Here is a 45,769-nt window from a genome sequence, read left to right as displayed (position 1 = left end):
CGGCGCGCCCCGCGGCAGCGCCGGCCCGTCAGCCCGAGGCGGCCCGTCCGGCCGCCGCGCGCCCGGCTGCCTCCGCCGCGGCTCCGGCCGCTCCGCGCCCGCCGCTGACGCCGCGCCCCTCCACGGGCGAGCCGCGCAAGACCATCACGGCCGACTCGCGCAAGCCGCGCGACCTCAATTTCATGGCCCGTCCGGCTCCGGCGCCCGAGCCCGAGAAGAGCGCGACGCCGGCGACCGCCGCGCGTCCCGCCGGCGCGGGGGCCGCGGCGCGCCCCGCCGGTCGCGGTGCCCAGACCAACGAGGACGAGTCCGAGACCAAGCGGGTGATCCGCCGTCCCGGCATGCCGCTCAAGATCATCGCGCCGCCGAAGACCCCGAAATCCCCGGGCGGCGACCGCAACCGCGGCCGCCTGACCATCGCCAACGCGACCTCGGGCGAGGACGAGCGCACGCGCTCCGTCGCCTCGTTCCGCCGCCGCCAGCAGCGCATGAGCGGCCGCGGCCACGTGGAGCAGAAGGAGAAGCTGTCCCGCGAGGTGACGATCCCCGAGACGATCTCCATCCAGGAACTCGCCAACCGCATGTCGGAGCGGGCCGTGGACGTGATCCGTCTGCTGATGAAGCAGGGCCAGATCCACAAGATCACCGACGTGATCGACTCGGACACCGCCCAGCTCATCGCCGAGGAACTCGGCCACACGGTGCGCCGCGTCGCCGAGTCCGACGTCGAGGAGGGCCTCTCCTCCGACGAGCCGGATCTGGAGGAGGATCTCGATCCCCGTCCGCCGGTGGTCACCATCATGGGCCACGTCGACCACGGCAAGACGTCGCTGCTCGACGCGATCCGCAAGGAGAACGTGGTCGAGGGCGAGGCCGGCGGCATCACCCAGCACATCGGCGCCTACCAGGTCGCGTCGCCCTCCGGCGACATGATCACCTTCATCGACACCCCGGGCCACGCGGCGTTCACGTCGATGCGCGCCCGCGGCGCCAAGGTCACCGATATCGTGGTGATCGTGGTGGCGGCCGACGACGGCGTGATGCCCCAGACCATCGAGGCCATCCAGCACGCCAAGGCGGCCGGTGTCCCGATGATCATCGCGGTCAACAAGATCGACAAGCCGGATGCCAAGCCGGAGCGGGTCCGCACGGAACTGCTGCAGCACGACATCCAGGTCGAGTCGATGGGCGGTGAGACCCTCGAGTTCGAGGTCTCGGCCAAGACCGGCGCCGGCCTGCCGCAGCTCCTGGAGGGCATCCAGATCCAGGCCGAGATCATGAACCTGCGCGCGAACGAGAAGCGCGACGGCGAGGGCACGGTCATCGAGGCCCAGCTCGACCGCGGCCGCGGCCCCGTGGCCACGGTCCTGGTCCAGCGCGGCACCCTGTTCACCGGCGACATCGTCGTCGCGGGCGCCGAGTGGGGCCGCGTGCGCGCCCTGATCGACGATCTCGGCGAGAACGTGCAGTACGCCGGGCCGTCGGTGCCGGTGGAGGTGCTGGGCTTCAACGGCACGCCGGATGCCGGCGACCGCGTGATCGTGGTGCCGAACGAGGCCCGCGCCCGCGAGGTCACCGAGTACCGCGCCCGCCAGAAGCGGGAGCGCCAGAACGCGCGGACCGGCGGTGCCAACCGCTCGCTGGTCGACATGATGCGCGACCTCAAGGAAGGCGCCGGCCGCAAGGAGCTGCCGGTCGTCATCAAGGGCGACGTGCAGGGCTCGGTCGAGGCGATCTCGGGCGCCCTGGAGAAGCTCGGCAACGACGAGGTCGCGGCCCGCATCCTCCTGGCCGGCGTCGGCGGCATCACCGAGTCGGACATCACCCTGGCGCAGGCGTCGAAGGCCGTCGTCATCGGCTTCAACGTGCGCGCCCACAAGGAGGCCCGCGAGGCCGCCGAGCGGGCGGGCATCGAGATCCGCTACTACAACATCATCTACGACCTCGTGGACGACATCAAAGCCACGCTGTCGGGGATGCTGCCGCCGACGCTCCGCGAGGAGCGCCTGGGCGAGGCGACGATCCAGGAGGTCTTCGAGGTCTCCAAGGTCGGCAAGGTCGCGGGTTGCCGCGTCACCGACGGCATCGTGGAGCGCGGCGCGCATGTCCGCCTCATCCGCGACAGCGTCGTGATCCACGAGGGCAAGCTCAAGACGCTCAAGCGCTTCAAGGACGACGCGAAGGAAGTCACCTCCGGTCAGGAGTGCGGCATGGCCTTCGAGAACTTCGAGAACATGCGCGCGGGCGACGTGATCGAGTGCTACCGGGTCGAGGAGATCCGCCGCACCCTCTGACGCTCCGGACTCATCCGGACAGGGCGGCCGCGGCACCTGCCGCGGCCGTCTTTTCTTTTTTCAGGACGTGCGCCGTCCGCTCCGGCGGGCCGGCCCGAGACAGAATGGCCCAGAAACCGACCTCCACCGGCCCCTCGCAGCGCCAGCAGCGCGTGGCCGAACTCGTGCGCCACGCGCTGGCCGAGGTGCTCCAGCGCGGCGATATCCAGGATCCGGTGCTCGGCACGCATGTCGTGACCGTGCCGGAGGTGCGGATGTCGCCGGACCTGAAGCTCGCCACGGCCTACGTGATGCCGCTCGGCGGCCTCGACGAGGCGCCGGTGATCGCCGCCCTGGAGCGCCACCGGAAGGTGCTGCGCCAGGAAGTGGCCCGGCGGGTGAACCTGAAATTCGCGCCGGAACTGCGGTTCCGGCGGGACGAGACCTTCGACGAGGCCGCGCGCATCGACCGGCTGCTGCGGGACGAGCGGGTCCAGCGGGACCTCGAGTCCGGGCCCGAGGACGACGAACCGGAGACCGGGACGGGGCATTGAGTCCCGATACCAAGCAGAAAGGGACGGGGCATCGACCCCGGGAGACACGCGGACATGACGGTTTCCATGGAAGATTTTCCGCCGGCCGAGCGCCAGGCTCCCCCGCCGAGCGCTGAGCGCCGCGGGCCGGAGGGGCGCCGACCGCAGCGCGGGCCGCGTCCGGACCGGCCGAAGCGCCGGGACGTCTCGGGCTGGGTGATCCTCGACAAGCATGTCGGCATGACCTCGACCCACGCGGTCGCGGTGGTGAAGCGCGCCTTCAACGCCAAGAAGGCCGGCCACGCCGGCACCCTCGACCCGCTGGCCTCCGGCATCCTGCCGATCGCCCTCGGCGAGGCGACCAAGACCGTCCCGTTCGTGATGGACGGCCGCAAGGCCTACCGGTTCACCGTCCAGTGGGGCATCGAGACCGACACCGACGATGCCGAGGGGCGTCCCGTCGCGACGAGCGACGCCCGCCCGGACCGGGCGGCGGTCGAGGCGGCGCTGCCGGCCTTCGTGGGCGCGATCGAGCAGGTGCCGCCGCGCTACTCGGCCATCAAGATCCAGGGCGAGCGCGCCTACGACCTCGCCCGCGAGGGCGAGACCGTGGAGCTGGTCGCCCGGCCGGTGCAGATCGACCGGCTCGCCGTCGTCGAGCACGACGGCGAGCGCACCGTCATCGAGGCCGAGTGCGGCAAGGGCACCTACGTGCGGGCCCTGGCCCGCGATCTCGGCCGGATGCTCGGCTGCTACGGCCACGTGGCCGCCCTGCGCCGGACCCGCGTCGGACCCTTCTCGGAAGCCGAGGCCTGCCCGGTCTCGGCCCTGACCGACGGCAGCCCCGAGGCGGCCCTCGCCTACCTGCGACCGGTGGAGACGGCCCTCGACGCCATCCCGGAGGTCGCGGTGTCGCGCGATCTGGGCCTGCGCCTGATGCGGGGGCAGTCGGTCATCCTGCGGGGCCGCGACGCCCCGGTGGAGGGCAAGGCCTTCGCGACCTGCGCCGGGATCCTGGTCGCCGTGGGCGACGTGGAGCGCGGCGAGCTGGTCCCGCACCGGGTGTTCCATCTCGGCGGCACGGCCCCTGGCCGCAGCGCCTGACACGCCGGCTCCGCGCCGCCGGAGCGCGCGGAGCCCCGGCCGGTCCAGGCCGGGCTGAGACGAGAGCGCGCAGGCGGAACGAACCTGGGCCGTGACGCTTTGGCCCCGGCGGACGGTCCGGAATGCTGATGCGCGAACTCGACTACGACGTGGCGGTGATCGGTGCCGGGACCGCCGGAATCGCGGCCCATCGCGCCGCGACGGCGGCGGGGGCGCGGTCGGTCCTGATCGAGCGCGGGCCCGGCGGCACGACCTGCGCGCGGGTCGGCTGCATGCCCTCGAAACTCCTGATTGCCGCGGGCACCGCCGCCCACGCGGCCCGCACCGCCGACCTGTTCGGCATCCGGGTTCCGGACGTCGCGGTGGACGGGCCCGCCGTGCTGCGGCGCCTCCGCGAAGAGCGCGACCGGTTCGTCGGCAGCGTCCTCGAAGGTCTCGACGATCTCCCCGAAGACGAGCGCCTCGGCGGCACGGCGCGGTTCGAGAGCGACCGCACCCTTCTGATCGACGACGCGATCCGGATCCGCTTCCGGGCCGCGGTCATCGCCACGGGCTCGAGCCCGATCGTCCCGGAGCCCCTGCGGGGCCTCGGGGCGGACGTCCTCACCACCGACACGCTCTTCGAGATCCCCGATCTCCCGGCCTCGCTGGCCGTTCTCGGGGCCGGTGCCGTCGGGATCGAGATCGCCCAGGCCATGGCCCGGCTCGGCGTCGCCGTCACGGTCATCGACGCGGGCGACACCGTCGCCGGCCTGACCGAGCCCGACCTCGCCCGGCAGGCCGCCGCGATCTTCGGTTCGGAGATGGATCTTCACCTCGGCGCCGAGGTTCGGGACGCCGTTGCGGACAGCGACGGCGTGCGTCTCGGCTGGATCGACCGCCACGGTCGCGACCAGGTCACGCGGGCGGCGCGGGTGCTGGCCGCCACCGGCCGTTCTCCGAACCTGGAGCCCCTCGGGCTGGAGGCGACCGGCCTTCGAATCGGCGAGACGGGCGTGCCGGACTTCGACCGGCGCAGCCTCGTCTGCGCCGGGGCACCGATCCTGATCGCCGGCGACGTCGACGGCTGGCGACCGGTGCTGCACGAGGCGAGCCGCCAGGGCGCGATCGCGGGCGCCAACGCGGCCGCCCTCGTGGCGGGCCGCCCGGTCGCGACGCCGGAGCCGTGGACGAGCCTCGCGATGGTCTTCACCCATCCCCAGGCGGCGGTGATCGGCGCGCCCTACGACCCGGAGGACGATCGACGGATCGTCGGCGCCCTGGATTTCTCCGACCAGGGGCGCGCCCGCGTGGAGGGACTGAACCGCGGCGGCATGCGGATCTGGGCCGATCGGTCCGGGCGACTGCTCGGGGGCGAGATGCTCGGGCCGGCCGTGGAACACCTCGCGCACCTGCTCACGTACGCCGTCGCCGACAAGCAGACGGCCCAGGCCGTGCACGATCGCCCGGTATACCATCCTACGGTTGAAGAAGGGCTTATCAGTATTATGTCTAAGATCATACAGAGAAGCTGAGGCGTTGATCTTGCTGACATCACTAGCATTGCGCTCGGCCATTTCGGTCGCCATACCGGTCTGAATGAGCCGGTTTCGCTCCTGATGCCGCCCAGCCAGGCCCCCGATACGGACGTCGATCTCGACGTCATCGCGCCGGACGCGCTCGACCGCCTGGACCAGGGCGTGATCGGGCTCGATGCGGCCGGCACCGTCGTGGCCTTCAGCGAGGGCGCGAGCGCGATCTCCGGGCTGTCGCGCGAGGCCGTCCTCGGGCGCGACTATTTCCGCGACGTGATGCCGGGCACCAACGTGCCGAGCTTCCGCGGCCGGTTCCTGGCGGGGGCGCGCCGCGGCGCCCTGGACGAGACCTTCGACTATGTCTTCGGCCGGCTACCGCAGCCGCTCCGGGCCCGGATCCACATGCGTCACGGCCAGATCGGCGGCACGCGCCCGGTGACGTGGCTGACTATCGATCCCGTCGAGAGCCTCGGCGCCGACCTGTCGCGCGAGGCCGTGATGGCGGCGATCGGCCGGCGGGTGCGCGCCGAGCCGGTGGATGCCAGCCTCTGCGAGCGCGAGCCGATCCACATCCCGGGCTCGATCCAGCCCAACGCCGTGATGCTCGCGGCCGATGCCGGAACCCTCCTGGTCGCGGCCTACTCGGCCAATGTCGGCGAGATCATCGACCCCATCGAGCCGCCGCTGGCGGGCCGGCCCCTGGCGGACGTGCTGCCGGCGGAGGTCGTCGCGGCGATCCGCGCGCGGCTCGCGAGCGGGACCCTCGAGGACGGCGCCTCCATGCGCCGGACCCTGACCTTCCCGGATCGCGGCGCCTATCACGCCGTCGTCCACGCCCATGCCGGCCGCGTCATCGTCGAGATGGAGCTCGAGCCGGACTCGGCCGACGATTTCGCCACGGCGAGCCAGGTCGATACCGAGCTGGCCGTCGGTCGCCTGCGCGAGGCCGGGACCCTGGCCGAGGCCGCCCGGATCGCGGCTCTCGAGATCCGGGCCCTGACCGGCTTCGAGGCGGTGCTGGTCTACCGCTTCGACCCGGACTGGAACGGCGAGGCCGTGGCCGAGGACAAGGTGCCGGGCTGGTCGCGCAGCCTGCTGGGCCTGCGTTTCCCCGCCTCCGACATTCCCGCCCAGGCCCGGGCCCTCTACACCAAGGCCAAGAGCCGCTTCGTCATCGACCGTGACAGCGTCCCGGTCGGGCTGGTCTCGGCCCCTGGCGCCGGCAACGGCCCGATCGACCTGACCTTCGCCCAGCACCGCACGCTCTCGCCGATCCACCTGGAGTACCAGCGCAACCTCGGCGTGAACGGGTCCATGTCGATCTCGATCATGGTCGAGGGGCGGCTGTGGGGCCTGATGATCGGCCACCACCGCCGCCCGCACTACGTCACGCCGGAGACGCGCGCGGCCGCCACGGTGCTCACGGACGCCTTCGCCATGCGGGTGCAGGAGATCGAGTCGCGCCGCCTCTGGGCCGAGCGGCAGGCGCATCTCGACGTCGAGGGGCGCCTCGTGCGCGGCCTGACGCGATCCGACGACTTCGTAGCCGCCCTGACGGCCGGGACGACGACGCTGCTCGACCTGTTCAGCGCCACCGGCGCCGGCATCGTCTCGGGCGAGCGGGTCACGCTGATCGGCCGGACCCCGCCGGCCGAGACGGTGGCGGCGATCGCCAGCTGGCTGCGGGCGCGCGTGCCGGAGGGCGAGGTCGTCTACAGCAGCGACAGCTTCGGCGCCGACTTCCCGGAGGCCGGGCCGCATCGCGAGATCGCCAGCGGCCTGCTCGCGGCCTTCGTGGACGATTCGCGCGAGAACCTGCTGGTGTGGTTCCGGCCCGAGGTGCCCAGCACGGTCACGTGGGGTGGCGACCCGCGCAAGCCCGTGCTCGCCGGAAGCGGTCCCGTGGCGGTGCTGCCCCGCCGCTCGTTCGAGCGCTGGGTCGAGGAGCGCACCGGCTTCGCCGCGCCGTTCGCGGAATGGCAGGTCCAGCTCGCCGGCTCCCTGGCCGAGGCGGTCGAGGGCGTGGTGCTGCGCCAGCGGCGCAAGATCGACGAGCTCACCGGCCTGCTCGCCGAGAAGGAGCGCCTGCTCGAGCAGAAGGACCTGCTCACGCGGGAGATCGACCACCGGGTCAAGAATTCTCTGCAGATCGTCTCGGCCTTCCTGCAGATGCAGCGGCGTCAGATCGCCGACGGCGAGGCCCGGCAGGCCTTCGCCGACACCTCCGCGCGGGTGATGAGCGTCGCGCGGGTGCACGACAGCCTGTACCAGGCGGATCGGTTCGACGAGGTCGATCTCGGCCAGACCATCGAGAGCCTGTGCAACGACCTCGCGGGGCTGGCCGGCGACGGGCACGCGGTCGACCTGTCGGCGGAGCCCGGCCTGATGGTGCCCTACCGCAAGGCCGTGGCGCTCTCGCTGATCGCCACGGAACTCGTCACCAACGCCTTCAAATACGCGGCCAATCCGGCGGGCATCGGCCGCGTCGAGGTCAGCGTCTCGGCCTCCGGCCCGGGCGAGATCCAGCTGCGCGTCTGCGACGACGGGGCCGGCCTGCCCGACGACTGGGCGGACGCCAAGGCGCGGAGCAAGGGCTCCGGCCTGGGCATGAAGCTGATCCGGGCGATGCTCGACCAGATCAACGCCAAGCTCACCGTCGCCAACAATCCCGGCGCCTGCTTCACGATCACCGCGTGAGATCCCGCGAAGGCCTGCACGCGCGGCTGCGCGCCGCGACCGATCCGGCCCACCGGGCGCTGGAGGCGTCCCTCGACTGGCAGGCGCGGGTGGCGACGCTTGGCGGCTACCGGGAGCTGCTGGGACGCCTCTACGGCTTCCACGCGGTCTGGGAATCGGCCATCGGGTCCGGGCTCACCGACGAGCCGTTCCTGGCTCCGCGCCGCCGACTCGCGCTCCTCGCGGCCGACCTCGTCCATCTCGGCCTCCAGCCCGGCGCGGTCGCGGCGCTCCCGAGACCGGCCGTCCCGGTTTTCCGCGGGCCGGCCGCCGCCACGGGCGCGCTCTACGTGCTGGAGGGATCGACCCTCGGCGGGCAGCTGATCGGCCGCCACATCGCCGGCCTGCACGGCTTCTCCGACGCGGGGCTCGCCTATTACCGGGCGCACGGGCCCGCCGCGGGGGCGATGTGGGCCGCCTTCCGCACGCGCCTGGACGCGTTCGGCGACGACCCGGCCGCGGAGGCCGCGCTCACCGGCGCGGCCGTGTCGACCTTCGCGGCGATGCGCGCGTGGCTCTGCCCGGTCCCGGAGCTGCCGGCCGCCGCCTGAGCCGCTCAGGCGGCGCCGAGGGCGTCGCGCTCCGCCGCCAGATGGAGCATCAGCCGCTCGACGAGCCGCCCCGGTGGCCGGCCCGCCGGCCGGAGCAGCAGCGTCTCGATGGGAATCTCGGGCCGGAACGGCCGCAGCACGATGGGCAGCCCGCCGAGCGCCCGTGCCGGGACCGGATCGACGATGGCGGCGCCGAGTCCCTCGGCGACGAGGCCGCAGCGGGCCGCCGTGTACTCGGCCATCAGGGCGAAGCGCGGTACCGCGCCGGCGCTCGCGAAGGCCGCCTCGGTGGCCGCCTGCACGGGGCTCGACCCGGCCGCGATCAGCGGCACCCCGGCGAGATCCGCCGCCGTGACGACGCGCCGGCGGGCCAGGGCGTGCCCGCGGGGCAGCGCGCACACGGCCGCGACCCGCAGGAACGGCTCGGCGCTCACCCCGGCATGGCCGGAGCGCGGCCGGGCGAGGCCGAGGTCACACTGGCCCGAGGCGGTCCACGACCAGATCGTGTCGGGGCTGGGGACGTGGACCGAGATGCGCAGATCCGGGCATTCCGCGTCGAGGCGGCGAATGGCGCGCGGCAGCAATCCGGCGGCCAGGGAGGGCTGGCAGGCGACGCGCAATCCGCCGGTGCCGCGCTCGCGGATCCGGCGCGCGGCCTGCTGCAGGTGATCGAGGCCCGCGTAGGTCTGCGCGACCTCCTGGGCGAAGGCCTCGCCCTCCGGGGTCGGGAACGCGTTGCCGTGCCCGCGCACGAACAGCGCGAAGCCGAGGGCCGCCTCCAGCTGCGCGATGGCGCGGCTGATATGGGGCTGCCCGATGCCCAGGACCTCGGCGGCCCGCGTCATGCCGCCGTGGCGCATCACGGCGCGGAAGAGGTCGAGATGTGCGGGGTCCATCATGCCGAAACTGCATGGACGCGGGTCAGCGCGGCATTTGACGGCATCGGCCGGGACGGTTGTCAATGCCGCCCGCCGTCCCGACTCCGAGGCCCGTCCCGCAATGCTCGCCTTCGCGCTCTCCGCCCTGCTCGCCGTGCTGGCGGGCGCCGGACTCGTCCTGCAGCAGATCCTGAACGCGAATCTCCGCGCGGGCCTCGACTCGGCGTCCTGGGCCGGCGTCTCCAGCTACGCGGTCGGGCTCGCCTGCATGGCGCTCCTCGCCGCCGCCCTGCGCGACCCGGTACCGACGGCCGGCGTGGCGGAGCGCATCCCGTGGTGGACCTGGAGCGGCGGCCTGTTCGGCGCGGTGTTCATCGGCCTCGCGATCCTGCTGGTCCCGAAGCTCGGCGCCGCGACCTTCTTCGCGCTCCTCGTCACGGGCCAGATGGTCGCCTCGGTGCTGTTCGACCACGCCGGCCTGCTCGGCCTCGCGCAGCGGCCCGTCGACCTGCCGCGCCTCCTGGGGATCGCGCTCCTGATCGGCGGCGTCGTGCTGATCCGCCGCTAGAGCCGTGCGCGATCGCGCTGCAACCGAGCACGGCTCCAAGCCTTTGTCTTGACACGCTCTCTTGCGCCGGACCGGTATCCACTTCGGCGGAGAGCGCTCCAGGGCCGGATCACGGCGTCTCGGCCAGCAGGCCCTCGACGAAGGGGGCGAGTCCGGTGCGGCGCGCCCGCCGGAGACGCTCGGCCGCCAGGATCCCCTGGAGGGCCCGGAAGGCGTTCTGCAGATCGTCGTTGACGATGACGTAGTCGTACTCGACCCAGCGCTGGATCTCGGTCCGGGCGTTGGCGAGGCGCTTCTCGATCGTCTCGGCGGAATCCTCCGCCCGGCGCTCCAGGCGCTGGCGCAGCTCGGCCATGCTGGGCGGCAAGATGAAGACCGTCACCACGTCCTGGGCGAGCTTGGAGCGCACCTGCCGCGTGCCCTGGTAGTCGATGTCGAAGATCATGTCCCGGCCGGAGCCCAGCACCTTCTCCACCGGCCGACGGGGCGTGCCGTAGAAGTTGCCGTGCACCTCGGCCCATTCGAGCAGGTCGTCGCGCTCGCGCAGGTCGTCGAACGCCTCGCGATCGATGAAGTGGTAGTGCCGCCCGTCGATCTCCGAGGGACGCCGTCCCCGCGTGGTCACCGAGATCGACAGGTCGAGCGCCCAGCTCGGATCCTGCGCGATCGCTCGCGTCAGGGTGGTCTTCCCCGCGCCCGAGGGCGAGGAGAGGATCAGGATCAACCCGCGCCGCGCGATCGAGTCGGAGACGCTCCCGGCCGGCTCGGTCATGCGCGTGGCTCCCCGACGTTTCGCATCCGTATCCTCACGTCCCGATCCGGCATCGTGCCCAGCATCGTGCCCGGCATCATTCGATGTTCTGCACCTGCTCGCGGAACTGCTCGACCACGGCCTTCAGGTCGAGTCCGATCCGCGACAGGCTGATATCGTTGGCCTTGGCGCACAGGGTGTTGGCCTCGCGGCCGAATTCCTGGGCCAGGAAGTCCAGCCGCCGGCCGATCGCGCCACCGGCCGCCAGCAGGTCCCGGGCGCTCGCCACGTGGGCGCGGAGCCGGTCCAGCTCCTCGCGGACATCCGCCTTGCCGGCGAGCAGCATCGCCTCCTGGTGCAGGCGGTCCGGGTCGAGGCCGCTGCCGCCGAGGGCCGCGACGGCCGCCTCCAGCCGTGCTCGCACGGCCTCGGGCTGGCGGGCCGGGTTCTCCTCGGCCGCCTGGGTCAGCGCGGCGATCCGGTCGACCTGGGCGGTGACGACCTGCTCGAGCTGGCGCCCCTCGGCGCGGCGCGCCTCGACGAGATCCGCGACCAGCTGGACCACGCCCGCGGCCAGGTCGCGGGCGAGGGTGTCGGTGTCGGCTGCCTCGTCCTCGACCTCGATCACGCCGCGCACGCCGAGCAGCCCGTCCATCGTGGCGGGGGCCACGCCCTCGGGGACCGGCACCCGGGCCACCGCCTGGGCGAGGCTCGCCAGGAGCGTCTCGTTGATCCGCACCCGCGCGGTCGTCTCCGGTTTGGTGAGGGTCAGCGTCAACTGGCACTGCCCGCGGGTGAGTGTCTTCTGGAGCGCGGTGCGCGCGGTCTCGCCGAGCCCGTCATAGCCGGCCGGCACGCGGGTGCGCACGTCGAGGCCGCGCCCGTTGACGCTGCGGACCTCCCAGGCCCAGTGCACCGGTCCGGCACTGCCCGCCGTCCGGGCGAAACCGGTCATGCTCGCGATCTGGGTCACGCCGACCCCCGTCCCCGTGAAGATCGGGGCCTGTAGCACGGATCACTCCGGTGGGAAGAGGCCGGTCGCCGCCGTCGCCGCCGTCGCCGCGTCGCGAGGCGCGTCGGGCGCGCGTCGGACGCGCCGCGCGCCAGGCCATCTCGGGCGGCGCCGTGCAGTCGAGCGGCACCCGGCACGCTGTTGGGACCGGTAGGGCCGCCCGCCCGCGACGCGGGCGCCGTCCGCCGTCGCCCGGGCGGTCGCGGTGGTCACGTTTTCACTTTCGTGTCGCGCGGCCGACGTTGCATTCCACAGTGAAGGTGTGCTCGAAATCCCGCTCGTCTGCACATGAACTCGGATGGCGCATGCCGCGATCAGTATTGGGGAGGACCGCGCTCACGCCGTTCGGGATGTCCGCGCTGGGCGTCGGCATCTGGGAGGATGCGCCGCACACGGGATGCGTGCGCGGGGACGCGACGATGGCGCGGATCTTCGGCCTGACCGAGGCCGAGGCGGCGGACGGCATCACCTGGGAGCAGCTCTCCGCGCTCTTCCACCCGGAGGATCTCGCCCGGGACCAGAGCGAGCGCCGTCGCGTCCGCGAGGAGGGCGGTCTCTTCGCCTGGGAGCACCGCATCGTGCCCGCGCCGGGCGTCGTGCGCTGGGTCCTGGCGCGGGGCCGGTTCGAGCGCCGCGCGGACGGGCACATCTACGGTCGGGGCATCGTGATCGACATCACCGACAGCCGGGTCGACGGCCCGTACGAGCCGCCGGTCGGTTTTCTCGGGGCTCCGACCGAGCCGGGGACCGCCGTCGAGCGGATGGCCGATTACGCGATGCGCCTGTGGGAGCTGGTCGGCGATCTCGGGCCCGGGGAGGCGACGCGGGTGCAGCCGCTGCTCGAAGCGCTGCTCTACGAGCTGGGACGGCAGATCGCGGCCTCGCTGTCGGGCGAGCCGCCGGAGGCGCCGCGGCGCCCGCGAAACCCGCGGGCGCATTGAGGGCGGCCCCGACGGCGCCGAAGCCGGCGGCGCGGACCGGCGCGGCTGCCTAGCGGCGGCCGCGCGGCGCCGGTGCCGGCTCGCTCAGGGTCGGGACCGTCTTGGGCGAGCCCAGATCGTAGCTGCGGTTCTTGAGGGGATCGAGGCGGGTGCCCTCGGAGGCGTCGAAGGCGCGCGTGCCCGGCGCGCCGGTATCCAGGGCGAAGGCCGCGTTGGTGTTGATCCCGTTGCCCGCGGGGGCGCCGCCCGGCGCGTAGGCCGAGGCGCGGCCCGGCGTGGTCGAATCCGGGCTCGGCTCGACCTTGTCGACGGCGTCCGGCGGCGCCTGCCGGCTCTTCTCGACCGCCCGCCAGCGGGCGACGTTGCGCTGGTGCGCCTCGAGGGAATCGGCGAAGGCGTGGCCGCCGGTGCCGTCCGCGACGAAGTACAGGTCCTTGGTCCGGGACGGGTTGGCCACCGCCTCCAGGGCGGCGCGGCCGGGATTGGCGATCGGCCCCGGCGGCAGGCCCTCGATCACGTAGGTGTTGTAGGGGGTCGGCCGGTCGATCTCGGAGCGCAGGATCCCGCGGCCGAGGGTGCCGCGCCCGCCCACGAGCCCGTAGACGATCGTGGGGTCGGATTGCAGCTTCATCCGCTTGTTGAGGCGGTTGATGAAGACCCCGGCCACCCGGGGCCGCTCGTCGGCGCGGCCGGTCTCCTTCTCGACGATGGAGGCGAGGGTCACCATCTCGGCCGGGGTCCGCACCGGCACGTCGGCGCTGCGCCGCAGCCAGATCTGGTTCAGGACCTCGCGCTGCTTGGCCTTCATCAGGTTGACGATCTGCTGCCGGGTGGCGCCGCGCTCGAACTTGTAGGTATCCGGCAGGAGCGAGCCTTCCGGGGGGATCTCGTTGATCTCGCCGGCGAGCACGTCGTTGTCGTTGAGGCGGGTGACGATCTGCTCGGAGGTCAGGCCCTCCGGGAAGGTGATGGCGTGCTGGACCTGCCGGCCCGTGGCGATCGTGTCGAGCGCGTCGGAGATGCTCGCGTGCGCCTTGAAGACGTACTCGCCGGCCCGCAGCGCCGGCCGGCCGCCGAAGCGGGCGGCGAACTCGAACAGGCCGGTATGGTCGATCACGCCCTCGCGCTTCAGGGTCTCGGCGATCTCGGCCGTCCCGCTGTGGGTCGGGATGACCACGACCTTGTCGGCCGCGAGCGGGCCCGGCTCGCGCACCTGCCGCTGGAACAGCGTGATCCCGATCATCGCCGCGATGGCGATGACGACCGCGAAGGTCAGGGCGCCGCTGATCAGGCCCACGAGGCCGCTCCGCTCGCGCTCGGGCTTCTCCGGCGGCGGGGGCGCGACGGTCGGCTTGATCGCCTCGCCGGGCGAGCGCGGCGACAGCCGCTGCGGCAGGGCGGGCTCGTCCGTCGGATCCTGCGCGGCGGTCTCGGGCGCGGGCGTCTTTGAGCGGCGGAAGAACATCGGGATCCTGTCTGGGCCCGCGCGACCCGTCACGCGTCGCGGGCCGGGATCGGCTGCCCGCAACCGGGTGCGCACGTCGAGGGGCGTAACCCTAGTCGGGTTTGTGGCGAAATTGCCGTTCCGCGGCGCGATAGGCGCCGATCGGCGCGCTCAGCCCGGGGGCTGGCAGGTGGCGCAGTAGAAGGTCGAGCGGTTCGCCTGCACGATGCGGGTGATCGCGCCGGCGCATCCGGGCCGGCTGCAGGGCAGGCCGACCCGGTCGTAGACCCGGAAGGCGTGCTGGAACGCGCCCGCGCTGCCGTCCGTGTGGGCGTAGTCGCGCAGGGTCGAGCCGCCGGCCTTCACGGCCTCCTCGAGGACCTGCACGATCGCCTTGGCCAGGGCGTTGGCCTTGGGCGTCGGGCGCCCGTCCGGCCGGGCGAGGCTCCCGGCCGGCGCCTCCGGATGCAGGCGCGCCCGGTGCAGCGCCTCGCACACGTAGATGTTGCCGAGGCCCGCGATCAGGCGCTGGTCGAGCAGGGCGGCCTTCAGCGGCGCGATCTTGTGGCGGAAGAGCCGCGCGATCACGGCCCCGGTCAGCCCGTCGAGGGGCTCCACGCCCATCCGGGCGAAGTGGCGGCAGGCCGCGAGCTCCGCGCTCGGGACCAGATCCATGAAGCCGAAGCGGCGGGCGTCGTTGTAGGTCACCGTGGCGCCGGTGCTCATCGCCATGACCACGTGGTCGTGCCGGGGCGTGCCCTGGGCGCCTTCGAGGTAGAAGTCTCCCGGCGACAGGTTGCTGCCGTCGGGCAGGGCCACGTCGAACCGCCCGCTCATGCCGAGATGCATGACCAGCGTCTCGCCCGAGTCGAGGGCGGCGGTGAGGTACTTCGCCCGGCGCGCGAGGCCCGTGACGGTCCGCCCCTCGAGGCGGGCGGCGAAGCGCTCGGGGAACGGGAAGCGCAGGTTGGGCCGGCGCAGGGTGACGCGGCTGAACCGCGCGCCGACCAGGGCGGGCGCCAATCCCCGCCGCACGGTCTCGACCTCGGGAAGCTCCGGCATCTCTCTCGCGATTTCTGCGTCCGCGGCGCCCCGTGCGCCGCCCCGGATATCATCGGTATCGGACCTCGCCGCAACCGCGGGGATCCGGACGGGTTGCCGCGCGTCCCGCGCTCGGAGCCGCCCTACCGCCGGCGCAGGCGGACGTAGAGGGCGCCGCCGCCACCATGGTGGCGGGCGGCCTCCTCGAAGCCGAGGACGATGCCGCGCAGATCCGGCCCCCGCAGCCAGTGCGGCACGCTGCGGCGGAGGACCCCCCGCTCGGAGAAGGCGTCCGCGTGGCCCGGGCCGCCCTTGCCGGTAACGACCAGCACGTAGGAATGCCCGGCGGCCCGGGCGCGGAGCAGGAAGCCCGTCAGCGCGGCGTGGGCGTCGGCCTGCACCATCCCGTGCAGGTCGATCCGCGCCTCGATCGCGAGCCGCCCCCGGCGCAGGCCGAGCTTGGCGTTCCGCTCCAGCCCGGCACTCGGCGCGTGCCGCTGGGGCGGCGCCTGGTAGGGAGCGGCGGTGACCGGGCGCGCCGGCTCCGGGGCCGGCTTCGGCGGGTGCTTCGCCCGCGGTCTCTTGGTGGCCGGCGGCGCGCTGGGCTTCAGGATCGGCGCCGAGAGGGCCGGCATGGTGGCGGTCGGGCCCTGCGGCGGAGGCGTCTCGGACACCGGGGCGGCGCGGCCCGGCAGCGGCGTGACCAGCTTGGCGATCGCGTCCCAGAGGCGGGTCTCTCCCGCGGTGAGGCGGCGCCCGCGGCGCGGGGCTCTCACGGCGCGGCTCCGGGCACCGCCGCGCGGCGCGGCAGCAGGACCACGAAGCCGATCGCGTCGCGGAGGTTGCCGGCGGCCACGCCGGCCTCCGCACCGGTACCGACGAAGAGGTCGCCGCGGGCGGGGCCGACGATCGCCGAGCCGGTATCGGCGGCGATGACGAGGCGCCCGGCCTCACCTGGAGTCGCGCCGGGGAGGGGGCCGGCGAGCCAGAATGGCAGGCCGTAGCGCCAGAGGGTCGAATCCACCGCCAGGCTGCGGCCCGGGCTCAGCGGGGCGTTCGCGGCGCCCGGCGGCCCGAGGGCCGGATCCGCGACCGGAGCGAGGCGGAAGAAGATGTAGGAGGCGTTGGCGCGGATCAGGCGCTTGGCGGTCTCGGGATGGGCGCGCAGCCAGCCGGTCCAGCGGGCGAGCGTCAGGCCCTCCAGGGGCAGGTGGCCCTCCTGGACGATCAGCTTGGCCACCGCCGTGTAGGGGCGGCCGTTGCGGCCGTCGTAGAGCACCCGCACCGCGCGCCCGTCCGGCAGCCGGACGCGCCCGGAACCCTGGACCTGCAGGACCAGCAGGTCGACCGCGTCGCGCAGCCACAGGATCGGCTTCGCCCGCGCGCCGAGGGCGCCGTCGTCGATCGCGGCGCGGTCGGGGTAGGGGGCGAAGCCGTCCGCGGTGGCGCGGGCGGCACGCAGGCCCGGGTCGAGCCCCGGGCGGGTCTCGCCGGGGCCGAGGGAGATCAGGTCGTCGGGGCGGGCCAGGACCGGCGTCTGGAAATCCGGGCCGGGCTCCAGGGAGCCGGTGAGTTCCGGCTCGAAATAGCCGGTCAGGAAGCCGGGCCGGTCCGCGCCGGGCCGCGCGACGCGGAACGCCTCGAACCGCTCGCGGAAGAAGGCGGCGGCGTCGGGCACGGGGCCGGCGGCGGCCGCACAGGCCTCGGCGAGGGCGGCCGGATCTCCCGCGGCGCCGTCGGGCTGGGGCAGGGCGGGCGGCGGGGCCGCGCAGACGCGGCGGAAGGCGTCGAGCGCCGCCTCAGCCCCCGCGCCGGGGAAGCCCGGCAGGTCCGCCGCGGCCACGGGGGTCAGCACCGCGCCGCCGACCGCCGTCGGCGCGGCGGACACGGCCTGACTCAGGAGGGACGCGAGGAGGGCGGCCGGGACTGCTCCGGACCGGGCGCGGGACATCGGCACGGCAAGATCGTCACGGAACGCCGGTCACGGACTCAGGCGCCGGCCTCGGTGGCCACGAGCTGCCAGTTCGGGTCCCGCGAGCCGAGCGTGCGGGCGAAGGTCCAGACATCCGGCACCTCGACCACCGTCTCGGCGCTGCCGTCCACCACCTTGCCGTCGGCGTCGCGGGTGGCGGTGATCAAGTTCGACAGGAAGCGGACGGTGACGTGCGCCACGCGGTTGCGCACCTCGACGGCGACAATCTCGGCCTTGTCGATCGACACGAAGGTGGTCTCGAGCGTCTGCCGGTTGCGCTCGCGCTCCGCGATCGCCCGCTCGAACGCCTCGCCGACCTCTTTCGAGAGGAGGCCGCGCAGGGTCTTCCGGTCGCCCTTGGCGAAGGCGATCATGATGGCTTCGTAGGCCGACTTGGCGCCCTCGATGAAGGCGCGGGGGTCGAAGCTGGGCTCCGCCTGGATGCAGGCCTCCAGGCCGCGCGCGACCTCGGATCCCGGCTCGGCGATCCCGCGCCAGTCCCGCGGGGCGGCGGCGGGCTGCGGCGCGGCCTGGACCCGGTCGGCGCCGGGCAGGCGAACGACGTTGTCGCCGTCGGAGCGCGCCTGTGGCTCAGTCCGGCTGCGGTCGACCGGCTTGAACGGCGAGCGCTCGGCCCCCGTCTTCTGACCGAGCACCGAGCGCAGACGCCAGATCACGAAGACGGCCAGCGCGAGGAAGATGATCGTCGTAACGTCGAAACTGTCCTGCATCACCGATCCGATGGTGGCCGCGGCGAGACCCTGTGCCCCTTGCTCATGGTCGCGCGCGGTGCGGCGCCGGCTAAGCGCGCAGAGGTCTGGCCGACTCATATCCGACCAACGCGTCGGGAGCGAGCCGGTTGTGTCGGCCGGACGATCGAACCCACGCGTCAATTGCGATCCGGTCGATATGGGTCGTGGGGGCCGCCGGCGCCAGCGCCGCGCCCGCTCGCTTGTCCAGGCCCGGCCCGCGTGTTAGCGGCCCTGCCGTTTGGGCAGTTCCGCGGCGTGATCCAGCCGCTCCCGCTGCGACAACAACCCGCGCCGGCCCTGCCGGTCGATCGAGAAGGATGATCCGCATGGCCGACTCTCCGGCAGCGAACGGCAACGGCGGCGGCATGCCGCAGGGCGATGCGCCGACCATCAACGCCCTGGCGCAGTACACGAAGGACCTGTCCTTCGAGAATCCGAACGCACCGCGCTCGCTCCAGCCCAAGGAGGGCCAGGGGCCGCAGATCAACATCCAGGTGAACGTCAACGCGCAGCAGCTCTCCGAGACCGATTTCGAGGTCGAGCTGAAGCTCGAGGGCGACGCCAAGATCCAGAACGAGGTGCTGTTCGCCTTCGAGGTGACCTATGCCGGCGTGTTCCGGCTCCTCAACATCCCGGCCGACCAGATCCATCCGGCGGTGATGATCGAGTGCCCGCGCCTGCTCTTCCCCTTCGCCCGCCAGATCGTGGCCGAGGCGGTGCGCAACGGCGGCTTCCCGCCGCTTTACATCGACCCGATCGATTTCGTCGGCCTCTACCGGCAGAAGGTGATGGAGCAGCAGGGCGCCCAGGGCCCGCTCGCCTCCTGAGGACCGGACGAGCCGGCGGCCGGTCAGCGGCCGCCGGGACCGCGATAGGCCGCCGCCAGCGCGCGCAGCGCCTCGGCGGGGCGCCCGGCCAGGCGGCGGGCGCGCAGGACCACGAAGGTGCGCGGCAGTTCGGGCAGCCCGAACCGGCCGCCGACCTCCACGGCGCCGGCCGGTGCCGTGCTCGGCGCCAGGGCCGCCACCGCCAGCCCCGCCATCACGGCCGCCCCCACCGCCAGCACGCCGCCGCCGACGAAAACCTCGGTCCAGGGGAGCCCGGCCGCGTCGAGAACCCGCGTCGCCGCGCCCCGCACCGTGCAGGGGCCCGCGAGTCCCGCCAGCCGCAGCGTCTCGCCCGGCCGGGGCGCCGGGAAATCCGGTGCGGCGAACCAGCCCAGCCGCTCCTCCGCCAGGACCGCGCCGCCGTGGCCGGCCTCGTCCTCCGTCCGGAAGATCACCGCGTCGTAGCCGCCCTCGCCGGAGGATCCGAACGCGGCCGCGAGGTCGCGCGACGGGACGATCCGCACCTCCGTGATCAGCCCGGCCCGATCCAGGCCCAGGCGCCGCAGTAGCACCGGCAGGTCGGGGCCGGCGACGTGGTCGCTGATCCCGAGGCTGAGCCGGGCGGGCAGCGCCGTCGCCGCGTCGGCCACGGCGCTGTCATGGGCGTCCAGGAGGCGCCGAGCGGCCGGCAGGAACAGGGCGCCCTGGCGCGTCAGGTCCACGTGCCGCGGGGTCCGGTCCAGGAGGCGCGTGCCGAGTCGGTCCTCGAGCCGCTTCAGCCGCAGGCTGATCGCCGCCTGCGAGGTGGCGAGCGCCTCTGCGGCCCGGGTGAAGCTGCCGAGATCGACCACGCGCACGAAGGCCAGGACGCCTTCGAGGTCGAGGGGACGGTCGGCGACCATAACACACTCTTATCGTAGATATAGGCGCCGATATGTCGCCGTTATCGAGGCGGCGTGCAAGCCTGCGGGCCTCTTCGGGAGTGCCCCATGCTGATCACCCGCTACCGCCATCGTCTGCCGGCCGACTACGCCATGGACAGGATCCGCGCGCGCGTCGCCGCCCGCGCGCCGGCCTGGGACGCGGTGCCCGGCCTCGTCTTCAAGGCTTTCACGGTCGAGGACCGGGCGCGCGGGGCCGCCGCCAACGCCTACAGCTCTCTCTATCTCTGGCAGGATGCCGGCGCTGCCGCCGCGTTCCTGGCCGGGGCCGGGTTCGGCGCCGTGATCGCGAGCTTCGGCCGGCCGCGCATTGAGACGTGGCTGGCGGTCGCAGCCGCGTTCGGGCCGGGGGACGCGGCGGGCGCCCTCTCGGAGGAGACGCGTCTCGTCGGGCCGGCGGAGGATCTCGCCGCCCTGCGCGACGACGAGCGGGGGCGCGGGCGCGACATCGCGGCCGGGCGCGACGTCCTCGCCACCGTGGCCGGGCTCGATCCCGACGGATGGCGCCTCACCCGCTTCACCCTCCGTGCCGAGGCGACCGCCGGACTGTCCGGAACCGCGATCGCCCATCTCGCCGCGCCGGGCCTCGCCGCGGCGCGCGGCCGCTGATCTCGGACCGATCGAGGAGTGAGATCATGCCTCTGACCCGCATCTCCCTGCGTGCCGGGACGACCGAGACCTACCGGGCCGCTCTCGTCACGGGTGTCTACGACGCCATGCGCGAGACCTTCGCGGTGCCGGAGGGCGACCTGTTCGCCCTGGTGCACCAGCACGACGCGTCGGACTTCGTCTACGGTCCCGAGTATCTCGGGATCCGGCGCAGCGACCGCCTCGTGATCGTCCAGATCACCGCCAACGCGACGCGCGGCACCGCGCAGAAGCGCGCCCTCTACGCCGCCGTGACCCGCAACCTCGCCCGCGATCACGGCGTGGCGCCAGGGGACGTCTTCATCAACCTCGTCGAGGTCAGCCCGGAGAACTGGTCGTTCGGGGAGGGGCTGATGCAGTACGGCCCGCCGGAGTCGTGAGACCGGTGCAGCGAGTCCGCCGCGGGAGCGGTGCGGCGATGATGGCGGCGATCCGGGCTTGACCGTTCCGGGGGGGGAGTACAGGTCCGGGGCCCGAAACGGCTCCAGGATCGCATGGCCCCCACCGCAAACCTCGCCCTGATCAACCTGTTCATCGGGGACATCCAGGGCGGCCTCGGACCCTTTCTCGGGACCTGGCTGGCAGAATCGGCCTCGTGGAGCCCTGCGCGGGTCGGGTTCGTCATCACGCTGGTCGGCATCGGCACGCTGTTCCTGAGCGGACCGTTCGGTGCCCTGGTCGACCGGTTCCCGCGCCCGCGCCTGCTGATCGCGCTGGCCTGCGGGGCGATCCTGGTGGGAACGCTGCTGCTCCTGCCGGCCCGCAGCTTCCCGGCGGTGCTGTCCGCGCAGTTCCTCGCGGCGGCCGGAGGCACCCTGCTGCTGCCGGCCGTCGCGGCGCTGACCCTCGGCATCGTCGGGAAGGACCGGTTCCCCGCGCAGCAGGGGCGCAACCAGGCCTTCAATCACATCGGTATCCTGATCGCGGCGGGCGCCATCAGCCTCGGCACCGGCTATTTCGGCCCGGCGATCGCCTTCTGGGTGCTCGGCGGCATGGCGCTGGCGGCGATCGCCGCGACGGCGACGATGCCGGCCAAGGCGTGGAGCCGCCGCCGCGCCGTCGGCTGGAAGGAGGACGACCCGGACGAGCCGGAGCGCAGCGGCCTCCGCCAGGTCCTGGGAAATCGTCGCCTGCTGGTGCTGACCGTGGCGCTGACCCTGTTCAATCTCGGGAACGGCGGCATGCTCTCGCTGCTCGGCCAGAAGCTGGTCGCGACCGCGGCCGACGCCACGACCTGGACGGCCCGCTACGTCATGGTGGCCCAGCTGGTGATGGTCCCGGTGGCGCTGTTCGCCGGATCGCTCGCCGACAAGCGCGGGCGCCGCCAGCTGCTGATGGTCGCCTTCGCGGTCCTGCCGGTGCGGGCACTCCTGTCCGGCCTGATCGACGATCCGGTCTGGCTGATCGCCGCCGAGGTGCTGGACGGCGTCGCCTCCGGCATCGTCGGGGTGGCGGTGCCGGTCATCGTCGCCGACCTCACCTGGGGATCCGGCCGGACCCAGACGGCCATCGGCAGCGTCAACGCCGTGCAGGGCGTCGGCGGCGCCCTGTCGGGCTGGTACGGCGGCCTGTCCTACGGGATGTTCGGCTGGACCGGCGCCTTCCTGGCCCTCGGCCTGCCGGCGCTCGTCGCCCTCGCCCTGGTGATCTGGCTCGACGCGACGCCCGAGCCCGGCCGGCGCAGTCGCCGGCGGGAGCGGCGGAGCACCGCCACTCAGGGAGCCTGAACCGGCCGCGCGACCGAAGCCCGCGTCGACCCGCTATAGGACCAGATCGGGGCCGCCCCCGCGCGTTGCGGTGCCGCCGGACGCGGGGCCCTCCGAAACGCGAAAACCCGGCCTCAGGGCCGGGCTTCGCGTCGGTGTCGCGGCCGTGAAACTCAGCCGATATGCGGGCTGCCCGTGGCGGCGGGGAAGCGGTCGGCCAGGGCGCGGCGCAGCTTCTCCAGGGCCCGGTTCTCGATCTGGCGGACGCGCTCCTTGGAGATGCCGAGCCTCTGGCCCAGGGCTTCCAGGGTCGCCTGATCCTCGGCGAGGCGGCGCTCGCGCAGGATGCGCAGCTCGCGCTCCGACAGCACGGTCAGGGCCTGCTGGAGCCAGCTCAACCGACGCTCGCCGTCGACCGTGGCGCTCACGGTCTCGTCCGGCAGGTCGGCGCCGTCGACGAGGAAGTCCATCCGCTCCGACGAGGCGTCGCTGTCCTCGCCCACCGGGGCGTTGAGCGACATGTCGGGACCGGAGAGGCGCGCGTCCATCAGGGCGACGTCGTCCCGCGACACGCCGATGGCGCTGGCGATGCGGCGGTGGATCTCGTCGCCGACATGCTCCTCGGTGGATTGCATCAGCCGGGCGCGCAGCCGCCGCAGGTTGAAGAACAGGGCCTTCTGCGCGGAGGACGTGCCGCCGCGCACGATCGACCAGTTGCGCAGGATGTAATCCTGGATCGACGCGCGGATCCACCACGTCGCGTAGGTCGAGAAGCGGACGTCCCGCTCGGGCTCGAACCGGGCCGCGGCCTCCATCAGGCCGACGTGCCCTTCTTGGACGAGATCGGCCATGGGCAGGCCGTAGTGACGAAAACGCCCCGCCAGGGCGATGACGAGGCGCATATGGGCGGAGATCAGTCGGTGGAGGGCCCGCTCGTCACGCTCGTCCTTCCAGCGGACGGCGAGGCCGCGCTCTTCTTCCCGGGCCAGGAAGGGTGCCTCCATGGCAGTCCGTATGAACTGCCGTCGAATTCCCGCGATCTCAGCCATCCGCCTGCCTCTTGTTGTCGAGTGCTGTTGCGGCGTCGAACCGATAGCCCGACGCGCAGGCGCCACCGGGAGGCGACGCCAGGCAACCGACAACGGAAGGCAAAACGCGAAAGTTCCGTCCCGATGCCCCACAATGCGACAACCGGGCGGCCACGAAATCGTGTTCCGTCCCGATCAGATGGGATCCGACCGCGCGCCGTCCAGCCCGGATGTCCCGAAACGACCGTGGCGGCGCGCGGGTCCGGACCGGTCCGGCCACAAAAAACCCGGCCTCAGGGGCCGGGTTCGATGTCGTCCGCGGAGGTAGGCGCGCCTCAGGCGGCCTCCTCCTGGATGTCGTCGCCCTCGCTGTCACCATCGGCCTCGGCCTCGGGCTCCGCCTCGCTCTTCGCCCGGCGGGGCGACTTGGCGAGGCTCTGCTCGATCAGCTTCAGGGCCTCGGTCTCGGTGATGCGGTTCACCGACGAGATCTCGCGCACGATCCGGTCCAGGGCGGCCTCGTAGAGCTGGCGCTCGGAGTAGGACTGCTCCGGCTGGGCCTCGGACCGGAAGAGGTCGCGCACGACCTCGGTGACGGCGAGCAGGTCGCCCGAGTTGATCTTCGCCTCGTATTCCTGCGCGCGGCGCGACCACATGGTGCGCTTGATCCGGGCACGACCGGTCAGCAGGTCGAGCGCCTTCTTGACCAGCTCCGGCTCGGCCAGCTTGCGCATGCCCACGCTGTTGGCCTTCGCGGTGGGGACGCGCAGGACCATCTTGTCCTTCTCGAACGATACGACGAACAGCTCAAGCTTGTAGCCGGCGATCTCCTGCTCCTCGATCGCGGTGATGCGACCGACGCCGTGGGCCGGATACACGACAGCCTCGCCGGTCTTGAAGCCCTGCCGGCCTGCGGTCGTCGTCTTCTTGGCTGTGGTCATGCGAGAAGGGCCTCCACTGGCGCGCAGCGTTCGGCGCCGCGCGAAACCGTGTTCTTCCGGGCGGGACACCCGGTCTGCCTCGCCGCTCCCGGACCCGGCGCCGAGCGCACGAATCCGGGCGTTCCCCGGCGCGGCCGTGCGAACGCCTGGCCCGCCCGCCGAAGTCGCCTCCAGCGGTCGAGCGCGTACTACTCCTAACCCACGAAAAGCGAAGGCGTTTCAGCCGGAGGGAGCACGTCAGGCGCGAGCGACGGCAGGCGGATTGTCTACCACAATCCGGCGCGCAGATCAAAGCATCCCTGAAGACGCACGCGCGGACCAAGCGCGGCGCCAAAGAGTTTTACACTGGTGCGGCGGGACAGGAATGACCTGGCCGCGTATCAGGCCCTCGTATGACGCAGCCCCGCCGCGGGGTTCAGCGGCGGCACGGGCCCGACAGATCTTCCCGCAATCTGGGAAGCGGGCCGCGGGCCGGCGTCAGAACCTGCGGGGCCGGCGCGGGGTCAGTCGCCCGAGCCGGGGTTGGGCGAGAAATGCGCCTCGAGCTTCCCGCTCTTGCCGTCCCAATCCTTGGCGTCGGCCGGGGCTTCCTTCTTCTGCGTGATGTTGGGCCAGGACTTGGCGTAGTCGGCGTTCAGCTTCAGCCACGTGTCGAGATTCGACTCGGTGTCGGGCTTGATCGCCTCGGCGGGGCATTCCGGCTCGCAGACGCCGCAATCGATGCACTCGTCCGGATGGATGACGAGCATGTTCTCGCCTTCGTAGAAGCAGTCCACCGGACAGACCTCGACGCAGTCCGTGTACTTGCACTTGATGCAATTGTCGGTGACGACGTAGGTCATCGGATGTCTTCGTCCTAAAACTCGACTTGGCCCGGGCGGAGCCTGGAGACGGCCCGCGCGCCCGGAGGGTGCTGCGAGGGGAACGCCGGTGAGACCCGACACGGGGACGGATCTCGGAGGCCCACGGCTCTAGACGCTGCCTCCCGGACTGACAAGCGTGCGGGCGCCGCAAGGGTTCGCGTCGGGTCGCTCGCACGGCCGCTGTGGCGCGACCTCATCACTCGGACGGCCCGTCCGGACCGTCCTCGACCGACAGGGTGCCGCCCGACAGGTCGTCGTAGAGGAGCCGCGCCTCCGACGCCGGGCCGCGGCGCAGGCCGAGACCGAGGACCCGCACGGCCAGGGTCGCGTGGGGCGCCGCCACCGTGACCACGTCACCGATGCCGATGGCCTTCGCGGGGTTCTCGGCCCGGCTGCCGTTCACCCGCACGAAGCCGTCGGAGGCCAGCCGCGCCGCGAGCGACCGGGTCCGCGCGAAGCGCGCAAACCACAGCCACTTGTCGAGGCGCTGCCGGTCCTCGCGCATCCGCCGCGGGTCAGCGCTTCCCGCCGTCGCCGGCCTCAAGTTGCGCCTTCAGGGCCGCGAGCTTGGCGAAGGGCGAGTCCGGATCGGGCGCCCGCTCGCGCCGCGGCGGCCGCTGGTCGGGCCGCGGGCCGGAATGGCGCTGCTCGGCGCCGCGCTGGTCGTCGCGGCGTTCCGGACGGCCGCCCTCGAAGCGGTCGCGGCGCGGGCCGCGGTCCCGGCCGGGGCGCGGGCCACCGTCGCCCTCGGCCCGGCGCTGCTCCGGCCGGCCACCGTCGGGACGCCCCTGTCCCGAATGCTGGCCCTGCTGGCCGCCGTCGCGCCCCCGACCAGCCCCGCGGGGACGGTTCTGCGGGCGCTGGTGGGCCGGGCGCTGGTGGCGCTGCAGGCGCCAAACCTCGATCTGCGGGATCTCGGCTGCGCCCTCGCCCTCGGCACCGACGTCCTCGGCCGTCTCGGCCGCGTCGGGCTCCGCCTCGGCGGCCGCGTCGGGCGCGGTCTCCTCGGCGATGGGTTCGGCCGCCGGCGCGGCGTCCGCCTCGGCCGGCTGCTCCGCCTCGGCGTGGGGAGACTCGGTCGCAGATGTCTCGGTCGCGAGCGCCTCGGTGGCCGCGTCGACCGGCGTGCCGGCCGGCTCGTCCGCAGTCTCGCCCTCGGCCCCCGCCTCGGGGTCGGCGGCCGGGGCTTCCTCGGCCGCGTCAGCGTGATCGGCGGCGGTCTCGACACCCTCGGCGGCCGGGGCCTCGTCGCCGACCGGCTCGGCGGCATCAGCCTGCGCGGCGACGGCCTCCTCGGAGGAAGCCTCGGAGGACGCCTCGGCGGCGGTCGGCGCGGTGGCGGCAGCGGGGACGAGCGGCACCGTAATGGCCGGGCCGGGGCGCGCCTCGGCCGTGTAGCCGAGCGACTTCAGGATCGAGGCGAAATCCTCGCCCGAGCATCCGACCAGCGAGGTCATGCCAACGGTGGCCACGAAGCCGTCGCCGTCGGCGGTGCCGTCCGGTGGGGCGCCCGGGGTGGTGCCGGGCCGGTAGGCGATCGCCGGGCGGATCAGGTCGGCGAGCCGCTCCAGGATGTCGACCCGCACCGCCCGCTCGCCGCTGACCCGGAAGCCGGCCGCGCGGTAGAGGCCCTTGGCGATCTCGCGGTCGACCTTGATCGAGGTGCGGCCGGAGCCGGCGAGATGCGCGATCTCGTCGAGGCCGCGCTGGTCGAGGCCGCCGTTGCGCAGGGCCCAGAGCTGGGCCGCGAGCGTGCGGGGCGCCGGCTTCAGCAGCGCCGGCAGGAAGATGTGGTAGGCGCCGAACCGGACGCCGTGGCGGCGCAGGGCGCCGCGGCCGTCCTGGTCGAGGCTGCGCATCTCGTGCGCCACCTTCGAGCGCTCCAGCACGCCGAGCGCCTCGACGACCTGATAGCCGATCCCCTTCGCGAGGCCGGTGAGGTCGGCCGCGGTCTCGATCTCCATCAGCGGCCCGAGCAGTCGCACGATGTAGGCCTTCAGCCACGCGTCGAGGCGGCCCTCGACCTTCTCGCGATGCGCGCCGGTCAGGCTGTCGTCCGCCAGCAGACGGATCTGCGGGGCGAACAGCTTCTCGCCGGGGCTGAGCTTGGCGACCGGCGCGCCGGTCCAGCGGATCGTGCCGTCGTGCGAGAGCACGAGGGTCGAATCGGCAGTCGCGGCGAATCGTTCTGCCCGCGACTCGATCTCGCCCCCGAGCGCCTTCTCGGCGGCGCTCCTCAGGGTCTTCGCCTCGTGCCCCTCGGCGCTGGCATCGGGAACGAACAGGAATCCGTGAAGGTGGCCGACATGCTGACCCTCGACGGTGACGTCACCGTCGGCGGTGATCTGGGCTTCGAGCATCGTGTTCTCTCTCAGGCGCCGCATCAGGACGCTTGTGCGCCGGTCGACGAAGCGGCTCGCGAGGCGTTCATGCAGGGCGTCGGACAGCCTGTCCTCTACCCGACGCGTCTCGCCCTGCCAATGTTCTGGGTCGCGCAGCCAGTCGGGACGGTTCGCCACGAAGGTCCAGGTGCGTCCCTGGGCAATCCGGCGGGACAGCGTGTCGATGTCGCCGTCGGTCCGGTCGATCATCGCGACCTGCTCGGCGAACCACGTGTCGGGGATGCGGCCCGCCATGCCCTTCATGAGGAACCGGTAGAGCTGCGCGACCAAGTCGGCGTGCACCTGCGGGTGGACCTTGCGGTAATCCGGGACGCCGCAGGTGTCCCAGAGGCGGCGCACCGCGGCGGCGCTGCGCGCCATGTCGCGGATGTCGTCCTCCTTCATGAGGATCTCGAGGGCCTGCTGGTCCTCGCCCATCGGGGCGCGGGTCAGGCCCGATTCGCGCGGGTGCTCGTCGAGGCTCGCCTGCAGGCCTTCGAGGCTGCCGAAGCTCAGATCCGGGTTGCGCCATTGCAGGATGCGCAGGGGATCGAAGTCGTGGCTCTCCAGCCGCTCCACCAGTTCGGCCTCGAAGGGCGGGCAGCGCCCGGTTGAGCCGAAGGTGCCGTCCGAGAGGTGGCGGCCGGCGCGCCCCGCGATCTGGCCCATCTCGGCGGGGGTGAGCTTGCGGAAGCGGGTGCCGTCGTACTTCCAGTTGGCCGCGAACGCGACGTGATCGACGTCGAGGTTGAGGCCCATGCCGACCGCGTCGGTGGCGACGAGGTAGTCGACATCCCCCGCCTGGTACATCTCGACCTGGGCGTTGCGGGTCCGGGGCGAGAGGGCTCCCAGCACCACCGCGGCGCCGCCGCGCTGGCGGCGGATCAGCTCGGCGATGGCGTAGACCTCCTCGGCCGAGAAGGCGACGATCGCGGTGCGCCGGGGCAGGCGCGACAGCCGCTTCTCCCCCGCGAAGCTGAGCTGCGACAGACGCGGCCGCGTCGTGGTGTGGACGTTGGGGATCAGGCTCTGGACCAGCGGCAGCATGGTCGAGGAACCGATCAGCAGGGTCTCCTCGCGGCCGCGGACGTAGAGCAGGCGGTCGGTGAAGACGTGGCCGCGATCCATGTCGGCGGCGAGTTGGATCTCGTCGATGGCGACGTACGCCACGTCGAGGTCACGCGGCATCGCCTCGATGGTGCAGATCCAGTAGCGCGGCCGGTCCGGCTTGATCTTCTCCTCGCCGGTGACGAGGGCGACCTTCTCGGGGCCGACCTTCGCGACGACGCGCAGGTAGACCTCGCGGGCGAGCAGCCGCAGGGGCAGCCCGATCATGCCGGTCGGGTGGGCGAGCATCCGCTCGATGGCGAGATGCGTCTTGCCGGTGTTGGTCGGCCCGAGGACCGCGGTGACGCCGCGGGCGCGGGCCTCGCGGGACAGCGAGCGGCTGGGCGTGGGGCGGAGCAGCGCGTCGATGGTCGGCGGTTCCTTCGAGCGGGAAGGCCGTCGCGGCGCCGTCGCGGCGCGGGCGGGGAGGCGGGTTCGACCGGCCGACCGCGTCAGGGACGCTAGGGCCGGTACCGTCCTCCCCCATATGGGATGCCGCCGCCGCCAGGTCCAATCTGCGGCGTGATCATCGGGTAGACGTCGATCTGCGTCGTCGGCGTGCCCGGCTGTGGCGCGAGGTCGGCGCAGAGCGTGTCGGGGGTCGCGACGAGGGGACCGCGGCGGGGCGGCCTGTTCTCGACGACCTCGGCCGACGAGAAGGCGTCACCGCCGCACCCCGGATCGGCGGACCCGGCACTGAGGGACTGCGCCGCGGCCGGCCCCGCGAGCGCGGCCAGGGCGAGGGCGAGGGCGATTCGGAGGGCAGGCGAGCACATCCGGGCATTATCGCCGGGAACGTGAAGATTCCCTCCACCCGCGCAACCGCGGGCCTCGCCGCGATCGCGCCCGCCGGCGCGGCAATGCACGGCGACGCGGGCGCGCGGCGATGTCCGTCCCCGCGCCCTTCCTGGGTTATTTCGCGGCACGGGCGCGGATGGCGCGGGTCGTCGATCAGTCGACACCCTCGACGAGCACCACCTCGCCGATGCCCGCGGGCCGGCGCTTGGCTACGGCAGCCTGGTACTCGGGCGAGAAGTAGTAGGTGCGCGCCGCCTCGTAGGACTCGAATTCCAGCACGACGTTGCGCGGACGGCCCTCGCCCTCCAGCGCTTCACAGCGGCCGCCGCGCACCAGCGGCGTGCAGCCGTACTTGCACATCGCCTCGGAGGCCATGGCGGCGTAGTCCTTGTAGGTGTCCGGGTCGGTGACCGTCATCCGGACGATGATGTAGCCCTTGGGCACTGCTGACCTCCCCGCGCGGCTGCCGCGCCGCGCCGAGGTGCCGGGAAACCGGCCGCCGGTCAAACGCTCCCTGACGCGCCGCTACTGCCCCGGCAGGCTCGCCTGCGCGACACTGTTGCCGGCGGCGCCGGCCGTGCCGGTGGTCGTCGGCGTGCCGCTCTGGCTCCAGCGGGTGGCCTCGATGATGTTGGTGCCGATCGTGGTGAGCACCGAGATGCGCAGCGGGATCAGGACGCGCGTTCCCTCGACGGGGGCGAGCCAGACCGACATCTCGCGGTTCTCCTCCATGAACTTGACGCCCGGCCGGTCCGGCCGGTGGCCGGCGACCGCCTGGTAGCGGGCGTTGCATACGAGGACTTGCCCCGCATAGCCGGGCTTCTGCACCGGGCGGGTCTCGGCGTAGCTCAGCACCACGTTGAAGCGGGTGGCGCCGTCGAAGACCGGCAGGGTCCGGTTGCAGTTCTCCGGGTCGAGCGGCTCGCCGCGCCCCTGGGTCGGCATCAGCAGCGCGCTCACCGGGTCGATGATGCCGCGCTTGTTGGCCGGGGTGACCGGCACGCGGTCCTGCATGTCGACGAGCGGCGGCGTGATCTCGGCCTGGACGACGTTGCCGCGCGCCAGGGCCATGCGCACCGCGATGCCGGAGCTCGCCGTCTGGGTGGCGATGGCGAAGGCGCCGGGCTGCGGCGCGGCCGAGAAGCTTCCCGAGGCCCGGGCGGAGCCCTTGCCGCCGGTGATCGCGCCGACGAGGCCGGTGAGCACGGCCGACACGTCCATCATGTAGCGGTCGCGGTCGAAGGAGCCGGCCAGGCGAGCCGTGCCGATCGGGAGACCGGCGAGGTTGATGCCGTAATCGACCGCCACGGTCGCGGCGGCGGGCGCGGCCCGCTTGGCCCGCGACGTCCGCGCGCCGGCATCGGTCGGGGCCGCGAGGGCCGCGACCGCGAGGAGGCTGCCCGCGAGGCGCCCGGCAGCGTGCTTCTTCGCCGGCTTGATCATTCGACGGATTGGCGTGGCGCTCATGATCCGGATCGCATCCCAGGGCGGGCGGGCCAAGACACTCGCTCGAACGCACCCTCTCGAACACACCCGCTCGCCGACGTCCTCTGCGACGCACGGAGCGGGGAGAGGCGCCTTCCTGCAGGTGGAAGAAGGCTATATCCCGGCATCGTGGTTAACAGACCGTTGGTCGTCCGGCGCGACGCCGGACCCCGCCTGCCCCCGCCGGCACCTTGACGCACCGCGCCTTCGTCGCCTATAGGCTCGCGCCTTCAACAGGACTCCGCCGGACCTGGAACACGCAATGGGCGTCGCCCGCTGCGACGATGATCGCGCCGGCCGCGATCGGGTCTTCACCGGGCGGAACGAGACGGGATCGTTTTTAATCATGGCGCGCCGCTGCGAACTCACCGGCAAGGCCGTTCAGGTCGGCCACCTCGTGAGCCACTCGAACCGCAAGACCAAGTGCCGGTTCCTGCCGAACCTGTGCAATGTCACCCTCCAGTCCGACGCGTTGGGCAAGCGCGTTCGCCTGCGGGTCACGGCGCACGCCCTGCGCTCGGTGGAGCACCGCGGCGGCCTCGACGCCTTCCTGATCAAGGCCGGCGAGGGCGACCTGTCGCAGACCGCCCGCCTCCTGAAGCGCGAGATCCACAAGAAGCTCGCCGAGACCCCGGCCGCCGCGGCCTGAGTCGTCGGGCTTCACGCCCCTATCGGACGGTTTGAACCGCCGTGGCCGTCGAGGCCGCGGCGGTTTCCGCTTGTTTGCGGTGGCATGCCACTCCAAGCAATCCAGAGCTCGGCCGCAGGCTGCCGTCAGTGTCCGGCCGATGCCCCTGCGCCGTCTTTGCGAGCGGAGCGAAGCAATCCAGGCGGCGCCACGTGGACAAGCTCCGCGCTGCCCTAGGTCACTTCGCTGCGCTCTTGATGACGAGGGGGCTTCGCCGTCCAAGTTGCGAAAATGAACCGTGTCGAGGTTCGGCCCGAATCTGCCGGCTTCCTCGACGCGGATCGTCTGTTGCGCGGCAGCGCGGGGCGTGATTACCGCCGCCCGCCCGCTGCGCGCAGCATCCGCCCCGTCGGCGCCGCGCCGTCCTCCTCGAACAGCTCGGCCAGCTTCTCGGTCATCGCCCCGCCGAGCTCCTCGGCGTCGATGATCGTCACGGCGCGGCGGTAGTACCGGGTCACGTCGTGGCCGATGCCGATGGCCAGCAGTTCCACCGGCGAGCGCGTCTCGATCTCCTCGATCATCCAGCGCAGGTGCCGCTCCAGGTAGTTGCCGGCATTCACCGACAGGGTCGAATCGTCCACCGGCGCGCCGTCGGAGATCACCATCAGGATCTTGCGCTGCTCCGGCCGCCCGAGCAGACGCTTGTGCGCCCAGTCCAGGGCCTCGCCGTCGATGTTCTCCTTGAGCAGCCCCTCGCGCATCATCAGCCCGAGGTTCTTCCGCGCGCGCCGCCAGGGCGCGTCGGCCGACTTGTAGACGATGTGGCGCAGGTCGTTCAGGCGGCCGGGATTCGGCGGCTTGCCGGCGGCGAGCCACGCCTCGCGGCTCTGGCCGCCCTTCCAGGCACGGGTGGTGAAGCCCAGGATCTCCACCTTCACACCGCAGCGCTCCAGCGTCCGCGCCAGGATGTCGGCGCAGGTCGCCGCCACGGTGATCGGCCGGCCGCGCATCGAGCCCGAATTGTCGAGGAGCAGCGTGACCACCGTGTCGCGGAAGTTGGTATCCTTCTCCTGCTTGAAGGAGAGCGGCTGGTACGGGTCGATGACCACGCGCACGAGCCGCGCCGGGTCGAGCTGGCCCTCCTCCAGGTCGAACTCCCAGGCGCGGTTCTGCTGGGCGAGAAGGCGGCGCTGGAGCCGGTTGGCGAGGCGGCCGACCACGCCCTGCAGGTGCGAGAGCTGCTTGTCGAGATAGGAGCGCAGGCGCGACAGCTCGTCGGCGTCGCACAGCTCCTCGGCGTGGATGACCTCGTCGAACCGCGGATTGAACACTTTGTACTCGGGCCCGCGCGCCTCGTTGCCCTGCCGCTGCGGCGGGCGCGAGGCCTCCGAGGCCTCCTCCGACTCCGCGTCCTCGGCCTCCTCGGGCAACTCACCGGACGGTGCGTCGGCGGATTCCTGGGCGCCCTCCTCGATCTCGTCGGAGGCCTCCTCGGAGGTCTCGATCTCGGCGCGCTCGCCCTGGCTCTTCTCCTCCGAATCGCCCTCGCTGGGGTTCTGCTCGTCGTCCTGGGCGTCGTTCTCGTCGTCGTTCTCGTCGTCCTCCGCGTCGAACGGCGTCTCGTCCGACATGTCGAGGGAGGTGAGGAGGTCGCGCACCGAGCGGGCGAACTTGCGCTGATCCTCGATCGAGCCGAGCAGCCCGTCGAGGTTCGGGCCGGCCTTGGCCTCGATATGCTCGCGCCACAGCTCGACGATCTTGGTGGCGGCCTCGGGCGGCTTCTGGCCGGTCAGGCGCTCGCGCACCATCAGGGCGACAGCATCCTCCATCGGAGCGTCGGCCCGGTCGGTGATGGACTCGTACTTGCCGCCGCGATGGTAGCGGTCCTCCAGCATCGCCGAGATGTTGCTGGCCACGCCCGCCATCCGGCGCGACCCGATCGCCTCGACCCGGGCCTGCTCGACGGCGTCGTACACGGCGCGCGCGGGTGCGTTCTCGGGAGCGAGACGGCGGTGGACGGCCACGTCGTGGCAGCCCAGCCGCAACGCCATGGCGTCGGCGTTGCCGCGCAGCACCGCGACGTCCTGCGCCGAGAGCTTGCGCGGGGGTTCGGGGAGGCGGGCCTTGTCGCCGGTGAGCGCCGGCCGGTCGGTCGCGTAGGTGACCTCGACCTCGGAGCGCCGTGCGATGGCGCGCAGGCACCCGGCCACCGAGCGCTTCAGGGGCTCGGCCACAGGTTCGCGGCGCTCGCCGGGCTTGCGGTTGGAGATGGACATGCGGGCTACTTCTTCGCGGAATCGAGATCGAAGGGGCGAGCCCGGATCTCATCCCAGCTGTAGGGACAGGCAGACGGAAACTCGTCCGGCATCAGATGGGTCTCGTCGGCGGCCCAGTCGCGCGCGTCCGGGTAAGCCTGTGTCAGAGCCTCCTCGAGGCGCGCCTTGAGGCTCGGGCTGTCGGTCAGCAGACGGTCGAACCGGCGGCGTTGCTCGCGGATCGAGTAGATCCAGCTCGGCGTGCGGTGCTCGGGCTGCTGATCCCACTTCAGCATGTGCATCAGCAGGACGCGCAGACAGCTGTAGAGCTTGGAGAATTCGCGCCTCGACACGTCCTCCAGCTCCTCCGCGACGCGCTCGACGTCGATCTCGTCGAACCGGCGGGCGCGGAGCAGGGCGACCTGCTCCCGCGCCCAGCTATGGAGGTCATCCTCGTAGCGCGTGCGGATGGCCGCGGACGGGGTGTCCACGTCCATCACAGCGGTCTCGGCTGGACGCGCCACGGGCTCCTCCATGCGGGTCAGCTCAGCGCGACGTTCACCGCGCTCTCGGGCAGCTCCTTGCCGAAGGCGCGCTGGTAGAACTCGGCCACCAGCGTCCGCTCTAGCTCGTCGCACTTGTTGAGGAACGTCACCCGGAAGGCGAAGCCGATATCCTTGAAGATGTCGGCGTTCTCGGCCCAGGTGATCACCGTGCGCGGGCTCATGACGGTGGAGAGGTCGCCGTTCATGAAGGCGTTGCGAGTAAGATCCGCCACGCGCACCATCCGGTTGACGATGTCGCGGCCCTGGTCGCCCCGGTAATGGGTCGCCTTCGACAGCACGATGTCGACCTCGCGGTCGTGCGGCAGGTAGTTGAGCGTGGTGACGATCGACCAGCGGTCCATCTGACCCTGGTTGATCTGCTGGGTGCCGTGATAGAGGCCCGACGTGTCGCCGAGGCCCACCGTGTTGGCGGTGGCGAACAGCCGGAAGGCCGGGTGCGGGCGGATCACGCGCTTCTGGTCGAGGAGCGTCAGCCGGCCCGAGAGCTCCAGCACGCGCTGGATCACGAACATCACGTCCGGGCGGCCGGCGTCGTACTCGTCGAACACGAGCGCGACGTTGTTCTGCAGCGCCCAGGGCAGGATCCCGTCCTGGAAGGCGGTGACCTGCTTGCCGTCCTGCAGGACGATGGCGTCCTTGCCAACGAGGTCGATGCGCGAGACGTGGCTGTCGAGGTTGATCCGGATGCACGGCCAGTTCAGCCGGGCGGCGACCTGCTCGATATGGGTCGACTTGCCGGTGCCGTGATAGCCGGTGACCATCACGCGGCGGTTGCGGGCGAAGCCGGCCAGGATCGCGAGCGTCGTCTCCCGGTCGAAGATGTAGTCCGGGTCGACATCCGGCACGTGCTCCTCGGGCTCGGCGAAGGCCGGCACCTTGAGGTCGAGGTCGATGCCGAAGACATCGCGGACGGAGACGGTGCGGTCGGGCAGCGCGGCGGGCGTAGCGTCAGAGAGCATTCGGAACCTCGTGAGGCGCGGGCGCTCCACTTCCAAACAGTGAAGCATCCGCGCGGAAGGACGTCGAGCCGGGCCTCCGCGGCGGGGCGGAGCCATCCTTAGACGGCGGCGCGCTCGCGCGCCACCGACCGGCATGGATCCCATATAGGGCCGCCCCGCGCGGTTTGCCCTATCCTGGGTGCGAACCGGCGTGCATCGTTCGTGCCGCTCAGCAGAGACCGGCCGCGCGGAGCACGTCGTGGGCGCGGATGATGTCGCGCAGGCGGTCCTCGAAGGAGCGGTCGCCGCCGTTGGCGTCCGGGTGGAAGCGCTTCACCAGCACCTTGTACTGCGCCTTGATGGCGGCCGCGTCCGCGCCCTCCTCGAGGCCCATCACGTCGAGGGCGCGGCGCACCGTCGCCGAGTGCTTGGGCTTGCGCGGCTCCTCGGGCTGGCGGGCACGCCGGCGCGCGTCGCCGACGCCCTCGCCGCGCAGGATGCCGAGGGGATCGACGTAGGCCCAGTCCCGAACCGGCTCGTCCGCCGGCTTGGCCTCGCCGGTCCGGTTCACGCCCATCGCCCAGGTTGGGCGATGACCGATGATCGCGTCCTTCTGGTAGGCCTGAACGGCGGCGTCGTTCATGCCATCGAAGTAATTGTAGGTGGCGTTGTAGGCGCGGACATGGTCGATGCAGAAGCGCCAGTACTGGCCCTCCGCCTTCCGCCCCTTCGGCGCCCGGTACAGGCCCGGATGGGTGCAGCCGGGGCTCTCGCAGCCGGCTTCCGCGGCGGGCTTCGGCTCGTCGCAGGTCGGCTTGATCCGGATGCTGTCGAACAGGCGCGAGTTGAGATCCATGACGGGCCGATTATGAGGGGGCGGACCTGAGACACAAGGGCACCGGGCCTGATGACGCATGCGCGGGATCGGGCTTGACGGCGCCCACGGACACGACGCGAGGGCACGATGACGGACGGTGCGGGCGCGGGCGGCACCCTGCGGGACTGGATGGAGGCGCGGCTGCGGGAGCAACTCGCGCCGGCGCGGCTCGACGTGATCGACGAGTCGCATCTGCATGCCGGCCACGCCGGAGCGCGGCCGGGGGGCGAGACCCATTACCGGCTCGACATCGTCGCGTCGGCGTTCGAGGGCAAGAGCCGCGTCGAGCGGCACCGCTTGGTGAACGCGCTGCTCGACGACGCGTTCAAGCGGGGGCTGCACGCCCTCGCGCTCCGCGCCCGCACGCCGGCCGAGGCGGCCTGAATCGGGGCTTCGCGTAGGACGAGGGCGGGATCGCTCCGACGGGGCGCGGTGTACGGGACGGGAGGCACGAGACAGATATGGTGACGGGGCCGCCGATCCGCATCCGTCCGCTCGCGGGCTGCGCACCCGACGCGGGGGCGCGGCGCGCCGTCGTCGCGCAGCCGGGGAGGGCGCCATGGCCCTGCGGGTGACGCCGCGCATCGCCATCGACGAGGACGAGATCGAGCTGTCCTTCATGCGCGCCTCGGGCGCCGGCGGACAGAACGTCAACAAGGTCGAGACCGCGGTCCAGCTGCGCTGGGCGGCGCTGGCCTCGCCCGCCCTCGACGAGCGGGTGCGGGCCAATCTGGTGCGGCTCGCCGGGCGGCGGATGACCAAGGACGGCGTTCTCGTCCTCGCCGGGCAGCGGCACCGGACGCAGGAGCGCAACCGGGCCGACGTGCTGCAGCGGCTCGTCGATCTGGTGGCGGAAGCGGCCAAGCCGCCGCCGCCGATCCGCCGGCCCACGAAGCCGACCCGGGGCTCGCAGGAGCGGCGCATCGGCGCGAAGAAGAGCCGCGCCGCGATCAAGCAGGGCCGGGGCAGCGTCCGGGATTCGGACGGCTGACCCCGATCCCGCCGCGGCCGGGTCTCAGTGGATCGCGTCGATGACCTCGGCCTTCGGGCTGGCGTCGGGCGCCGGGGAGGAGCCCGCCACCAGGGTGCTGCCCGGCTTGGCGATGGTCAGGACGATCGCGATCATCGCCAGGATGGCGGCCAGGGCCGCCGGGAATAGGAAGGCCGACTCGCCGTAGCGCATGTCGAGCAGGCCGCCCACGACCGCGCCGGTGCTCAGCCCGGCCCAGAGCGGCGCCTGGATCCAGAAGGACGGCGCCACCGTGCCGAGCAGCAGGTTGGCGCAGCCCGTGCCGAAACGCACCACGGCGCCCGTGACGTAGGTGAGCGCCAGGGAGCGGCCGCCCTCGTCCTGCAGCGTCGCGTTCTGGAGGCCCAGCGCCAGGACGATCGGGTAGGCGTGGAGCGGGTACGCGAAGGTACCCCAGGGCATCAGCAGGCCTCCGGCGAGCAGCAGGGCCTGGAGCGTCAGCAGGACGGCGAGGCGCCAGCGCCCGACCCAGGCGGCGATCAGCGTTCCCAGGAAGGCGCCGAAGCAGAACATGCAGATTGTGCTGGCGACGCGGCTGACGTTCTCCCAGTCGGCGTTGGCCACCGCCACGCCGAAGCGGGTGGTGTTGCCCGACATGAACGACATGAAGAGCTGGGAGAATTCCAGGAAGCCGATGGAATCGGCGCAGCCCGCGAGCGCCGCCAGGGCGATCGCGAAGGGAATCCGAGTTCGCGGATCGGCGGGAAAGGACTTGTCGGCCGGTGGCTCAGGTTTCCGCTCCGGTGCTGCACCACCTGTCCGACTTCCGTATTCCGCCATGCTGATCCCCCGATCGAGCCGCCGCGCCTAGTCGCGGTCGACTGACAATGGACGAATAGCGGAGCGGTTTCATGCCGATGTGCGCCGCAACACAACGACGCGCCCCGGCACTGGCCGTCCGCCCTCGCGACGGACTTCCGCCGGTCTCGTCGTCAGCAGCTCCAATCCGGACGCGGCGGCCGTCGCCGCGATGTGGGCCTCCGCGTGGGCGTAGCGGCCGTCCGCGCCCAGGACGGAACCGGGTCCGTCGTGGGATTGTACCGTGACGGCACCGAGCCCGCCCGGCCGCAGGACCCGCCCCACCCGCGCCAGGAACGTCGCGAGGTCCGCGACGTAGATCAGGACGTCCGCGGCGAGGCAGAGGTCGGCCGACGCCTCCGGCAGGTCGGTCAGGGCGGCGCCGATGTCGCCCTCGACGAGGCGCTCGTAGAGCGGCCGACCCCGCGCCGTCTTGGCCCGCGCCACCGCCAGCATCCCGGGGGAGAGGTCGATCCCGGTCAGATGATCGACCCGGTCGCGCACGACCTCGCCCATCAGCCCCGTGCCGCAGCCGAGATCGAGACCGACCGCGAAGCGCTCCGGAACGCACGGCAGGGCGTCGCGGACGAGCTGCGGGCCGACATAGCCGAGGCCGTCCACGAGGTGGCGCTCGAAGCGCGGCGCGTAGCCGTCGAACAGGGCGCGGACATAGGCTGGCGACAGGACAGGGAGGGTGTCGCCGCCGCCCAGGCGGGCGAGGTGCGTGCGCACGCCCAGCCTGTCCTCGGGATCGATGGCGAGGGCGCGGGCATAGGCCTGCGCCGCCGCGTCGCGCAGGGCCGGATCGGGGCCGGCGGCGGCCAGGCCCGCGCGCGCGCGGCCCAGCAGGAGCCAGGCCGGCGCGTAGCGCGGGGCGCGTTCCAGGACCTGCTCGGCGAGGTCGGCGGCGGCCGCGTGGTCGCCGTCGGCGAGGCAGGCCTCCGCGTAGCGGTAGCGGCGATCGGCGAGGAGGTCGCCGGAACTGAGCTGCGAGGCCATGCGTCTGCCGGGTCGGGGGCGCCTATATACCGGGGCCACCGGCGGACTCCACCGGCAGCACGGACCCGATGCCGATACGCGCCAGCGATCTCCTCACCCTGACCCGCGAGGGTCTCTACTGCCCCCTCGGGCGCTTCCACGTCGATCCGACCTGGCCCGTGGAGCGCGCGCTGATCACGCACGGGCACGCCGACCACGCCCGCGCGGGCCACGGCCAGGTGCTGGCGACGCCCGAGACCCTGCGGATCATGGCGGTGCGCTACGGCGCGGATTTCTGCCGCCAGCGGCAGGAGGCGCAGCTCGGCGCGGCGCTCCGCGTCGGCGACGTGACCGTGCGCTTCGCCCCGGCCGGCCACGTCCTCGGGTCGGCACAGATCGCCATCGAGCGGGACGGCGTCCGCGTCGTGGTGTCGGGCGACTACAAGCGCGCGCCGGACCCGACCTGCCTGCCCTTCGAGGTCGTGCCCTGCGACGTGTTCATCACCGAGGCGACCTTCGGACTGCCGGTCTTCACCCATCCCGATACGCGGGGCGAGGTCCGCAAGCTCCTCGAATCGGTGAAGCTGTTCCCGGAGCGCGCCCACATCGTGGGCGCCTACGCGCTCGGCAAGGCGCAGCGGGTGATGGCGCTCCTGCGCGAGGAGGGCTGGGACAGCCCGATCCACCTGCACGGCGCCATGGAGAAGCTGACGACGCTCTACAAGGAGGAGGGCGTGCCGCTCGGCGACACGCCCAAGGTCGTGGCCGCCGAGCGGAAGGACCTGCACGGGGCGATCGTGCTCTGCCCGCCCTCGTCGATCCAGGACCTGTGGTCCCGCAAGTTCCCCGACCCGGTGACCTGCTTCGCCTCGGGCTGGATGCGGGTGCGCGCCCGCGCCCGCCAGAAGGGCGTCGAGCTGCCGCTGGTGATCTCCGACCATTCCGACTGGCCGGACCTGTGCCGCACCATCCGCGACACCGGAGCCGGCGAGGTCTGGGTGACCCACGGCCAGGAGGACGCGCTGGTCCACTGGTGCGGGACTCAGGGAATCCGGGCGAAGCCGCTCCACCTGCTCGGCTACGGCGATGACGGCGAGGTCGAGGGGACCTCGGAGGCGGGCTCCGGGGCGGAGGCGGCGGCGTGAACGACTTCGCCCACCTGCTCGACCGCCTCGCCTACGAGCCGCGCCGCAACGCCAAGCTGCGCATGCTCCAGGACTACTTCGCGCGCACGCTCGATCCCGAGCGCGGCTACGCACTCGGTGCCATGACCGGCACGCTGAGCTTCCGCGAGGCCAAGCCGGCCCTGATCCGGGGACTGGTCGAGGAGCGGATCGACCCGGTGCTGTTCCGGCTGTCGCACAATTACGTGGGCGACCTCGCGGAGACGACGGCGCTGATCTGGCCGGGACCGGCGGAGGCGCCGCGGGAACCGGGCCCCGGCCACAACAACCCGCCGCCGCATGTCCCGACCCTGGCCGAGGTCGTGGAGACCCTCGCGACCATCCCCAAGCGCGAGCTGTCCCGCCATCTCGCCGACTGGCTCGACGCCCTCGACGAGACCGGGCGCTGGGCGCTCCTGAAGCTGGTCACCGGCAACCTGCGGGTCGGCGTCTCGGCGCGGCTCGCCAAGACGGCGGTGGGCGCGCTGGGCAACCACGACGCCGACGCCGTCGAGGAGGTCTGGCACGGGCTGACCCCACCCTTCGAGACCCTGTTCGCCTGGGTCGAGGGCCGGGCCGAGCGGCCCGAGACCCTGAACCCCGCGCCGTTCCGGCCGCCGATGCTGTCGCACCCGATCGAGGAGGAGGCCGACCTCGAGAAGCTGGAGGCCGGGGCGTTCTCGGCCGAGTGGAAGTGGGACGGCATCCGCGTCCAGCTCGTCGGCGGTCTCGACCGGGCCGGCCAGCAGGTCGGGAAGGTCTATTCGCGCACCGGCGAGGACATCACCGGGGCGTTCCCGGACCTCGCCGAGGCCATCACCTTCGCGGGCGCCCTCGACGGCGAACTGCTGATCCTCCGCGAGCGGCGGGTGCAGAGCTTCAACGTGCTGCAGCAGCGCCTGAACCGGAAGGCTGTGACGGGCAAGCTCCTGGAGGAGTTCCCGGCCCACGTGCGGGCCTACGACCTCCTCGCCCTGGAGGGCGACGACCTGCGGGCAGAGCCCTTCGCGGAGCGGCGGCGGAAGCTGGAGGCGCTGGTCACGCGCCTCGACCACGCGCGGATCGACATCTCGCCGCTCGTGCCCTTCGCGGACTGGGAGGCCCTGGCGGCCGCGCGGGCGGACCCGGCCTCGGTGGGCGCCGGCGCGGATGCCGACGCCATCGAGGGCGTGATGCTCAAGCGCCTCAACAGCCCCTACCTGCCGGGACGCCCCAAGGGACCCTGGTGGAAGTGGAAGCGCGAGCCGCACATCGTCGACGCCGTGATGATGTACGCACAGCGCGGGCACGGGAAGCGCTCGTCCTTCTACTCGGACTACACGTTCGGCGTCTGGCGGGAGGCCCCCGAGGGCGGCGACGAGCTGGTGCCGGTGGGCAAGGCCTATCACGGCTTCACCGACGCCGAGCTCGCCAAGCTCGACCGCTACGTCCGCAACAACACCACCAAGCGCTTCGGCCCGGTGCGCGAGGTCGCCCACGGCCGCGAGGCCGGGCTCGTGCTCGAGATCGCCTTCGAGGGCGTGCAGCGCTCGACCCGGCACAAGTCGGGCGTGGCCATGCGCTTCCCCCGGGTCAGCCGCATCCGCTGGGACAAGCCGCCCGCGGAGGCCGACCGGATCGACGTGCTGGAACGGATCCTCGCCCGCGGCGAGCGCGAGATCGCGCCGGGCACGACCTTATCGGAGACGATCACATGAGACAGGGACACGGGCGGGAGGGCAGGATCGGGCCGGTCGAGGCGCTGGCCTCCGGTCCGGTGGAGCGCCACGCCAGCGCGCGCCTGACCGTCGCGACCCCGGGACCGGGCTTCACGGACTTCACCGCCGCGGTGGCCGCGTTCGTGCGCGACAGCGGCGTCCGGGACGGGCTCGTCACGGTGTTCTGCCGGCACACCTCGGCCTCGCTGACCATCCAGGAGAATGCCGATCCCGACGTCCAGACCGACCTGATGACCGCGCTGGACGGGTTCGCCCCCCGGAATGCCAGCTACGTCCACGGCGCCGAGGGGCCGGACGACATGCCGGCCCATATCCGCACCCTGGTCACCGATTCGGCCCTGACGATCCCGCTGGTCGGCGGGGCGCTGGCGCTCGGCACGTGGCAGGGGATCTACCTGATCGAGCACCGCGACCGGCCGCACCGGCGGGAGATCGTGCTGAGCGTCCTCGGGGCGTGACGCGTCCGCCGGCGTCGCGCGGGCGGCGCGGGCCGGCTCAGCAACACGCGGTCACACACCGTCGGTTAACCATAGTGGGTCCTTATCGGCTTCCGTCGGATCGGGGGCCGTGCCGCTCCGGCGAACGGAGACCCCGATGGGCCTTTACACCGCGCTCTCGAACTCGATTTCCGGCGCCTCGGCGCAGTCGCTGGCCCTGAACAACATCTCGGGGAACATCGCCAACACCCAGACGGTGGGCTTCAAGTCCACCGAGACGCGGTTCGCCGACATGCTGGCCGAGACCCGGGACGGCACGCAGCTGACCGGCGGCGTGCTGCCGAGCACGCGCAACAGCCTCAACATCCAGGGCACGATGCAGTCGACCGGTGTGGCGACCAACCTCGCGATCTCGGGCAACGGCTACTTCGTCGTCAAGAAGAACACCGGGACGCCGGACAGCCCGGCCTTCGCCGGCGATACCGGCTACACGCGGCGCGGCGACTTCGCGCCGGACGCCAGCGGCTACCTCTCCAATGGCGCGGGCTACTACCTGTTCGCCGGCCCCTCGGCGACGACCCCCGTCCAGGTTCCGACCGGGGCGAGCACCCTGGCGAGCCTCGCGGTCTCGCCCGCCGGCACCCTCACGGGCACGGCCGCGGACGGCAGCACCCTGGCCCTCGGCACGCTGCAGCTGGCGCAGTTCGGCATGCAGGACAACCTCGCCTCGCTCGATGGCGGCACCTACGTGGCCACCGGCCAGTCCGATACGCCGAGCTACGGCCTCAACGGCGCGACCATCACGGCCGGCTCGGTGGAGCAGTCGAATGCCGGGATCTCGGATCAGTTCTCGAAGATGATCGAGACCCAGCAGGCCTACACGGCCAACACCAAGGTCATGAGCACCACCGACCAGATGCTGCAGGACGCCATCGCGATGTACACCTGAGGCGGCCCCGTCAGAGGAACTTCAGCGGGTCCTTCTCGGGTGGCGGCGGTGCCACGTCGGCGCGGTTCCACCAGCCGCCGCCGAGGGCCACGAACAGCGCGGCGGTGTCGGCATACTGGGTGGCGCGCGCCGCCGCCGAGGTCACCAGCGCCGAGAGGTAGCCCTGCTGGGCGATCAGCACCTGCGAGGAGGTGATCGCCCCGGCCGTGTACTGCTTGCGGATCAGCGCGAGGCTCTGGTTCGTGGCACTCACCGCTGCGTCGGCGGCGGCCACGGCCTTGGCGTCGGCCTGGAGCGCGCGCAGCGCATCCGCGACGTTCTGGAAGGCGGTGATCACCGTCGCCTTGTACTGCGCCTGCGCCTCCGTCAGCGATTCCTCGGCGGCCCGCTGGCGCCGGAACAGGGTGCCGGCATCGAAGATCGGCGCCGTCGCCTGCCCGATGATCGTGAAGAACGCCGCCCCCGGATTGGCGATCTGGGCGATCCGCGTGGCGCTGGAGCCGCCCGTGGCGGTCAGGCTGAACTGCGGCAGGCGGTTCGCCACCGCGACGCCGACATTGGCGCTCGCCTGCTGCACCAGGGCCTCCGCCGCCTTCACGTCGGGGCGCTGCTGCACGAGCCGCGAGGGCAGGCTCACCGGGAGCCGGGTCGGCAGGCGCAGGGCGGCGAGGTCGAAGGTCTCGGAGACCTCGTCGGAGGGCAGGCGCCCCGCCAGGGCGGTCAGCAGGTTGCGCTGCTGGGCGAGCGCCTTCTCCAGCGGCGGCAGGAGCTGCTGTGACAGCGCCAGCGCGGCCTGCTGCTGCACCACGTCGGCCCCGGCGATCTGACCCAGCGAGAGCTGCTTGTTGTAGAGCTGCAGGACCTCGGTCTGCGCCTGGATCACCTTGCGGGTCGCGTCGATCTGCGCCCGCAGGGACGCTTCCTGGATCGCGGCGGCGACGACGTTGGCGGTCAGGCTCAGGTAGGCCGCCTCCAGCTGGAAGCGCTGGTTCTCGGTGGTGGCCTCCAGCGACTCGATCTGCCGGCGATTCCCGCCGAACACGTCGGGATTGTACGAGACCACCGCCTGCGGCGTGGACAGGCTGTAGAGGTACCGGCTCTGATTGTTGAGGGGCGATTGCAGGTCGAGGCCGGGCGCCAGCGCCCCCTGGACCTGTGGCGTCGCGGTCAGGCTCGGGTAGAGGGTGCCCTTCTGGGCCAGCACGTTCTGCTGCGCCACCCGCAGGGAGGCCTGCGCGGCCTCCAGCGTCGGGTTGTTGGCGAGCGCCTGCTCGACGACGCGGTTCAGGGCCTTCGAGTGGAACAGCCTCCACCACTCGCCCGGGATGTCGGCGCCGGACACGAAGCTCTGGTCGGCCGAGCCGCCCTGCCGGGTCCGGATGTTGTCGGCCGCGGAGGGATTCTGCAGCGGTTCTTTGGTGTAGCGGCCGACCGGCGGAGCCTCGGGCGCCACGAAGTCCGGGCCGACCGCGCAGGCCGACAGGCCCAGGGAGGCCGCCAGCCACGCGGTCGCCCGTCCGCACCGTCTCGGCGCAAAGCTCACCATCCCGCCCCCGAAAACCTCACCTCGGTAGAGCGGCGCGACCCGCTGCCAAGTCAATCCGACCGTCCCCGGGCGGCGCGCGCGGCGCGGCCGTTGTGGCCCCCCTGCAACGGGCCGCGCGCCGGCCCGCGGGGTCGTGAGCCGGCTCACGCGGCGGCCCGGTGCGCGGGCCGCGCCCGGGCGTCCGGGTTCGGGCGGCGGCGGGAGAACAGTGAGATCAGCACCGGGACGATCACGAGGATCAGGTTCGGCGCCAGGATGATGCCGCCCACAACCACGAGCGCCAGCGGCTTCTGCACCTGCGAGCCGATGCCGGTGGAGACGGCGGCCGGCAGCAGGCCGACGCAGGCCGCCACGCAGGTCATCATCACCGGGCGCATGCGCACCACGGCGGCGTGCCAGACCGCCTCCTGCCGCCTCCAGCCCTCGTCGAGCAGCTGGTTGTAGTAGGCGAGCAGGATCACGCCCTCCATGGTCGAGATCCCGAACAGCGCGATGAAGCCGATCGCCGCCGAGATCGAGAACGGCGTGCCGGTCAGCGCCAGGGCGAAGATGCCGCCGATCATCGCCATCGGGATGACCGACAGGGTCAGCAGCATGTCGGCCACCGACGAGAAATTGATGTAGAGGAGCAGGGCGATCAGCAGCAGCGTGATCGGCACCACGAGGCTCAGCCGGGCGGCCGCCTCCTTCAGGTTGGTGAACTGCCCGACCCATTCCAGCCGGTAGCCCGGCGGGAGGTCGACCGCGTCGGCGACCTTTCGCTGGGCCTCGAGCACGGCGCTGCCGAGGTCGCGGCCGCGCACCGAGAACTTCACCGGGATGTAGCGCTGCTGGTCCTCGCGGTAGATGAACGAGGCGCCGGAGACGAGGTCGACGTCGGCGATCTCGGAGAGCGGCACCTGGATCACGCCGCCGTTGGGGTTCTGGGCGCCGACCGCGATGTTGCGGATGCCGGCGAGCGAGGAGCGGTACTCCTTGGCGAGCCGCACCCGCATCGGGAAGTGGCGGTCGGAGCCGTACTCGTAGAGGTCGCCCGCGGTCTGGCCGCCGATCGCCGCCTGGATCGTGGTGTTCACGTCGCCGATCGAGAG

44 protein-coding genes (1 of these 44 only partly in view) are annotated in these 45,769 nt (G+C 72.5%); 19 read left to right on the top strand and 25 right to left on the bottom strand.

Annotated features, from left to right (window positions below; translation table 11 throughout):
- The 6 genes from infB to ACLBYB_RS17270 all read left to right on the top strand — a co-directional run.
- The coding region (gene infB / locus ACLBYB_RS17295) for a translation initiation factor IF-2 (protein WP_447699492.1) at positions 1 to 2,294 on the top strand (2,294 nt) is incomplete at its 5' end.
- A 104-nt stretch (positions 2,295 to 2,398) separates the two neighbouring features.
- Positions 2,399 to 2,827 (top strand): 30S ribosome-binding factor RbfA, encoded by a 429-nt coding sequence (gene rbfA / locus ACLBYB_RS17290; RefSeq protein ID WP_020092715.1) that lies wholly within the window; start codon positions 2,399 to 2,401, stop codon positions 2,825 to 2,827.
- A gap of 66 nt (positions 2,828 to 2,893) precedes the next feature.
- Positions 2,894 to 3,910, top strand: a complete 1,017-nt coding sequence (truB, locus tag ACLBYB_RS17285) for a tRNA pseudouridine(55) synthase TruB (protein WP_447699491.1) — start codon at positions 2,894 to 2,896, stop codon at positions 3,908 to 3,910.
- 128 nt (positions 3,911 to 4,038) lie between these two features.
- A complete protein-coding gene (locus ACLBYB_RS17280) occupies positions 4,039 to 5,424 on the top strand; it encodes a dihydrolipoyl dehydrogenase (RefSeq protein ID WP_447699502.1) in 1,386 nt (461 codons plus the stop codon).
- 84 nt (positions 5,425 to 5,508) lie between these two features.
- Positions 5,509 to 8,121, top strand: a complete 2,613-nt coding sequence (locus ACLBYB_RS17275; RefSeq protein WP_447699490.1) for a histidine kinase dimerization/phosphoacceptor domain -containing protein — start codon at positions 5,509 to 5,511, stop codon at positions 8,119 to 8,121.
- Positions 8,118 to 8,711 (top strand): biliverdin-producing heme oxygenase, encoded by a 594-nt coding sequence (locus ACLBYB_RS17270; RefSeq protein WP_447699489.1) that lies wholly within the window; start codon positions 8,118 to 8,120, stop codon positions 8,709 to 8,711. The genes ACLBYB_RS17275 and ACLBYB_RS17270 overlap by 4 nt, the downstream gene beginning before the upstream one ends.
- A gap of 5 nt (positions 8,712 to 8,716) precedes the next feature.
- Here the strand turns inward: ACLBYB_RS17270 and ACLBYB_RS17265 are convergent, their stop codons facing one another.
- Positions 8,717 to 9,610 (bottom strand): LysR family transcriptional regulator, encoded by an 894-nt coding sequence (locus tag ACLBYB_RS17265; protein WP_447699488.1) that lies wholly within the window; start codon positions 9,608 to 9,610, stop codon positions 8,717 to 8,719.
- A gap of 100 nt (positions 9,611 to 9,710) precedes the next feature.
- Here ACLBYB_RS17265 and ACLBYB_RS17260 point away from each other — a divergent pair, with 100 nt between their 5' ends.
- Entirely contained in the window at positions 9,711 to 10,157 is a 447-nt protein-coding gene (locus ACLBYB_RS17260) for a DMT family transporter (protein WP_020092709.1), read from the top strand.
- A gap of 109 nt (positions 10,158 to 10,266) precedes the next feature.
- Here the strand turns inward: ACLBYB_RS17260 and gmk are convergent, their stop codons facing one another.
- Both gmk and ACLBYB_RS17250 read right to left on the bottom strand, forming a co-directional pair.
- Positions 10,267 to 10,929, bottom strand: a complete 663-nt coding sequence (gmk, locus tag ACLBYB_RS17255; protein ID WP_056525786.1) for a guanylate kinase — start codon at positions 10,927 to 10,929, stop codon at positions 10,267 to 10,269.
- Between the two features lie 76 nt (positions 10,930 to 11,005).
- A complete protein-coding gene (locus tag ACLBYB_RS17250; protein ID WP_056526155.1) occupies positions 11,006 to 11,863 on the bottom strand; it encodes a YicC/YloC family endoribonuclease in 858 nt (285 codons plus the stop codon).
- Positions 11,864 to 12,225: 362 nt separating this feature from the next.
- Between ACLBYB_RS17250 and ACLBYB_RS17245 the strand changes: the two genes are divergently transcribed.
- Positions 12,226 to 12,861 carry a PAS domain-containing protein gene (locus tag ACLBYB_RS17245; protein ID WP_244526920.1) on the top strand — a complete coding sequence of 212 codons (636 nt, stop codon included), beginning with the start codon at positions 12,226 to 12,228 and terminating at the stop codon, positions 12,859 to 12,861.
- Between the two features lie 49 nt (positions 12,862 to 12,910).
- Here ACLBYB_RS17245 and mltG read toward each other — a convergent pair whose 3' ends face one another.
- The 5 genes from mltG to ACLBYB_RS17220 form a co-directional block, all read right to left on the bottom strand.
- The gene (gene mltG / locus ACLBYB_RS17240) at positions 12,911 to 14,326 is read right to left on the bottom strand and encodes an endolytic transglycosylase MltG (protein ID WP_132367139.1); all 1,416 of its coding nucleotides are present in this window, start codon (positions 14,324 to 14,326) and stop codon (positions 12,911 to 12,913) included.
- Between the two features lie 150 nt (positions 14,327 to 14,476).
- Complete coding sequence (gene mutM / locus ACLBYB_RS17235; protein WP_447699487.1) at positions 14,477 to 15,367, bottom strand: bifunctional DNA-formamidopyrimidine glycosylase/DNA-(apurinic or apyrimidinic site) lyase; 891 nt, start codon at positions 15,365 to 15,367, stop codon at positions 14,477 to 14,479.
- A 122-nt stretch (positions 15,368 to 15,489) separates the two neighbouring features.
- Positions 15,490 to 16,122 (bottom strand): Smr/MutS family protein, encoded by a 633-nt coding sequence (locus tag ACLBYB_RS17230; RefSeq protein ID WP_447699486.1) that lies wholly within the window; start codon positions 16,120 to 16,122, stop codon positions 15,490 to 15,492.
- Complete coding sequence (gene mltA / locus ACLBYB_RS17225) at positions 16,119 to 17,297, bottom strand: murein transglycosylase A (protein WP_447699501.1); 1,179 nt, start codon at positions 17,295 to 17,297, stop codon at positions 16,119 to 16,121. The genes ACLBYB_RS17230 and mltA overlap by 4 nt, the downstream gene beginning before the upstream one ends.
- A gap of 38 nt (positions 17,298 to 17,335) precedes the next feature.
- Entirely contained in the window at positions 17,336 to 18,049 is a 714-nt protein-coding gene (locus ACLBYB_RS17220) for a Tim44/TimA family putative adaptor protein (RefSeq protein WP_020092701.1), read from the bottom strand.
- Between the two features lie 347 nt (positions 18,050 to 18,396).
- Between ACLBYB_RS17220 and secB the strand changes: the two genes are divergently transcribed.
- A complete protein-coding gene (gene secB / locus ACLBYB_RS17215) occupies positions 18,397 to 18,897 on the top strand; it encodes a protein-export chaperone SecB (RefSeq protein WP_026604852.1) in 501 nt (166 codons plus the stop codon).
- A 23-nt stretch (positions 18,898 to 18,920) separates the two neighbouring features.
- Here secB and ACLBYB_RS17210 read toward each other — a convergent pair whose 3' ends face one another.
- The gene (locus tag ACLBYB_RS17210; RefSeq protein ID WP_447699485.1) at positions 18,921 to 19,799 is read right to left on the bottom strand and encodes a LysR family transcriptional regulator; all 879 of its coding nucleotides are present in this window, start codon (positions 19,797 to 19,799) and stop codon (positions 18,921 to 18,923) included.
- 87 nt (positions 19,800 to 19,886) lie between these two features.
- On the opposite strand from ACLBYB_RS17210, the gene ACLBYB_RS17205 reads away from it, so the two are divergent.
- The 3 genes from ACLBYB_RS17205 to ACLBYB_RS17195 all read left to right on the top strand — a co-directional run bounded on the left by ACLBYB_RS17205 (position 19,887) and on the right by ACLBYB_RS17195 (position 22,213).
- The gene (locus ACLBYB_RS17205) at positions 19,887 to 20,447 is read left to right on the top strand and encodes a DUF4865 family protein (RefSeq protein ID WP_447699484.1); all 561 of its coding nucleotides are present in this window, start codon (positions 19,887 to 19,889) and stop codon (positions 20,445 to 20,447) included.
- A gap of 26 nt (positions 20,448 to 20,473) precedes the next feature.
- Positions 20,474 to 20,866, top strand: a complete 393-nt coding sequence (locus tag ACLBYB_RS17200) for a tautomerase family protein (protein ID WP_447699483.1) — start codon at positions 20,474 to 20,476, stop codon at positions 20,864 to 20,866.
- A 114-nt stretch (positions 20,867 to 20,980) separates the two neighbouring features.
- Positions 20,981 to 22,213, top strand: coding sequence for an MFS transporter (locus ACLBYB_RS17195; RefSeq protein WP_447699482.1), 1,233 nt, complete (start codon positions 20,981 to 20,983; stop codon positions 22,211 to 22,213).
- 152 nt (positions 22,214 to 22,365) lie between these two features.
- Here ACLBYB_RS17195 and ACLBYB_RS17190 read toward each other — a convergent pair whose 3' ends face one another.
- The 8 genes from ACLBYB_RS17190 to ACLBYB_RS17155 all read right to left on the bottom strand — a co-directional run bounded on the left by ACLBYB_RS17190 (position 22,366) and on the right by ACLBYB_RS17155 (position 30,753).
- Positions 22,366 to 23,241 (bottom strand): RNA polymerase factor sigma-32, encoded by an 876-nt coding sequence (locus tag ACLBYB_RS17190; protein ID WP_012320644.1) that lies wholly within the window; start codon positions 23,239 to 23,241, stop codon positions 22,366 to 22,368.
- A 314-nt stretch (positions 23,242 to 23,555) separates the two neighbouring features.
- Positions 23,556 to 24,161, bottom strand: a complete 606-nt coding sequence (locus ACLBYB_RS17185; protein WP_012320643.1) for a CarD family transcriptional regulator — start codon at positions 24,159 to 24,161, stop codon at positions 23,556 to 23,558.
- Positions 24,162 to 24,664: 503 nt separating this feature from the next.
- Positions 24,665 to 25,003 (bottom strand): ferredoxin FdxA, encoded by a 339-nt coding sequence (gene fdxA, locus ACLBYB_RS17180; RefSeq protein ID WP_020092693.1) that lies wholly within the window; start codon positions 25,001 to 25,003, stop codon positions 24,665 to 24,667.
- A gap of 217 nt (positions 25,004 to 25,220) precedes the next feature.
- Positions 25,221 to 25,529: an RNA-binding S4 domain-containing protein gene (locus ACLBYB_RS17175; protein WP_020092692.1), complete on the bottom strand. Its 309-nt coding sequence runs from the start codon at positions 25,527 to 25,529 to the stop codon at positions 25,221 to 25,223.
- A gap of 10 nt (positions 25,530 to 25,539) precedes the next feature.
- Positions 25,540 to 28,872 (bottom strand): helicase-related protein, encoded by a 3,333-nt coding sequence (locus ACLBYB_RS17170; protein ID WP_447699500.1) that lies wholly within the window; start codon positions 28,870 to 28,872, stop codon positions 25,540 to 25,542.
- 101 nt (positions 28,873 to 28,973) lie between these two features.
- On the bottom strand, positions 28,974 to 29,288 hold the full coding sequence (locus tag ACLBYB_RS17165) for a hypothetical protein (protein WP_447699481.1): 315 nt from the start codon (positions 29,286 to 29,288) through the stop codon (positions 28,974 to 28,976).
- A gap of 175 nt (positions 29,289 to 29,463) precedes the next feature.
- Complete coding sequence (locus ACLBYB_RS17160) at positions 29,464 to 29,754, bottom strand: DUF1330 domain-containing protein (RefSeq protein ID WP_447699480.1); 291 nt, start codon at positions 29,752 to 29,754, stop codon at positions 29,464 to 29,466.
- An 81-nt stretch (positions 29,755 to 29,835) separates the two neighbouring features.
- Positions 29,836 to 30,753, bottom strand: a complete 918-nt coding sequence (locus ACLBYB_RS17155; protein ID WP_447699499.1) for a DUF3108 domain-containing protein — start codon at positions 30,751 to 30,753, stop codon at positions 29,836 to 29,838.
- A gap of 388 nt (positions 30,754 to 31,141) precedes the next feature.
- Between ACLBYB_RS17155 and rpmB the strand changes: the two genes are divergently transcribed.
- On the top strand, positions 31,142 to 31,444 hold the full coding sequence (rpmB, locus tag ACLBYB_RS17150; RefSeq protein WP_012320636.1) for a 50S ribosomal protein L28: 303 nt from the start codon (positions 31,142 to 31,144) through the stop codon (positions 31,442 to 31,444).
- 350 nt (positions 31,445 to 31,794) lie between these two features.
- Here rpmB and cobT read toward each other — a convergent pair whose 3' ends face one another.
- From cobT to ACLBYB_RS17130, 4 genes are all read right to left on the bottom strand, one after another.
- Positions 31,795 to 33,699, bottom strand: coding sequence for a cobaltochelatase subunit CobT (cobT, locus tag ACLBYB_RS17145; RefSeq protein WP_020092686.1), 1,905 nt, complete (start codon positions 33,697 to 33,699; stop codon positions 31,795 to 31,797).
- Positions 33,700 to 33,704: 5 nt separating this feature from the next.
- Entirely contained in the window at positions 33,705 to 34,175 is a 471-nt protein-coding gene (locus ACLBYB_RS17140) for a DUF29 domain-containing protein (RefSeq protein WP_447699479.1), read from the bottom strand.
- Between the two features lie 44 nt (positions 34,176 to 34,219).
- Positions 34,220 to 35,203, bottom strand: a complete 984-nt coding sequence (cobS, locus tag ACLBYB_RS17135; RefSeq protein ID WP_012320633.1) for a cobaltochelatase subunit CobS — start codon at positions 35,201 to 35,203, stop codon at positions 34,220 to 34,222.
- A 208-nt stretch (positions 35,204 to 35,411) separates the two neighbouring features.
- Positions 35,412 to 36,038, bottom strand: coding sequence for a J domain-containing protein (locus ACLBYB_RS17130; protein WP_447699478.1), 627 nt, complete (start codon positions 36,036 to 36,038; stop codon positions 35,412 to 35,414).
- A gap of 108 nt (positions 36,039 to 36,146) precedes the next feature.
- Here ACLBYB_RS17130 and ACLBYB_RS17125 point away from each other — a divergent pair, with 108 nt between their 5' ends.
- Both ACLBYB_RS17125 and arfB read left to right on the top strand, forming a co-directional pair.
- Positions 36,147 to 36,443: a BolA family protein gene (locus ACLBYB_RS17125; protein WP_020092683.1), complete on the top strand. Its 297-nt coding sequence runs from the start codon at positions 36,147 to 36,149 to the stop codon at positions 36,441 to 36,443.
- A gap of 175 nt (positions 36,444 to 36,618) precedes the next feature.
- Positions 36,619 to 37,050 carry an alternative ribosome rescue aminoacyl-tRNA hydrolase ArfB gene (gene arfB, locus ACLBYB_RS17120; RefSeq protein ID WP_091926121.1) on the top strand — a complete coding sequence of 144 codons (432 nt, stop codon included), beginning with the start codon at positions 36,619 to 36,621 and terminating at the stop codon, positions 37,048 to 37,050.
- A 24-nt stretch (positions 37,051 to 37,074) separates the two neighbouring features.
- Here the strand turns inward: arfB and ACLBYB_RS17115 are convergent, their stop codons facing one another.
- Both ACLBYB_RS17115 and ACLBYB_RS17110 read right to left on the bottom strand, forming a co-directional pair.
- Positions 37,075 to 37,869, bottom strand: coding sequence for a YoaK family protein (locus tag ACLBYB_RS17115; protein WP_056525824.1), 795 nt, complete (start codon positions 37,867 to 37,869; stop codon positions 37,075 to 37,077).
- A 69-nt stretch (positions 37,870 to 37,938) separates the two neighbouring features.
- Positions 37,939 to 38,886, bottom strand: coding sequence for a class I SAM-dependent DNA methyltransferase (locus ACLBYB_RS17110; RefSeq protein WP_447699477.1), 948 nt, complete (start codon positions 38,884 to 38,886; stop codon positions 37,939 to 37,941).
- Positions 38,887 to 38,954: 68 nt separating this feature from the next.
- On the opposite strand from ACLBYB_RS17110, the gene ACLBYB_RS17105 reads away from it, so the two are divergent.
- From ACLBYB_RS17105 to ACLBYB_RS17090, 4 genes are all read left to right on the top strand, one after another.
- Complete coding sequence (locus tag ACLBYB_RS17105) at positions 38,955 to 40,010, top strand: ligase-associated DNA damage response exonuclease (RefSeq protein WP_447699476.1); 1,056 nt, start codon at positions 38,955 to 38,957, stop codon at positions 40,008 to 40,010.
- Positions 40,007 to 41,725, top strand: a complete 1,719-nt coding sequence (locus ACLBYB_RS17100; RefSeq protein WP_447699475.1) for a cisplatin damage response ATP-dependent DNA ligase — start codon at positions 40,007 to 40,009, stop codon at positions 41,723 to 41,725. Before ACLBYB_RS17105 ends, ACLBYB_RS17100 begins: the two co-directional genes overlap by 4 nt.
- Positions 41,722 to 42,204, top strand: coding sequence for a secondary thiamine-phosphate synthase enzyme YjbQ (locus ACLBYB_RS17095; protein ID WP_091679661.1), 483 nt, complete (start codon positions 41,722 to 41,724; stop codon positions 42,202 to 42,204). Before ACLBYB_RS17100 ends, ACLBYB_RS17095 begins: the two co-directional genes overlap by 4 nt.
- Positions 42,205 to 42,340: 136 nt before the next feature.
- Positions 42,341 to 43,132, top strand: coding sequence for a flagellar hook basal-body protein (locus ACLBYB_RS17090; protein WP_447699474.1), 792 nt, complete (start codon positions 42,341 to 42,343; stop codon positions 43,130 to 43,132).
- Positions 43,133 to 43,142: 10 nt separating this feature from the next.
- Here the strand turns inward: ACLBYB_RS17090 and ACLBYB_RS17085 are convergent, their stop codons facing one another.
- Together ACLBYB_RS17085 and ACLBYB_RS17080 are read right to left on the bottom strand one after the other, a co-directional pair.
- Positions 43,143 to 44,678 (bottom strand): efflux transporter outer membrane subunit, encoded by a 1,536-nt coding sequence (locus ACLBYB_RS17085; protein WP_447699473.1) that lies wholly within the window; start codon positions 44,676 to 44,678, stop codon positions 43,143 to 43,145.
- Between the two features lie 143 nt (positions 44,679 to 44,821).
- On the bottom strand, positions 44,822 to 45,769 hold the final stretch of the coding sequence (locus ACLBYB_RS17080) for an efflux RND transporter permease subunit (RefSeq protein ID WP_447699472.1). Its footprint extends 2,202 nt past the window's final position; 948 of the gene's 3,150 nt are visible here — the last part of the coding sequence; the start codon falls outside the window, past its right edge; the stop codon is at positions 44,822 to 44,824.

This window comes from Methylobacterium sp. D54C (genome assembly GCF_053345595.1).
Note: the sequence above shows the minus strand (reverse complement) of the source record. Positions and strands in the feature narration are given on the sequence as shown.

Excerpts from the sequence above, each read along its gene's own strand:
- rbfA (WP_020092715.1), top strand. The coding sequence starts at position 2,399 with ATGGCCCAGAAACCGACCTCCACCGGCCCCTCGCAGCGCCAGCAGCGC.
- truB (WP_447699491.1), top strand. The coding sequence starts at position 2,894 with ATGGAAGATTTTCCGCCGGCCGAGCGCCAGGCTCCCCCGCCGAGCGCT.
- ACLBYB_RS17280 (WP_447699502.1), top strand. The coding sequence starts at position 4,039 with ATGCGCGAACTCGACTACGACGTGGCGGTGATCGGTGCCGGGACCGCC.
- ACLBYB_RS17275 (WP_447699490.1), top strand. The coding sequence starts at position 5,509 with ATGCCGCCCAGCCAGGCCCCCGATACGGACGTCGATCTCGACGTCATC.
- ACLBYB_RS17265 (WP_447699488.1), bottom strand. The coding sequence starts at position 9,610 with ATGATGGACCCCGCACATCTCGACCTCTTCCGCGCCGTGATGCGCCAC.
- ACLBYB_RS17260 (WP_020092709.1), top strand. The coding sequence starts at position 9,711 with ATGCTCGCCTTCGCGCTCTCCGCCCTGCTCGCCGTGCTGGCGGGCGCC.
- gmk (WP_056525786.1), bottom strand. The coding sequence starts at position 10,929 with ATGACCGAGCCGGCCGGGAGCGTCTCCGACTCGATCGCGCGGCGCGGG.
- ACLBYB_RS17250 (WP_056526155.1), bottom strand. The coding sequence starts at position 11,863 with ATGACCGGTTTCGCCCGGACGGCGGGCAGTGCCGGACCGGTGCACTGG.
- ACLBYB_RS17245 (WP_244526920.1), top strand. The coding sequence starts at position 12,226 with ATGCCGCGATCAGTATTGGGGAGGACCGCGCTCACGCCGTTCGGGATG.
- mltG (WP_132367139.1), bottom strand. The coding sequence starts at position 14,326 with ATGTTCTTCCGCCGCTCAAAGACGCCCGCGCCCGAGACCGCCGCGCAG.
- mutM (WP_447699487.1), bottom strand. The coding sequence starts at position 15,367 with ATGCCGGAGCTTCCCGAGGTCGAGACCGTGCGGCGGGGATTGGCGCCC.
- mltA (WP_447699501.1), bottom strand. The coding sequence starts at position 17,297 with ATGTCCCGCGCCCGGTCCGGAGCAGTCCCGGCCGCCCTCCTCGCGTCC.
- ACLBYB_RS17220 (WP_020092701.1), bottom strand. The coding sequence starts at position 18,049 with ATGCAGGACAGTTTCGACGTTACGACGATCATCTTCCTCGCGCTGGCC.
- secB (WP_026604852.1), top strand. The coding sequence starts at position 18,397 with ATGGCCGACTCTCCGGCAGCGAACGGCAACGGCGGCGGCATGCCGCAG.
- ACLBYB_RS17210 (WP_447699485.1), bottom strand. The coding sequence starts at position 19,799 with ATGGTCGCCGACCGTCCCCTCGACCTCGAAGGCGTCCTGGCCTTCGTG.
- ACLBYB_RS17205 (WP_447699484.1), top strand. The coding sequence starts at position 19,887 with ATGCTGATCACCCGCTACCGCCATCGTCTGCCGGCCGACTACGCCATG.
- ACLBYB_RS17200 (WP_447699483.1), top strand. The coding sequence starts at position 20,474 with ATGCCTCTGACCCGCATCTCCCTGCGTGCCGGGACGACCGAGACCTAC.
- ACLBYB_RS17195 (WP_447699482.1), top strand. The coding sequence starts at position 20,981 with ATGGCCCCCACCGCAAACCTCGCCCTGATCAACCTGTTCATCGGGGAC.
- ACLBYB_RS17190 (WP_012320644.1), bottom strand. The coding sequence starts at position 23,241 with ATGGCTGAGATCGCGGGAATTCGACGGCAGTTCATACGGACTGCCATG.
- ACLBYB_RS17185 (WP_012320643.1), bottom strand. The coding sequence starts at position 24,161 with ATGACCACAGCCAAGAAGACGACGACCGCAGGCCGGCAGGGCTTCAAG.
- fdxA (WP_020092693.1), bottom strand. The coding sequence starts at position 25,003 with ATGACCTACGTCGTCACCGACAATTGCATCAAGTGCAAGTACACGGAC.
- ACLBYB_RS17175 (WP_020092692.1), bottom strand. The coding sequence starts at position 25,529 with ATGCGCGAGGACCGGCAGCGCCTCGACAAGTGGCTGTGGTTTGCGCGC.
- ACLBYB_RS17165 (WP_447699481.1), bottom strand. The coding sequence starts at position 29,288 with ATGTGCTCGCCTGCCCTCCGAATCGCCCTCGCCCTCGCCCTGGCCGCG.
- ACLBYB_RS17155 (WP_447699499.1), bottom strand. The coding sequence starts at position 30,753 with ATGATCAAGCCGGCGAAGAAGCACGCTGCCGGGCGCCTCGCGGGCAGC.
- rpmB (WP_012320636.1), top strand. The coding sequence starts at position 31,142 with ATGGCGCGCCGCTGCGAACTCACCGGCAAGGCCGTTCAGGTCGGCCAC.
- cobT (WP_020092686.1), bottom strand. The coding sequence starts at position 33,699 with ATGTCCATCTCCAACCGCAAGCCCGGCGAGCGCCGCGAACCTGTGGCC.
- ACLBYB_RS17140 (WP_447699479.1), bottom strand. The coding sequence starts at position 34,175 with ATGGACGTGGACACCCCGTCCGCGGCCATCCGCACGCGCTACGAGGAT.
- cobS (WP_012320633.1), bottom strand. The coding sequence starts at position 35,203 with ATGCTCTCTGACGCTACGCCCGCCGCGCTGCCCGACCGCACCGTCTCC.
- ACLBYB_RS17130 (WP_447699478.1), bottom strand. The coding sequence starts at position 36,038 with ATGGATCTCAACTCGCGCCTGTTCGACAGCATCCGGATCAAGCCGACC.
- ACLBYB_RS17125 (WP_020092683.1), top strand. The coding sequence starts at position 36,147 with ATGACGGACGGTGCGGGCGCGGGCGGCACCCTGCGGGACTGGATGGAG.
- arfB (WP_091926121.1), top strand. The coding sequence starts at position 36,619 with ATGGCCCTGCGGGTGACGCCGCGCATCGCCATCGACGAGGACGAGATC.
- ACLBYB_RS17115 (WP_056525824.1), bottom strand. The coding sequence starts at position 37,869 with ATGGCGGAATACGGAAGTCGGACAGGTGGTGCAGCACCGGAGCGGAAA.
- ACLBYB_RS17110 (WP_447699477.1), bottom strand. The coding sequence starts at position 38,886 with ATGGCCTCGCAGCTCAGTTCCGGCGACCTCCTCGCCGATCGCCGCTAC.
- ACLBYB_RS17105 (WP_447699476.1), top strand. The coding sequence starts at position 38,955 with ATGCCGATACGCGCCAGCGATCTCCTCACCCTGACCCGCGAGGGTCTC.
- ACLBYB_RS17095 (WP_091679661.1), top strand. The coding sequence starts at position 41,722 with ATGAGACAGGGACACGGGCGGGAGGGCAGGATCGGGCCGGTCGAGGCG.
- ACLBYB_RS17090 (WP_447699474.1), top strand. The coding sequence starts at position 42,341 with ATGGGCCTTTACACCGCGCTCTCGAACTCGATTTCCGGCGCCTCGGCG.
- ACLBYB_RS17085 (WP_447699473.1), bottom strand. The coding sequence starts at position 44,678 with ATGGTGAGCTTTGCGCCGAGACGGTGCGGACGGGCGACCGCGTGGCTG.